General features: G+C 59.3%; 54 protein-coding genes, 9 pseudogenes and 1 riboswitch (1 of these 64 cut by a window edge). Of the genes and pseudogenes, 31 read left to right on the plus strand and 32 right to left on the minus strand.

Annotated features, from left to right (window positions below):
* On the plus strand, positions 1-417 hold a 417-nt coding region (gene rsgA, locus AC1D2N_RS32300), incomplete at its 5' end, for a GTPase RsgA (RefSeq protein WP_130759202.1).
* A 296-nt stretch (positions 418-713) separates the two neighbouring features.
* Here rsgA and AC1D2N_RS32305 read toward each other — a convergent pair.
* Positions 714-1,808: a nucleotidyltransferase family protein gene (locus tag AC1D2N_RS32305; protein WP_018245327.1), complete on the minus strand. Its 1,095-nt coding sequence runs from the start codon at positions 1,806-1,808 to the stop codon at positions 714-716.
* A 153-nt stretch (positions 1,809-1,961) separates the two neighbouring features.
* Here AC1D2N_RS32305 and AC1D2N_RS32310 point away from each other — a divergent pair.
* Together AC1D2N_RS32310 and AC1D2N_RS32315 are read left to right on the plus strand one after the other, a co-directional pair.
* Positions 1,962-2,180, plus strand: a pseudogene (locus AC1D2N_RS32310) (DUF433 domain-containing protein); the annotation flags it as partial.
* A pseudogene (locus tag AC1D2N_RS32315) lies at positions 2,181-2,443 on the plus strand (Gfo/Idh/MocA family oxidoreductase); the annotation flags it as partial. It lies immediately after the preceding pseudogene.
* Between the two features lie 29 nt (positions 2,444-2,472).
* On the opposite strand, the gene AC1D2N_RS32320 reads toward AC1D2N_RS32315, so the two are convergent.
* The 10 genes from AC1D2N_RS32320 to AC1D2N_RS32365 all read right to left on the minus strand — a co-directional run bounded on the left by AC1D2N_RS32320 (position 2,473) and on the right by AC1D2N_RS32365 (position 14,850).
* Positions 2,473-3,513: an NAD(P)H-dependent glycerol-3-phosphate dehydrogenase gene (locus tag AC1D2N_RS32320; protein ID WP_130729680.1), complete on the minus strand. Its 1,041-nt coding sequence runs from the start codon at positions 3,511-3,513 to the stop codon at positions 2,473-2,475.
* A gap of 44 nt (positions 3,514-3,557) precedes the next feature.
* Entirely contained in the window at positions 3,558-5,606 is a 2,049-nt protein-coding gene (locus AC1D2N_RS32325) for a bifunctional aldolase/short-chain dehydrogenase (protein WP_130729697.1), read from the minus strand.
* Between the two features lie 70 nt (positions 5,607-5,676).
* A complete protein-coding gene (locus tag AC1D2N_RS32330) occupies positions 5,677-6,741 on the minus strand; it encodes an ABC transporter ATP-binding protein (RefSeq protein WP_477982727.1) in 1,065 nt (354 codons plus the stop codon).
* A 49-nt stretch (positions 6,742-6,790) separates the two neighbouring features.
* Entirely contained in the window at positions 6,791-7,516 is a 726-nt protein-coding gene (locus tag AC1D2N_RS32335; RefSeq protein WP_065275910.1) for an SDR family oxidoreductase, read from the minus strand.
* 127 nt (positions 7,517-7,643) lie between these two features.
* Entirely contained in the window at positions 7,644-9,143 is a 1,500-nt protein-coding gene (locus AC1D2N_RS32340) for an ABC transporter substrate-binding protein (RefSeq protein ID WP_065275909.1), read from the minus strand.
* A 69-nt stretch (positions 9,144-9,212) separates the two neighbouring features.
* On the minus strand, positions 9,213-10,094 hold the full coding sequence (locus AC1D2N_RS32345) for a carbohydrate ABC transporter permease (protein WP_130729678.1): 882 nt from the start codon (positions 10,092-10,094) through the stop codon (positions 9,213-9,215).
* A 1-nt stretch (position 10,095) separates the two neighbouring features.
* A complete protein-coding gene (locus AC1D2N_RS32350) occupies positions 10,096-10,983 on the minus strand; it encodes a carbohydrate ABC transporter permease (RefSeq protein WP_027686776.1) in 888 nt (295 codons plus the stop codon).
* Between the two features lie 150 nt (positions 10,984-11,133).
* Entirely contained in the window at positions 11,134-12,681 is a 1,548-nt protein-coding gene (gene glpD, locus AC1D2N_RS32355; RefSeq protein ID WP_065275906.1) for a glycerol-3-phosphate dehydrogenase, read from the minus strand.
* Entirely contained in the window at positions 12,678-13,490 is an 813-nt protein-coding gene (locus tag AC1D2N_RS32360; RefSeq protein ID WP_018245336.1) for an HAD-IIB family hydrolase, read from the minus strand. The genes glpD and AC1D2N_RS32360 overlap by 4 nt, the downstream gene beginning before the upstream one ends.
* 4 nt (positions 13,491-13,494) lie before the next feature.
* Positions 13,495-14,850: a sn-glycerol-1-phosphate dehydrogenase gene (locus AC1D2N_RS32365; RefSeq protein ID WP_131705721.1), complete on the minus strand. Its 1,356-nt coding sequence runs from the start codon at positions 14,848-14,850 to the stop codon at positions 13,495-13,497.
* A 139-nt stretch (positions 14,851-14,989) separates the two neighbouring features.
* Here AC1D2N_RS32365 and AC1D2N_RS32370 point away from each other — a divergent pair, with 139 nt between their 5' ends.
* A complete protein-coding gene (locus AC1D2N_RS32370) occupies positions 14,990-15,946 on the plus strand; it encodes a sugar-binding transcriptional regulator (RefSeq protein ID WP_018444532.1) in 957 nt (318 codons plus the stop codon).
* A 116-nt stretch (positions 15,947-16,062) separates the two neighbouring features.
* Complete coding sequence (locus AC1D2N_RS32375; RefSeq protein ID WP_018517449.1) at positions 16,063-17,556, plus strand: xylulokinase; 1,494 nt, start codon at positions 16,063-16,065, stop codon at positions 17,554-17,556.
* 39 nt (positions 17,557-17,595) lie between these two features.
* Here AC1D2N_RS32375 and AC1D2N_RS32380 read toward each other — a convergent pair whose 3' ends face one another.
* The gene (locus AC1D2N_RS32380) at positions 17,596-19,557 is read right to left on the minus strand and encodes an elongation factor G (protein WP_018517448.1); all 1,962 of its coding nucleotides are present in this window, start codon (positions 19,555-19,557) and stop codon (positions 17,596-17,598) included.
* A gap of 507 nt (positions 19,558-20,064) precedes the next feature.
* On the opposite strand from AC1D2N_RS32380, the gene AC1D2N_RS32385 reads away from it, so the two are divergent.
* The 4 genes and pseudogenes from AC1D2N_RS32385 to AC1D2N_RS32400 all read left to right on the plus strand — a co-directional run.
* Entirely contained in the window at positions 20,065-20,790 is a 726-nt protein-coding gene (locus tag AC1D2N_RS32385) for a DUF2726 domain-containing protein (protein WP_018517447.1), read from the plus strand.
* A gap of 90 nt (positions 20,791-20,880) precedes the next feature.
* Entirely contained in the window at positions 20,881-21,765 is an 885-nt protein-coding gene (locus AC1D2N_RS32390; RefSeq protein WP_018517446.1) for a PGN_0703 family putative restriction endonuclease, read from the plus strand.
* Positions 21,755-22,252: a hypothetical protein gene (locus AC1D2N_RS32395; protein WP_018517445.1), complete on the plus strand. Its 498-nt coding sequence runs from the start codon at positions 21,755-21,757 to the stop codon at positions 22,250-22,252. The genes AC1D2N_RS32390 and AC1D2N_RS32395 overlap by 11 nt, the downstream gene beginning before the upstream one ends.
* 493 nt (positions 22,253-22,745) lie before the next feature.
* Positions 22,746-22,899 (plus strand): annotated as a pseudogene (locus AC1D2N_RS32400) (integrase); the annotation flags it as partial.
* 94 nt (positions 22,900-22,993) lie between these two features.
* On the opposite strand, the gene AC1D2N_RS32405 reads toward AC1D2N_RS32400, so the two are convergent.
* The 4 genes from AC1D2N_RS32405 to AC1D2N_RS32420 all read right to left on the minus strand — a co-directional run bounded on the left by AC1D2N_RS32405 (position 22,994) and on the right by AC1D2N_RS32420 (position 25,350).
* Positions 22,994-23,344 (minus strand): type II toxin-antitoxin system RelE/ParE family toxin, encoded by a 351-nt coding sequence (locus AC1D2N_RS32405; protein WP_020572920.1) that lies wholly within the window; start codon positions 23,342-23,344, stop codon positions 22,994-22,996.
* Entirely contained in the window at positions 23,325-23,600 is a 276-nt protein-coding gene (locus AC1D2N_RS32410) for a type II toxin-antitoxin system ParD family antitoxin (RefSeq protein WP_018517443.1), read from the minus strand. Before AC1D2N_RS32410 ends, AC1D2N_RS32405 begins: the two co-directional genes overlap by 20 nt.
* 301 nt (positions 23,601-23,901) lie before the next feature.
* The gene (locus AC1D2N_RS32415; protein WP_245275455.1) at positions 23,902-24,606 is read right to left on the minus strand and encodes a GGDEF domain-containing protein; all 705 of its coding nucleotides are present in this window, start codon (positions 24,604-24,606) and stop codon (positions 23,902-23,904) included.
* 324 nt (positions 24,607-24,930) lie between these two features.
* On the minus strand, positions 24,931-25,350 hold the full coding sequence (locus AC1D2N_RS32420) for a GNAT family N-acetyltransferase (protein ID WP_018517442.1): 420 nt from the start codon (positions 25,348-25,350) through the stop codon (positions 24,931-24,933).
* Positions 25,351-25,743: 393 nt separating this feature from the next.
* On the opposite strand from AC1D2N_RS32420, the gene AC1D2N_RS32425 reads away from it, so the two are divergent.
* Positions 25,744-25,890 carry a hypothetical protein gene (locus AC1D2N_RS32425; protein WP_155257546.1) on the plus strand — a complete coding sequence of 49 codons (147 nt, stop codon included), beginning with the start codon at positions 25,744-25,746 and terminating at the stop codon, positions 25,888-25,890.
* A 226-nt stretch (positions 25,891-26,116) separates the two neighbouring features.
* Here AC1D2N_RS32425 and AC1D2N_RS32430 read toward each other — a convergent pair.
* The 5 genes and pseudogenes from AC1D2N_RS32430 to thiC form a co-directional block, all read right to left on the minus strand.
* A pseudogene (locus AC1D2N_RS32430) lies at positions 26,117-26,727 on the minus strand (thiamine phosphate synthase).
* On the minus strand, positions 26,724-27,497 hold the full coding sequence (locus AC1D2N_RS32435; RefSeq protein WP_018517438.1) for a thiazole synthase: 774 nt from the start codon (positions 27,495-27,497) through the stop codon (positions 26,724-26,726). The pseudogene AC1D2N_RS32430 and the gene AC1D2N_RS32435 overlap by 4 nt, the downstream one beginning before the upstream one ends.
* Positions 27,498-27,500: 3 nt before the next feature.
* Positions 27,501-27,698 carry a sulfur carrier protein ThiS gene (gene thiS / locus AC1D2N_RS32440; RefSeq protein WP_018517437.1) on the minus strand — a complete coding sequence of 66 codons (198 nt, stop codon included), beginning with the start codon at positions 27,696-27,698 and terminating at the stop codon, positions 27,501-27,503.
* 4 nt (positions 27,699-27,702) lie between these two features.
* The gene (gene thiO, locus AC1D2N_RS32445; protein ID WP_018517436.1) at positions 27,703-28,680 is read right to left on the minus strand and encodes a glycine oxidase ThiO; all 978 of its coding nucleotides are present in this window, start codon (positions 28,678-28,680) and stop codon (positions 27,703-27,705) included.
* Complete coding sequence (gene thiC, locus AC1D2N_RS32450) at positions 28,680-30,503, minus strand: phosphomethylpyrimidine synthase ThiC (RefSeq protein WP_018517435.1); 1,824 nt, start codon at positions 30,501-30,503, stop codon at positions 28,680-28,682. The genes thiO and thiC overlap by 1 nt, the downstream gene beginning before the upstream one ends.
* 99 nt (positions 30,504-30,602) lie before the next feature.
* Positions 30,603-30,735: riboswitch (TPP riboswitch) on the minus strand.
* 617 nt (positions 30,736-31,352) lie between these two features.
* Here thiC and AC1D2N_RS32455 point away from each other — a divergent pair.
* The 11 genes and pseudogenes from AC1D2N_RS32455 to AC1D2N_RS32505 form a co-directional block, all read left to right on the plus strand.
* On the plus strand, positions 31,353-32,327 hold the full coding sequence (locus tag AC1D2N_RS32455; protein WP_018517433.1) for a CobW family GTP-binding protein: 975 nt from the start codon (positions 31,353-31,355) through the stop codon (positions 32,325-32,327).
* Positions 32,328-32,365: 38 nt separating this feature from the next.
* The gene (locus AC1D2N_RS32460) at positions 32,366-32,866 is read left to right on the plus strand and encodes a DUF1097 domain-containing protein (protein WP_018245354.1); all 501 of its coding nucleotides are present in this window, start codon (positions 32,366-32,368) and stop codon (positions 32,864-32,866) included.
* Positions 32,867-32,903: 37 nt separating this feature from the next.
* Positions 32,904-33,647: a nitrile hydratase subunit beta gene (gene nthB / locus AC1D2N_RS32465; protein WP_018517432.1), complete on the plus strand. Its 744-nt coding sequence runs from the start codon at positions 32,904-32,906 to the stop codon at positions 33,645-33,647.
* A gap of 43 nt (positions 33,648-33,690) precedes the next feature.
* Entirely contained in the window at positions 33,691-34,308 is a 618-nt protein-coding gene (gene nthA, locus AC1D2N_RS32470) for a nitrile hydratase subunit alpha (RefSeq protein ID WP_018245356.1), read from the plus strand.
* 9 nt (positions 34,309-34,317) lie between these two features.
* Positions 34,318-34,644: a nitrile hydratase accessory protein gene (locus tag AC1D2N_RS32475; protein ID WP_018245357.1), complete on the plus strand. Its 327-nt coding sequence runs from the start codon at positions 34,318-34,320 to the stop codon at positions 34,642-34,644.
* A gap of 165 nt (positions 34,645-34,809) precedes the next feature.
* Positions 34,810-34,998 carry a CbtB domain-containing protein gene (locus tag AC1D2N_RS32480; RefSeq protein ID WP_026242423.1) on the plus strand — a complete coding sequence of 63 codons (189 nt, stop codon included), beginning with the start codon at positions 34,810-34,812 and terminating at the stop codon, positions 34,996-34,998.
* 13 nt (positions 34,999-35,011) lie between these two features.
* Positions 35,012-35,737, plus strand: a complete 726-nt coding sequence (locus AC1D2N_RS32485) for a CbtA family protein (RefSeq protein WP_018517430.1) — start codon at positions 35,012-35,014, stop codon at positions 35,735-35,737.
* A gap of 1 nt (position 35,738) precedes the next feature.
* A complete protein-coding gene (locus AC1D2N_RS32490) occupies positions 35,739-36,002 on the plus strand; it encodes a hypothetical protein (RefSeq protein ID WP_032990402.1) in 264 nt (87 codons plus the stop codon).
* A 71-nt stretch (positions 36,003-36,073) separates the two neighbouring features.
* Entirely contained in the window at positions 36,074-37,099 is a 1,026-nt protein-coding gene (locus AC1D2N_RS32495; protein ID WP_018517428.1) for a GlxA family transcriptional regulator, read from the plus strand.
* Between the two features lie 333 nt (positions 37,100-37,432).
* A complete protein-coding gene (gene rpsU, locus AC1D2N_RS32500; protein ID WP_018517427.1) occupies positions 37,433-37,672 on the plus strand; it encodes a 30S ribosomal protein S21 in 240 nt (79 codons plus the stop codon).
* A 392-nt stretch (positions 37,673-38,064) separates the two neighbouring features.
* Positions 38,065-38,310 (plus strand): annotated as a pseudogene (locus AC1D2N_RS32505) (AAA family ATPase); the annotation flags it as partial.
* A gap of 551 nt (positions 38,311-38,861) precedes the next feature.
* On the opposite strand, the gene AC1D2N_RS32510 reads toward AC1D2N_RS32505, so the two are convergent.
* Positions 38,862-39,254 carry a limonene-1,2-epoxide hydrolase family protein gene (locus AC1D2N_RS32510; RefSeq protein ID WP_018517424.1) on the minus strand — a complete coding sequence of 131 codons (393 nt, stop codon included), beginning with the start codon at positions 39,252-39,254 and terminating at the stop codon, positions 38,862-38,864.
* A 112-nt stretch (positions 39,255-39,366) separates the two neighbouring features.
* Between AC1D2N_RS32510 and AC1D2N_RS32515 the strand changes: the two genes are divergently transcribed.
* From AC1D2N_RS32515 to AC1D2N_RS32540, 6 genes and pseudogenes are all read left to right on the plus strand, one after another.
* The gene (locus tag AC1D2N_RS32515) at positions 39,367-40,281 is read left to right on the plus strand and encodes a LysR family transcriptional regulator (RefSeq protein ID WP_018517423.1); all 915 of its coding nucleotides are present in this window, start codon (positions 39,367-39,369) and stop codon (positions 40,279-40,281) included.
* A gap of 409 nt (positions 40,282-40,690) precedes the next feature.
* Positions 40,691-42,040, plus strand: coding sequence for an NfeD family protein (locus AC1D2N_RS32520; protein WP_018517422.1), 1,350 nt, complete (start codon positions 40,691-40,693; stop codon positions 42,038-42,040).
* 28 nt (positions 42,041-42,068) lie between these two features.
* Positions 42,069-42,833, plus strand: a complete 765-nt coding sequence (locus AC1D2N_RS32525) for a slipin family protein (RefSeq protein ID WP_018517421.1) — start codon at positions 42,069-42,071, stop codon at positions 42,831-42,833.
* Positions 42,834-42,962: 129 nt separating this feature from the next.
* Positions 42,963-43,229, plus strand: a complete 267-nt coding sequence (locus AC1D2N_RS32530; protein ID WP_018517420.1) for a type II toxin-antitoxin system ParD family antitoxin — start codon at positions 42,963-42,965, stop codon at positions 43,227-43,229.
* Positions 43,226-43,521: pseudogene (locus AC1D2N_RS32535) on the plus strand (type II toxin-antitoxin system RelE/ParE family toxin). Before AC1D2N_RS32530 ends, AC1D2N_RS32535 begins: the two are co-directional and overlap by 4 nt.
* 588 nt (positions 43,522-44,109) lie before the next feature.
* Positions 44,110-44,310 (plus strand): hypothetical protein, encoded by a 201-nt coding sequence (locus tag AC1D2N_RS32540; protein ID WP_026242422.1) that lies wholly within the window; start codon positions 44,110-44,112, stop codon positions 44,308-44,310.
* A 195-nt stretch (positions 44,311-44,505) separates the two neighbouring features.
* On the opposite strand, the pseudogene AC1D2N_RS32545 reads toward AC1D2N_RS32540, so the two are convergent.
* Together AC1D2N_RS32545 and AC1D2N_RS32550 are read right to left on the minus strand one after the other, a co-directional pair.
* Positions 44,506-44,628, minus strand: a pseudogene (locus AC1D2N_RS32545) (ATP-binding protein); the annotation flags it as partial.
* Between the two features lie 4 nt (positions 44,629-44,632).
* Positions 44,633-44,920: a hypothetical protein gene (locus tag AC1D2N_RS32550; protein WP_018517418.1), complete on the minus strand. Its 288-nt coding sequence runs from the start codon at positions 44,918-44,920 to the stop codon at positions 44,633-44,635.
* Between the two features lie 121 nt (positions 44,921-45,041).
* On the opposite strand from AC1D2N_RS32550, the gene AC1D2N_RS32555 reads away from it, so the two are divergent.
* A complete protein-coding gene (locus AC1D2N_RS32555; protein WP_018517417.1) occupies positions 45,042-45,953 on the plus strand; it encodes a nucleotidyltransferase and HEPN domain-containing protein in 912 nt (303 codons plus the stop codon).
* 383 nt (positions 45,954-46,336) lie between these two features.
* Here AC1D2N_RS32555 and AC1D2N_RS32560 read toward each other — a convergent pair whose 3' ends face one another.
* The 4 genes from AC1D2N_RS32560 to AC1D2N_RS32575 all read right to left on the minus strand — a co-directional run bounded on the left by AC1D2N_RS32560 (position 46,337) and on the right by AC1D2N_RS32575 (position 48,785).
* Positions 46,337-46,636: a putative quinol monooxygenase gene (locus AC1D2N_RS32560; RefSeq protein ID WP_018517416.1), complete on the minus strand. Its 300-nt coding sequence runs from the start codon at positions 46,634-46,636 to the stop codon at positions 46,337-46,339.
* A 63-nt stretch (positions 46,637-46,699) separates the two neighbouring features.
* Entirely contained in the window at positions 46,700-47,296 is a 597-nt protein-coding gene (locus AC1D2N_RS32565) for a cysteine hydrolase family protein (protein WP_018517415.1), read from the minus strand.
* 26 nt (positions 47,297-47,322) lie between these two features.
* Complete coding sequence (locus AC1D2N_RS32570; RefSeq protein ID WP_018517414.1) at positions 47,323-47,997, minus strand: glutathione S-transferase family protein; 675 nt, start codon at positions 47,995-47,997, stop codon at positions 47,323-47,325.
* 29 nt (positions 47,998-48,026) lie between these two features.
* Positions 48,027-48,785, minus strand: coding sequence for an SDR family NAD(P)-dependent oxidoreductase (locus AC1D2N_RS32575; protein WP_018517413.1), 759 nt, complete (start codon positions 48,783-48,785; stop codon positions 48,027-48,029).
* A 172-nt stretch (positions 48,786-48,957) separates the two neighbouring features.
* On the opposite strand from AC1D2N_RS32575, the gene AC1D2N_RS32580 reads away from it, so the two are divergent.
* The gene (locus AC1D2N_RS32580) at positions 48,958-49,857 is read left to right on the plus strand and encodes an AraC family transcriptional regulator (protein ID WP_018517412.1); all 900 of its coding nucleotides are present in this window, start codon (positions 48,958-48,960) and stop codon (positions 49,855-49,857) included.
* A 176-nt stretch (positions 49,858-50,033) separates the two neighbouring features.
* Here the strand turns inward: AC1D2N_RS32580 and AC1D2N_RS32585 are convergent, their stop codons facing one another.
* Positions 50,034-50,303, minus strand: a complete 270-nt coding sequence (locus AC1D2N_RS32585; RefSeq protein WP_080646152.1) for an FCD domain-containing protein — start codon at positions 50,301-50,303, stop codon at positions 50,034-50,036.
* Between the two features lie 67 nt (positions 50,304-50,370).
* Between AC1D2N_RS32585 and AC1D2N_RS32590 the strand changes: the two are divergent.
* Together AC1D2N_RS32590 and AC1D2N_RS32595 are read left to right on the plus strand one after the other, a co-directional pair.
* A pseudogene (locus AC1D2N_RS32590) lies at positions 50,371-51,287 on the plus strand (IS5 family transposase).
* Between the two features lie 55 nt (positions 51,288-51,342).
* A pseudogene (locus tag AC1D2N_RS32595) lies at positions 51,343-51,513 on the plus strand (SOS response-associated peptidase); the annotation flags it as partial.
* A gap of 176 nt (positions 51,514-51,689) precedes the next feature.
* Here AC1D2N_RS32595 and AC1D2N_RS32600 read toward each other — a convergent pair.
* From AC1D2N_RS32600 to AC1D2N_RS32610, 3 genes are all read right to left on the minus strand, one after another.
* Positions 51,690-53,015, minus strand: coding sequence for an HlyD family type I secretion periplasmic adaptor subunit (locus AC1D2N_RS32600; protein ID WP_018517704.1), 1,326 nt, complete (start codon positions 53,013-53,015; stop codon positions 51,690-51,692).
* Complete coding sequence (locus AC1D2N_RS32605; protein WP_018517705.1) at positions 53,012-54,778, minus strand: type I secretion system permease/ATPase; 1,767 nt, start codon at positions 54,776-54,778, stop codon at positions 53,012-53,014. Before AC1D2N_RS32605 ends, AC1D2N_RS32600 begins: the two co-directional genes overlap by 4 nt.
* Positions 54,779-54,859: 81 nt before the next feature.
* Positions 54,860-55,384: the 3' portion of a calcium-binding protein gene (locus tag AC1D2N_RS32610; RefSeq protein ID WP_018517706.1), read on the minus strand. The gene runs 2,988 nt beyond the window's last position; only the last 525 of its 3,513 coding nucleotides appear in the window; its start codon lies beyond the right edge, outside the window; its stop codon occupies positions 54,860-54,862.

The following is a 55,384-nucleotide window of genomic DNA, read 5'->3' on the forward strand; positions in this document are numbered from 1 at the left end:
TCAACACTGGTGAACACCATGACCGGGCCCGAATCTGACACAAAGCAAAAGACAGGCACCATCCGCGAATATGACGCGCAGGGCCGACACACAACCACCGCACGATCCCTGCATGCAATTTCAGGCGGCGGCTGGGTCATCGATACCCCGGGAATAAGGACGCTTTACGTGAGTGATGTTACCGACGGTATCGACACCCTCTTTGCTGAAATAACCGAACTGGCGCCGCTTTGCCGCTTTCGCGACTGCACCCATGCCCATGAACCGGGGTGCGCCGTTCAGGCAGCTGTCGCAAGCGGTGCCCTGGTCGCCGATCGCCTGGAACGCTGGCGGAACCTGCTTACAGAAAATCGCGACCGGACACCGGTCGTGAGCGGACCCCGCGGCAACAAGATCGTCCGCAAGAAGAAATATTGAAAGTGTTGAACGTTTGCGACGGTGCTCATCGGCGTCAGCCACGATCCGCCACCTGAATTGGCTGGGCTGGGGATAGCGTCAGCGCTCAATGATTGGGATTGCGGTCAAGAAGAAGACCCTGCAAACGGCCGCTCCCCGCTTGTGCGGGATATGTCTTTGAACAAACGAGATGCGGACGTGCTTTCTCTAGCTGTCCCGCTCGTGCAAATCGCCTTGGGCCTCGAACTCTCGGCACCATATTTGTCTTCGGCTCTTCGAATCAAATCAACAGCTTGGCTGTCGAAGCTGAAGACAGCCTATACTCCAAGCGGAAGTTCAATTTCTTCGCGGTTTCTTTTTGCGCCCTCGATCAGGACCGTGTTGAATCGCTCGGCATCTTGTGCCGGCAGCATTCCCGCCCCGGTTCGAATACCTTCTTGCCAGGCAGGCCCGCGCTCCCATGCTTCGTTGTAGACGAGCGCCAAGTCGGCAGATCGCCTTGTCTGCTGCAGGGCTTCAAAGAGCAGCGCAGCTTGACGAACGTCCTTTTCTCGCTTCGCCAGTCCCTGCCGGTCAGTGTGTCGGCGGCTGGCGACTATGAGCTTGTGGACCGCATACCGGGACGGATCAGGGACGACGACTGAGACACCGCTTCGGTGGAGCAGCATTGTCCTGACGGGTTCCCTTATGAGGAAGTCGAGAAAGCGTAGTGGATCCGCGCTGGCGCCACCAAGGGCGGGCATCTTCGCCGGCTGGTCGATGTAGTCATCAGAACCACGGTTCGACGTCAGGAACTCAACCCTGTAGCCGTTGGCGTTCTGAAACGCCGACGAGGCCGCGGACCCCGATCGATGTGGAACTGGCCGGAAGCTGGGGTCGACGCCCTGCAGCAGCTCAACGATCGGAGGCAGACTGTCTTCAACCTCGCGACTGATGGCGTGGTCCTGGGCGATGTCCGCATCGCCGGTCAGGATCGCAGCCATGGGGAGGCGGACGCCCAGCAGTCCTGCATAGCATTGAAAGGCCACCGTGCCGATGAGAACACCTCGGAGCCGAAAGAGACCGCCATCGGCAAGAGCCTCGACGATGTCGCCCGACATGGCATCAGGGGCGATCATCCCGCCTTCGCGGGTCAGGGTATTTACCAAGCGCCTGCGAGCGCGTAGATCGTCCTTGTCCCGCTTATGATCAGCTACGCGCCGCGCGATATCCGGATCTTCAGCAGAACCGACATAACGACGTTTCGTACCACCATGTCCATCTGGGATGTCGAAGTACCAGTACTTGCGCCCCTTGATGTTCGCCGGAGTGAACCGACCCTCTGGAGGGAAATCGGCCGTCCAGGCGGCGTCGAGCGAGCGCTGACCGAGCTCGGCGAGCATCGTCTGATACATGAGGTCGATGGACTTCATAAGTTCGACTCCGGCGTTATACTGTTTTTCAAAAACAGTATAACCGTCGAGAGGATAGGTCGCAAGATAGGATGCTCACCTTCGCGCAGGGCGCCAACAATCTCCGCAGCAAAGCGCGAGCGCTCTTTAATCGTCGGCCCGCCATACCGGTCGCAAGGCGCTCCCACGGAGGAGATCGTCGAGGGCTATCCGGCTCTCACTGCGCGCATGGTGGACCTGGCCGAAATCTGGGTAGCGGCTCATCCTGCCCGTGGGCGGCCACGAAAATTGTCGGAGCAGGGACTGAAAGTGAAGTCGGTGAAGCGATTGCCTCTCGGAAAGGCCGGCACCGAAAAGCCCTCGGCACGGCTACGTGAAGTTTCTCGTCGATGAATGCTTGCACACATCGCTCGTGGTTCTGCCGATGCAGCAGCGGATCTGCCGGGGGCGAGCCTCCAGGTCGTTTGCGACATGGATGCAGATCGCGCCCGCAAGGTGGCGGACGCCTACGGCGCTCACGACGTCGACTCAGACCCGACCGGGTGTCCGCTCGTCTGGACGTGGACGCAGTTATCATCGCAAGCCCCGATTTCACGCACGCGCCCTTGTCGCTGTCCTGGATAAGAGCCGGCAAACGGGCTCTCTGCGAAAAGCCGCAGATTTCACTGGAAATCAACGACCCGGTTTACTGGACAATGAGGTTTGAAAAATCCAACGAGAAGCGTTTCTGCTGAAGAACGGCGTCCATGATGGCAGACGCCAGAGGGAAATAAGCGAGCGGACCTTCATCGGTATGTTGCTTCTCAAGCGCCATATTCGCCAGAACCCGCGCTGTATCCACACCTTCGACCGTTTCGCCAAACAGGTCGCTCGACAACATTTCAACGACTGTGCGGCCAGTTCCCAATCCTTGGCCTAGGCGGCTGTTACGCCCTCCGCCAACAGTGACATGCAGATCGCCCAATCCGGCCAGCCCGAATGCCGTGGTGGTTTGCCCGCCCAGCCTCTCGCATAGTCTGGCCATTTCCAAAGTTGCCTGGGTGAAGACTGCAGCCGTCGGATTCTTAGATTGGCCGTCCGCACGTCTTTGATCGGGATACCGCGTCTGCATGGCGCTCACGCCGATCGCGTAGAAATTCTTGAGCGCGGCACAAGCTTCGACGCCCGTGACGTCCGTCGTCACCGACAGACGGTAATAGTCCGTTTGCATGATCGCGGCGAGCTGTTCGGCGACCGAAATATCCTCACAGGCGTAGATGCATGCCGTCGGCAGACGGTTGGCGAGTTCGCGGGCGATACACGGTCCGCCGATCCCGATGAAAGCGCTCATCAGCGGAATACGGGAGGGAAGCGTTTGGGCATAGGTCGATACGGCGGAACCCGCAGACTCAAGCCCTTTTGTCACAAAGGCTATGGGACAGGCCTCCGTCATGACCCGGTTAAGAATGTCGGTCACCCAGCCAATGCCTGGGCTACTCACTCCGACAACAATGATATCCGCGTTCGCGAGGTGCTCCGATCGCAGTTCGTCGAAGCGGATCGCCTCGACGCCGGCGGGCGGGGCAGCGTCGAGTTTGGGATGGATCCCGCCCGGACGCCGCATGGTAACGACGATGTCCTGATCGAGCGGCGTGCCGACGAGCAGCACCTTGTGGCCGTTGTCTGCAGCGGGTACGCAAAGCGCGGTGCCCATGACACCCGCACCGAGTACAACGATTTTTGCCACGGTAATCCTCCTCTTGGTGTGGTTCGAAACGGAAAGCCGACCCGCTACCGCATCATAGCAGCGACATTGCCGCCATCGACCGTGATAACCGCGCCGGTGCTTGAGCGCGCCTTAGCGAGATGCACGAAGGCGGCTGCCACATCGGCACCCGTTACCTCGCGGCCAACAAGGTTGCCGCGCATATAGGCTTCGGGTGTCAGGCCGCGCGCGCGGCTTCTTTCAGTGACCATCTCGTCCGTCATTAGACCCGTGCGGATCCGGTCAGCATTGACGGCATTGGATGTGATGCCGGATGCGCCGTGCTCGACTGCATATTGGCGCATCAGCGCCATCAGCGCGGCCTTGGAGGTGCCGTAGGGGCCGAAATCCGCACCTGGATTGACAGCCTGCTTGGAAACATTGAAGACGATGGCGCCGCCGGTCTTCTGCTTCTCCATCACACGCACGGCGGCTCGGGCCATGTAATGATGGCTCCAGAAATTCAATTCGAACGCCTTCCTGAACGTCTCCTCTGGCACGTCGATTAGCGAGCCCTGAAAGGCTGCTCCTGCGTTGGAGATCAGGATGTCCACCCCGCCGAAATGGCTCGCCACCTTGGCAATGGCGGCATCCACTGCGGCCGGGTCGGTCACGTCGCAGGCGACGCCGAACCCTCCTAGCCGCTTTGCCTGGTGAGTTACGGCGTCCTGTGCAATGTCGATCAGCGCAACCTCGGCGCCCTCGGAGCGAAGTGCTTCGGCGATGGCGAGGCCTAGTCCGCCGGCGGCACCTGTCACGACTGCTATCTGCCGGGTCAGGGGCTTTTCCACCTGCTTGGTCAGCTTGACCTGTTCGAGTGACCAGTATTCAATATCGAATAGGTCAGCCTCGGAGAGCGCTTCAAAGGATTCGATGCCCTCCGCCTTGGTGATAACATCGACCGTTGCTTCTGCCACATCTGCACCGACGAGTGCGTTCTTGCGCGTGGCGCCCGCGGCGAACAATCCAACACCCGCAACGTAAAAGACACGCGGCATAGGATCGAGCATCGTTTTTCCGCCGCCGACGCGACCATTGTTGCGTTCGAAATAAGCCCGGTAGTCCGCCTGATAAGCATCAACGGCGACCTGGGCCATGTCCTTCCAGGTATCGAGTTCGCCTGCCACCGGTGCCGGCAGCGCAACACCGTGGCGCTTGATATGGATGACATGCTCCGGCGTCGCATTGCCGCGCCTGACCAGGCTCTCCACATTTTCCGCATTGCAGAAGTCGAGCACGCTCTCTGTGCAGCGGTGTTCCAGTATCAAACGTTTCGGTGCGCCCTCTAAGCCGGTATCGATGGCGATGGCGCCGCGCAAGATCGGTGCGATTTCCGCCACACTGGCGAGCGATTTTGGCACTTTGGCGGAAGTAAACGGCTTTGCCCGACCTTTCGCCAGCCTGTGTTGCGCGCGGTCGATCTTAGCGATCATGTCCTCATAGGCCGCGCGCGGATCGTCAGACCAAGTGAAAATTCCGTGTTTCAGGAGAACCATGCCGTCGCCTTTGGGATTGGCGCGGAAGGCTGCATCACAAGCCTTCGCGAGAAGGAAGCCAGGCATCACATAGGGCACGACGATCGTATCAGGGAACAGTTCTCGGATAAGGTCTTCGCCATGCGGCTGGTTTGTCAGAGAGACTATCGCGTTGGCATGGGTGTGGTCGATATGCCGGAATGGCAACAGGGCGTGCAGGATGGCTTCGACCGAAGGGTTAGGCGCGTTCGGATCCATCAGCAGCCGCCGCTGCAGCATCACCATCTCATCATCGCTCAGCTCATCGAAACCGACCATCGCTTTCAGCGGGTCCAACCGCACGGCCGGCAAGCCCTGTGGCTCTATAGTGCCCATGTCCCAACCGCTGCCCTTGACACAAAGCACATCAACCGAGGTGCCGTCCCGATCAGTCCATGCAGTCTTGACCGATGTATTACCGCCGCCGTGCAGCACTAGTTCCGGATCCTGTCCGAGCAGTCGCGTTGTATAGGTTCGGATCGCTAGATCGCGGTTGATGCCCTTTCCGACATAAGCCTCGACCACGGATGTAAACTCGCTGTCGTTCCATCTCGATTTCATGACTATCACCTCTCTTCCCGAGTTGTTGGCGAACCGGGTTACAAACGTTAGATATCTAGATGCGTATGTGTCAGACCCGGTTTTCCGTTGCGGCGTCGAAGACGTGGACCTTTTCGGGCGCAATCGAGAAACGGACATCCATCCGCTCGTCAAAATGCGCAGACTTGTCGACGATCGCTAGGAACTGACCTTCCGGCCCCTCGCAGCAGAGCTGAGCTTCATGCCCCATGCGCTCGATTAGCAGCGACCGGACTACAATGGATCCCTGCGGATCGACCGTGACATCTGTCGGGCGGACGCCGCAGATCACCCGCTGGCCTGCAGATAGTTTGAGGGACGGCTCGAGCCGGATAAGGCCGGCCTTGGTCTCCGCAGCTGGCGCTCCCTGGTCCGCGACAATCGTGCCCGTCAGGAAATTGATCGCCGATGAACCGATGAAATCGGCGACATATTTGCTTGCGGGTCTATCATAGACATCGTCGGGCGTGCCCATCTGCTCGATCTTCCCGGCTCGCATGACGACGATCTTGTCGGCCATCGTCATCGCCTCGATCTGGTCGTGGGTCACATAGATCGTTGTCGTCTTGAGACGATTGTGCAACTGCCGGATTTCGGTGCGCATGTGCGCACGGAGCTTGGCATCGAGATTGGAGAGCGGCTCGTCGAACAGGAAGACCGCCGCCTCGCGCACCATGGCGCGGCCCATGGCGACCCGCTGGCGCTGGCCGCCGGAAAGTTCTTTCGGATAGCGCTGGAGATACGGCGTCAGATTGAGGATTTCGGCGGCATGCTCGACCCGCCGCTTGATTTCGGCCGGTGGCTGCTTTGCCACTTCGAGACTGAAGGCAATGTTTTCGTAGACCTTCATTGTCGGGTAGAGCGCATAGTTCTGAAACACCATGGCAATATCACGGTCGCGCGGATGCATATCGTTCACCCGTTTGCCGCCGATGAAAAGATCACCTTCGCTGACGGTTTCGAGCCCGGCTGTCATGCGCAGCAAGGTGGTCTTGCCGCAACCCGAAGGCCCGAGCAGCACGACGAACTGGTGATCCTCGATCAGGAACGAGATATCCCGCATGATGTTGAAGGCACCAAACGACTTGCCGATGCTCTTGTATTCCACGGTTGCCATAAATTTCTGCTCCACTCGTCTTCTAGTATTGCTGACGGTCGCGTGCCGGTCAGTATTTCTGCCGGGTCGGGGTGATGACGATTTCCTGCACGATCGCCTTTTGAGGCAGATTGTAGGCATTGAGGATCAACTCGGCGACGATATCGGCGGAAATGCCGCCGCCGATCGCCTCCTTGTTGGCCTTGTAATTGGCGAGCGTAGTCTCGTCCTTCACATGGTCGAGCACCTCGGTGTCGATGATGCCAGGCGACAGAACGATGACGCGCACATCGTGCGGTGCCAGATACTCGCGGAAGCTTTCCGAGACCGCATGGACGAAATATTTGGTGCCGCAGTAGACGGTGTGATCCGGATAGACCTTGCGGCCGGCGATCGAACTCATCATCATCAGCGTGCCATGGCGGCGAGCGATCATGCCGTTCATCACCGCATGGACGGAATTCATTACGCCCTTGGTATTGATGTCGATCATCTCGTCCCATTCTTCCGGCGGCTGCTTGGCGATGTCGCCGAGACGGGCGATGCCGGCATTGGCGAACATCATGTCCACCGGGCCAAATTGACTTTCGGCGTCGACGACGGCTGCGGTCAGTGCGGCGCGGTCACGGACATCGACTTGTTTCAGCACGGCGTTCGGCAGCCTCAGTGCCTCCAGGCGATCGAGACGGCGTGCCATCAGCAGCACCGGGTGGCCGGCGGCCGAAAAGGCCCGCGCCGTCGCCTCGCCGATGCCGGAGCTCGCACCTGTAATTGCAATCAGCGGCTTGTCCGCCATGTTTCAGCCTCCCGGTTTTGTTTTTGTCGATCCCCGGGATGCGAATGCCACTGGAAGAGGGCAAGATGGCATCGCAACCCCAGGAACCGTTTGTTTGGCAGACGGCGGAAAACCGCCGCCCGTCCAATCAACCCTTCATCACGGTGCCAACCTGGGCAGCGATGTCGTCGAGGGCTTCCTTTGGCGAGCCGTAGCTGCCGGCGAAATACTTGCCCAGCCCAACGGGGATCGTGTCGCTCGACAGCTGTGCCCATTCTGGCAGGTCCGGTTCGGAGCCCATGTATTTCGCAATCGTCTCGCGCACGATCGGCAAGTGACGGGTGGTGCCGGCACCGACGCGAGCATTGGCGAGAACGCGCGGATCGTCATAGACGCTGGTGCGGGTCGGACCCGTACCGCCACCAAGCGTGGTGATGAGGGCCTGTGTATCGGCGCAAGTCGCCCACTGCATGAACAGCCAGGCTGCATCCGGGCTCTTTGAGTATTTCGACACGGCAAGAGACGACCCGCCCTGGTGACCGACGCCGGGGATTTCGCCGTAACCGGTTTCCTTGACGGTGCGAAGGGCAATCGGCTGCGGCGGCACTGCAACTTCGCAAAGGCCCGAAACCTTGGTCTGGGTCGGATCGTCGAAATAGGGAAAGAATTCGCCCCAAGACAGCATCGACGCGGCAACACCCTGTGCCACCGACTGGCCCTGACCATCCCAGGTCCAGCCATCGACGCCTGGAGGCATGGTTGCCTTGAGCTTCGTCCAGTATTCCAGCGCCGCAACGCCCTTTTCGTCGTTACCGGTGAACTTGCCGTCCGGTCCGAAGATCGAGCCACCGTGACCCCAGAGCCATGCGGTCCAGTCGCATTCCAGGCTGTAATGACCGGATTTCATCTGGCCGCTGGTGCCGTAGACGTTCGGGCCCATCTCGTCGGTAATGGTTTTGGAATTGGTGTACAGTTCCTCGAGTGTCGCCGGTGCCTTGAGGCCGAGCTTCTCGTAGATATCCTTGCGATAGATCATGATGAAGATCGGGATGTCGTAGGGAACGCCGACCCAGCGGTCCTCATACTTGGCGATACCGTCAACCAGTGCCGGCAGGAAGTCATCGATATTGTAGTTCGGCATCGCCAGGTCGGCTTTGGCCTCGATCTGCTCGCGTGGATCGAAGACGTCCTTGCTGAAGGATGCCGCCCAGCTCTGGTCAATATAATAGAGGTCATAGGTGCCGAGCGATGAGGCCACGTCGAGTGTCAGCTTCTGCAGAACTTGCTCCAGCGGCAGAACCTCGATCTCGACCTTGATGCCGGTGGCTTCCTCGAAATATTTCTTCAGCTGCGAGTTGATGGCGTTTGACGGGGGTGTCGATTCCGTGGCGAGTTTGAGCGTGGTGCCGGCAAACGGCTTGCCGACGTCCTGCAGCCACTTGATCACTTCCGGCGACGGCTGCAGTGCTTCCTGTGCATTGGCCTGCGAGAACCCGCCAAACGGCCGGCGACCCAAACCCATGCCGAGTGCGCCTGCACCCAGGCCCAGCTTGCCGGCGGCCATCAGGAAGTCGCGGCGGGCCATCTGGCCCTTGACGAACCTATCGGTGATCGATGCGAGATGCATCTTTCTAATACTGTCCTTCATCCTCTTCTCCTCCACTTTTAAACGGACGACAGAATTGCCGGCCGGATATTCAAGCGCCTCCGCGCCGAATTACTGTTTCAGCGACCCCATCGTCAGGCCACGCACCAGATGGCGCTGGACCAGCAGGATCACGATAAAGGCCGGTACGATGGCCGCTGCACCCAGCGCCGCCATGTTGCCCCAGGCCGTTCCAATCGATGTCACGAAGGTCGACGACACCACCGGTACGGTCTTTAGGCCGGTCTGCGTCAGCGTCAGTACGAACAGGAATTCCGTCCAGCTGAAGATGAAGCAGAGAACCGCGGTCGCGGCGATGCCGCCCTTGGCCATCGGCAGGACGATGCGCCGGAAGATCGTCCAGCGCGACGCGCCGTCAAGCAGCGCGCTTTCGTCGATCTCGGCCGGGATATCGTCGAAGAAACTCTTCAAGAGCAGCACCGCCAGCGGCAGGTTCATCAGGCCGTGGATCAGGATGACGCCGATATAGGTGTCGAGCAGGCTGAACTGCTTGAAGATGAAGAACATCGGGATGGCGACGGCGACCGGCGGCATCATGCGGGTCGACAACACCCAGTTGACGAACTCGTGCCGGCCCCGAAAATTCATCCGTGACAACGAATAGGAGGCGAGCGTCGCGACGATGATGGCGAGCACCGTCGACATCGAGGCGACGACGATCGAATCCCAAAGCCGGGGCGCCATGTAGAAATTGCCGCCACCGGGATTGACCGTTTCCTGCGTCCCGAAACCGAAGCCGAGCGAAATGCCGAATACCTGCTCGAAATTCTTGACCGTCGGTTCGAAGACGAAAAATTTCGGCGGCCAGTTGAAGATGTCCTTGGCGTTGCGGAAAGCAACCGACGTCCAGAAGTAGATCGGGAAGAAGAAGGCTCCCACGACGATCCAGCCGGCGATCGTGCGAAGTGTTCGTGTGCCAGCGCTCTGGTGCATGTTACCACCTCACCTTGAAGACTTTGATGAAGACGTTGGCCATGATCATCACCATTGCCAGGCTGACGAGGCTCAGCGTTGCGCCATACCCCCATTTCAGGAACGAGAAGGTCTGCTGCCAGGCGTAAAGGCTGACGGTATAGGTGGCCGTTCCAGGGCCGCCCGAGGTCATGACGAAGACATAGTCGAACACCCGGAAGAGATCGATGCCGCGCAGGAGCACGGCGACCGCGATGACCTTCGACATCATCGGCAGCGTCAGCCGGCGGAACATCTGGAAGGACGAGGCGCCATCGATCATCGCTGCTTCATAGGGCTCGGCCGGCAGCGAGCGGAGACCGGCCATGAAGATCAGCACCATGAAGGGCGTCCACTGCCAGATTTCAGCGACAAGCACGCCGGCCAAAGCAAGGGATGACGTGGCAAGGATTGGAGTCGATTTGTCGAGCAGACCCATCGTGCTGAGCAGATAGGGGAGCACGCCGAATTGCGGATCCTCCATCAACAGGAACATCATACCGGCGATGGCGGGGGGGATGACCAATGTCATCGACAGTGTGGCTCGCAGTACGCTGAAGCCCGGCAGTTCGGCATCCAACAGCATCGCGATTGCCATGCCGAGGATGATTTCGAACACCAGCGCGACAATGAAATAGAGGAAGGTGACGCCCAGCGCGCTCCAGAAACGCGTGTCGTTCCAGAGCTGAACCCAATTCGCCATGCCGACGAATTTCAACGCGCGCTTTGTCGGCACGAATTCATGAAAGCTCAGCCAGACGTTGTAGATCAGCGGATAGATTGTGAATACCACGAGCAAGCAAACCAGTGGCAGGAGCCACGGGATCGGCGAGTCCGATATTGCAATGCGTTTCACCTGTGCGACGGACATTCCGTACCCTCCAGCGGACTGCGGCTATTGCGCCCGGCATGAGCGCGCGTCACCGTTGCCAAACCCGCACTCCTCTGCCGGTTCAGCTCTGCTCGATCCTGTTTCTCTACGCCGGCGCAAGCCGGCATGCGTCTTCAAAGCTGCGGCCGGTCAGTGTGCCGCTGCTTTCTTCTCACTGTGCATGCTTGTCGCGGAGCGTTGCTCTGCCATCCAGGCATCCAGTTCGGTAATCTCGTTCAAGCCCATGCGTATGCCGGCTTTTGTCCGGCGAAACACCACATCCTCGGCCGTGCGCGCATACTCGCGGGTCATCAGGAAACGGACCTCCGCCTCCGTCAGGTCGGCGCCGAAGGACCGGCCCAGGTCAGCCCGTGTGCGGGAACCGGCCAGAATGGCGCGCGCCTCGGAACCATAGTGCCTGACAAGGCGCCGCGCCGCGCGTATGTCCAGAAATCCATAGTCCCGCGTAAGATCCTGAGCCAGGAACTCTGCTGAACCTGCGGGAAAGTCGCCGCCGGGCAAGGCATGCTTGCCCGTCCAGTGCGCCCTTACACCCCACTCTGGGAACCGCGTTGCCAACTTCTGCATCGCATTCTCGGCAAGGCAGCGATAGGTTGTAATCTTTCCACCGAAGATACTCAGAAGCGGTGCTTCGTCTTCCGCGCCGTCGACTTCCAGCACATAGTCGCGCGTGGTTTCCTGCGCATTGGCAGCACCGTCGTCGTAAAGTGGCCGAACGCCGGAATAAGTCCAGACGACCTCTTCTCGCGTCACCCCGGCCTTAAAATAGGAAGAGGCTGCCTGGCACAGATAGTCGATCTCGTCATCCGAAATACGGACGTTTTCGGGTTGATCCTTATGATCGACATCGGTTGTGCCGATCAGTGTGAAGTCGTCCTCGTACGGGATGGAGAAGACGATACGTCCATCGGGATTCTGGAAAATGTAGCAGCGATCATGTGCGTACAGGCGCGGTACGACAATGTGAGAGCCCCTGACGAGCCGGATTTTTGCTTGCGTCTTCCGGTTCAAAACGATGGCCAGAACCTGGTCCACCCACGGACCGGCGGCATTGACAAGCGCCCGGGCAGAAATTGTCTCGCATCGCCCGGTTTCAGCATCCTCCACGGTCACATGCCACAGCCCGTTCTCGCGGCTTGCCTGCACGCAACGTGTGCGCGTGCGAATGTCGGCGCCCCGTTTTTCCGCGTCGCGCGCATTGAGGACGACGAGGCGGTTGTCCTGTACCCAGCAATCGGAATATTCGAACGCGATGGCGGACACGTCGCGAAGGGGTGCGCCGACGGGATCACGCGAAAGCTTGAGTGTCCGTGTTCCCGGAAGCTTTTTCCGACCGCCGAGATGATCGTAGATGAACAATCCGAGCCGCAACAGGCACGCCGGCCGCAGCCCCTTGCGATGCGGCAGCACGAAACGGAGCGGCCAGATGATATGCGGCGCTACGTGCCACAGAACCTCCCGCTCGCGCAGCGCATGGCGCACGAGCCCGAATTCATAGTGTTCGAGGTAACGAAGGCCACCATGAATGAGCTTGGTCGACGCCGATGACGTGGCGGAGCCAAGATCCGACTGTTCGCACAGAAAGACGCGGAGCCCGCGACCGGCCGCGTCGCGCGCCAGACCAGCGCCGTTGATTCCGCCACCGATGATCGCCAAGTCGTACGTCGCCATCGTCATGCAGTCGGTCTCCCCTTGCGGGCTTCCAGAAGACGGTCTGCAACCTCGACGAAACCTTGTCCGCCTTCAGCGGCCGTTACATAAGTCGGTTCAGCCTCGATGCGGCCTTGAAAATGCAGGACATTGGCAACGCCGCAGGCGTTGGGAAAGAAGTGGAACATCGGCGCATCGTTCGGACTATCGCCGACGAACACGACCTTGTCCTTATCCCGGTCGATATCGAGCCCGAGCACGTCGGCCGCGAAACGGCGCGTCATCGTCAACTTGTCATAGGCACCATACCAGCCGTTGACATGGATGGACGAAACCTTTGCAACCGCACCCTCCTCCTCGAAGATCCGCTTGATGCGGTCCACTGCGCTGGCCGGCAAGGATGGCACATCCTCAGAAAAGTCGATGGCGAGGTCGGCCTCGCGATAAAGCTGGTCGGCCGAAATGGCGGTACCGGGCACTTCGGCCAGGATGCGAGCGCGCACTGTTTCCAACCGTTTACGATCATCGGCGCGCTGATCGCTACTGATCGCGAAAACACGGCGCATGCGCCGGCTGTGTTGATCATAGGAAAAATAGAATGCGCCGTTTTCACCTACAACGCCTGAAACGGGCCACATCCGCGCAATCATATCGCACCAGCCAGCGGGTCGGCCGGTGATGGGAGCTACAGCAATGCCGGCGTCCAGAAGTCGCTCCAACGCCTGATAGGCGCAGGCCGGCAGACGTCCGTCCGTGGTCAGCGTGTCGTCTATATCGGCAAACAGCGTATGGATCCTGCCTGCATCTTCCAACGGCATTTCGACGATCGCGCGCATGAGATCACACCTCCCCGCGCGAGAAGTCTTCGAGAATGCCTTCGTCGGCGGCGATATCGAGAAACGAATACCGGTTGCGCATCTCGCGGCAGTGAACCACTGCCTCACGGTAAAAGTCGACCGGCACGCCGAGTTCCTGTGCCGTCGTGGGACCACCTGCTGCCTTGAGCAGCCGCGTCATTTCTTCGACCGGAATGACGAAGGCTTTCAGTTCCTCCCGCAGTACCGGCCAGATCTCGGCGATCTTTTCATTGAGCGCGCCGATTTCTTTTTCATCGAAGATCTTGGGCTGAATCTCATTGAAGCATTGTTGGGCAATATCTGCGCCCATGCGACGCGACATTCCCTGAAGATCGATCCTGGTTGCCTTCATTTTCGGCGGTGACGCGTTTTCCAGGTAGTGCCGCTGTAAGCGGCCCATGGTCAGCACGCCGACGCCAACCTGCTGGCCATGAAGCGTCCCCGGATGGCGGTCTCCCGCGAAGCAATCGATGTAGTGGGAGATCTGGTGTTCGCCCATGGAGCCATGGTTCGACATGCCGGTAAAGGAGACACCGAGACCGCACATCGTCAGAACACGGTAGAGGTAGCCGTTTGCGGAGACATCGCCGCGGTTGATCCCCTCGGCGCGCCGGTTTAGCTCCGCCTCGTCCTCATGCTGAATGATATAAGGCGCGTTATCGTAGGCCGTCCCGAAGAGGCGATGCGACAGCCACCAGTCCACCTGCGCCACAGACCGAACGAGGCAATCGGCGAAGCCGGCAGCCGATAGATAGGTGGGCGCCGCAGCGGCGACAGAAAGGTCGACAAAGAAACCCGCCGGCGCATGCGATGGCAAAGACACTTTGAGACCGTTGTCGAGGGTTATAGACGCGGTGGTCGAGGTATAGCCGTTCATCGAGGCGGCGGTGCCGAATACACAATACCGCCGTCCATCGAGGCCGGTCACGTATTTCACCAGATCGTTGATCGTGCCCGACCCCACGGCGACCACACCTTCGGCGCCTTTCAGTTTTTCGGTCAACACAGCCACATTCGCCATATCGGCATGCGGATGGTCGAGAAGAACGGTCTTGACGGGGCCGAGCGATTGGAGAGCATGGGCGATGCGTTCACCCATCGCATCCCAGGTGGCGTGATCGGCCACGACTGTGAATGTGTTGCCTAGCCCTAGTCCGGCAACCAGTTCGGCTTCCCGTCCCTCAAGGGTATCTGCGATGACGATCGATTCGTAAGGCACAGTTGCTGGTTTGCGGGTCTCCGGATCCACCCAGCGCCCGGCGACGATATCATCAATCAACGCGGTCCAGCCGCCCTGGGGAGCGCTTGCGGCGCCGCCCTGGTTCCCTGTCGTTTCCATTCCTGATGTCCAGTCTTATTGTGATGAAAACAAAAGACACCAGCTACTGACACTTGTCAATACATAAATCAAACTGCCTTGACATTTGCCATCCGGTGTCATCAGATAAGGTGGAAACAAGGAAACACCGAGGAAACACATGCTGGACGCAGGCGTCACCCTGCCCACGGAGTTCGACGACGCCGTCAATTGGGCCGCATGGCTCTATTACGCCGACGAGATGACCCAGAGCGAAATCGCCAAAACGCTCAACGTCTCCCGCGCGACAGTCGTCAATTACCTTCAAGAGGCGCGCAGCCGTGGCATTGTCTCCATCCGGATCAGCACCTATGCGAGCGGACGGACAAAGATCGCCCGTGCATTGAAGGAAAAATTTGGCCTTGAAGGCGCGCTGGTCATCCCCTCGACCGGAAATGGAGACCTCGTGCGTCGGTTGGGGGACGCCGGAGCCCGTGTTCTGGCCGACCAGGTGACGACGGGAGATGTAATTGGGGTGGCTTGGGGGCGCACCGTGCTTTCGGTCGCCGATCAGATTTCACTTCCTGAACCGGTCTCCAATCTCACCGTGGTCCAGGTCTCGGGAAGTTCTACGGGCGAACCGGATTTCTCGCCCGAATTGTGCACCTCGCTTCTGTCGAGCCGTATTGGCGCGCGTTGCGTCAACCTTCTGGCACCGGCCATTCTATCGACCAAGGAACTCAGGGCGATGCTGCTCGACGAACCAGTCCTGAAAAAGCAGTTCGACCTCATACACTCGACAAACCGCATTTTGTTTGGTGTCGGCGATGTCGGCCCTAAAAGCACCGTGCGAGCGTCCGGGATCGCAAGCCAAAGGGAAATCGACACATATGTCGAACATGGTGCGGTCGCGGTTATCATCGGTCGGTTTATCGATGCGCACGGTCGCGCGGTAGGCGGCGAGCACGATGAACGAATGGTCGGAATCGCACTCGAAGAGCTTATTCAGACGCCCAATAGGATTTGCGTGGCAGGTGGGGCCGGCAAGATAGAGGCCATTACCGCAACACTCGAAGGCGGTTACGCGACGCATTTCGTCACAGACATGGCCACGGGAGAGGCCTTGTTGGGGGTTTGACAATCACAAGCAGTGGCGAAGGGCCGCTGCCTGTGGAGGTATTCAATGGACCCACCCGCATCACATCGGTTCGTACCGAGGTATCGCGGATCACTCAGCGGAGAGGAGCCGCTTTAATGCAGTCGGAGGAACGTTATGTCATAGGGATCGATTCATCGACGCAATCGGTGAAGGCCATTGCCTGGTCGAAAGACGGTCAGCCTTGTTTCGAAGGGCGTGCGCCGCACACGCTTATAACGCCTGACGCCCACCGGGCAGAACAGGATCCCGACGAATGGTGGAGCGCAGCGATCACTGCCTTGAAAGCTGTAGCCGGAGCTACCGATCCCGACCGCATAGATGGCATAGCGATTTCCAATCAGCGCGAGACAATGGCATTGCTGGACGACCAGCGACGTCCGCTGGCGCCCGCCACGGTTTGGCTCGACCGGCGTGCGCGGGACATGCCCGCCCTCCTTGCTGACGAATTGGGCGCGGATGTTCTGCACGGCATATCCGGAAAGCCGGTCGATGTTATTCCTTGCGTCTATCGCCTGCGCTGGATGCGTGCCAATCAGCCGGAGTTGCTCGATAAGGCGGCTTATATTCTGTCCGTGCATGACTACTTGACGATGCAGCTGAGCGGCACACCGCAGGCGACATGGACAAGCGCCGATCCGTTCGGAATTTTCGATATCGTCAGTAAAACCTGGTCGAAGACGATCCTCGGCCACCTCATGATCGACGAGGCCAAGCTTCCGTCGCTCAATCCGCCCGCCTCCAGAATCGGCTCCATCTCCCAGGAAGCCGCTGCGCAGACGGGCCTGAAACCAGGCACGCCAATCTTTGCTGCCGGCGGAGATGGTCATTGCGCCGCTCTTGGCGTAGGCGCGATCGAACCGGGGACAGTCTATCTTAATCTCGGAACAGCGGTCGTGGGTGGCCTCTGGTCGGCCACGCCGGAATTGAGCGGACATTGGCGCACGCTGGTATCTCCCACTGGCGACGGCTATGTTCTGGAAAGCGTACAGCGGGGCGGTGCTTTTTTCGTGAACTGGCTGCTCGATAATTTCGCTGGCGGACGCACGGATGTGGCGGTTTTTCAACGACTAGAGGCGGAAGCCATGCGCCTGCCTGTCGGCTCTGACGGGCTGACGGTGTGCCCATATCTGATGGGCTGTATGGATCCCTACTGGGATGAAAATGCGCGGGCGAGTTTTACTGGCTTCGGGCCGGATCACGGAATGGGTCATCTCTATCGCGCATCCCTTGAAGCGATCACGCTCGAATTTGCAAGGAGCTTGCAGGAGATGAGGGCCACGGGGCTCGTAGCCGAGCGAATTTTCGTGATCGGCGGCGGAGCTTCGAGTGTGCTGTGGAGAAAAATGGTTTCAGATGCTACAGGGCTTCCTGTCCATCGCAGCCTCTCCAATGAGGCATCGGCACTTGGTGCAGGCATTGCGGCAGCGGTGGGTGCCGGGTGGTACAGCAATTTCCACGAAGCGAAAAATGCCATGGCGCGGACGACCGAAGCCCTTGCGCCTGATCCTGCCGCTTACGAGGATTGGCTTACCCTCTCGGAAAGACAGGCCCAAGTTTACATCAACAATCGCGAGCAAGGGCGGACGTGAGCCCGGCTCTGTGAACGAGCATGAAGTGGCGCGAACGTTTCAGTGTGCGGTGCCTGGTTTCTCGTTTGCCCTCACAATGGCGTCCGCTTCCTTGCCGTATAGTTCCTCGAAGTGATCGAAGGTCTTGGAAAAATAACCAATGCCCTGCGTCGCCGAGCGCAGCGCCCGCGCCAGATCGTTAAGCGCGCCGCCCGGAACGAGCGCCCGGAAGATGTCCCATCCCTTGGCGGTTTCATCACGGTCGAAACCGAGAACCTGACCGTTGAGAGCGGCGACGATCTGGACAAGGCTGCCTGAATAGACCGACGGGATGTGGAACTCGCTGCGAAAGACCGGCTGCATCAAGACGGTCGACCCTTCGGAAAGCGCCTGTCGCACTCCCATTTTCGATGCAGTCCGGAAGGCGTGTTCCGAACTGTCGACGGTATGGTGCTGACCATCTAACAGCGTTACGCCGACATCGATGACTTCGAAGCCTAGCGGTCCTTTCTCCATCGCTTCGCGCGCGCCCGCTTCGACGGCGGGGATGTAATTGCGCGGAACGGCGCCGCCCTTGATGGTTTCGCCAAAGGTGAAGCCCTGGCCGCGCTCGTTGGGGTGAATGCTCAACTTCACATCCGCGAATTGCCCGGCACCGCCGGTCTGTTTGCGATGGCGGTAGTGAACCTCCGACGGTTTCGTGATCGTCTCGCGGTAGACTGGGCTGGGCGTTCGGTCGGTCACGGAGATATGAAAGACATCGGACAGCGTTCGGCAGAGATCACGCAGATGGACCGGCCCTTGGGCGCGCACGAGTTGAGCGCCCGTGCCTTCCTCCTGCAAGACTTTCAGACCGCGATCCGTCTGGGAAAGCTTCGCCAGCGTTTCGGAAAGTTTGTTTTCATCGCGCTCGCTGCCCGGAATTAGGATCCTTTCAAGCATCGGCGTGGGTGGATCCGTCCACTCGGGCGGGGCGACCACCGCGCCGGAGGTCAGTAGCGAAGGGACGGGCAGGTGGTCGGACTTGACCGTCGCGAAGACATCCCCCGGCGCAGGCAGAACCGCCGAATTGGACCGCCCGTTTGCGAGATTTTGTACGGCGCCGAGGTTGGAGCCGCCCAGTGATGCGCCTTGCCGCAGTCCCTCGCCAAGTGCGCGCACGAGCACCGTCTTGCCGACATTCTGGCGATGATAGGCATGGAAGCTCACGGCCACCAGCTTGCCTTCATCGACAGTTCCCGTATGAGCGAGACGCTGCCGAAGAACCCCTAACGGCGGCGCCTCGTGGCGCAGCGCCTTCATCAGCCTCGTCATGCCGTTGCCGTGACTTGCAGCACCGATCAGGACCGGGATAATTCTGTTTTCCCTGAGAACCCGTGATGAAATGGCATAGAGCGCGTCGCTGGGCGGCTCGCGATCCTCGATCAGTTCCTCGAGAAGCCAGTCATCAAATTCGGACAGGTGTTCCAGGAGCTCGCTGCGCGCTTCGTGCTCGCGCTCGGCGGCGCTTTCGGGGATTGCGATCAGCGCCGAAGTCTGGCCTTCCCGGTAGCGCCACGCCCGTTCCGAAATCAGATCGCAACTGCCTATGATCCTGTCTCCCTCGCGGATCGGGATCTGGCGAAGCAAAAGCGTGTGGTTGGCGTAGTCTTGAAGCGCGGCGATCACGTCCCTCAGCCGCCCTCTCGGTTCGTCCATCCGGTTGACGAAGAGGATGCACGGCGTCTCCGAGGCTTCGACTATCCGCAGATAGGGCGCGGCGAGCACAGCCTCCTCGGGTGCCGATGAAACGCACAGGATGCAGGCGTCGCTGGCAAGAAGCGCGTGCTGCGCATGCGCCAACGCTTCGTTGGGTCCTGGCGCATCCAGCGCACACCACGCCTCGTTTCCGAAGGTGAATTCCGTTAGGTTCAATCCATAGGGGGAGCTGGATTTTTTCGGCGCCCCCTCCAAGGAGCCGAGCTTTTCCACGACTGTCGATTTTCCGGTCTGCGAGGGTCCAAGCACGGTAAAGCAGCGCATCGGTCTTCCTCCAACTGCCATAAACACAATTTTCAGCCATCATAGGATGCCCTGAACCGCTGCAAGGCGCCAGAGGTGTTCAGTTTCACAACGCTTTGACTTAGACTTGCATTTGAGGCTGATCCATTGAGCTTACGGTTCGATACTAAATCCGAGAAAGTCTCGTTTGATCTTGAAGCCAACCCGACGGGCTGGCAGGACAATTGCTTCTTCCGCCTTTATCGACCCAGGCTTCGGGTGCTGATTACGGCCAAGGGCTGGAAGCCGTCGACGGCGGAGGGCGTCAGCTTCAGTTCCTCCGCAGTTGCATGAAAACTCTCCGCCCGCGCCGCTGCTTGTGCCAGGGACGTAGGAACGTCCTGCGCCGAGGCGGATGTTAACTGACCGCTAGAGCCAATATCGGTTCCTCGGGGGAAGCTTCATGCCTGCGCTCCCTCATTCTTTTGGATAGCTTTTCGCGCATCGTAAAAGCGTAATACTATCTTGGCGGGAAATCCGGAGAGGGGCATGCAATATCGCCAAAGGTCGGTGCTGTTCGCAGCACCTTGGCTGATCATCGGAGCTGCCGCAGTCGGCGCTTCGAGCGGTATAACGATTGCGGACTTCGAAAAGCCGGAACTGTTAGTCGCCGCACTGTTTGTCGGCATTATCATCGGAATGGCCGTTGAGCAGTTCCTCGCCACGATGAGCAAACAGGCGTGGCGGCAGAGAGGCAGATCACGCTGGGAGAACCGGCGCCGGAACGAGCGCATCGTACCGAGGCCCTGGCTTCAGACGCCAGTTGCGGAGCGATTGCGACCGGTCGACGCTGCGGATCAACTGCGTATCGTGATGCGCTCGAATTTCACGATTCAACCATTGCTGAACCAAAGCGAAGCCCGGGTGTTTTGGGAGCTCGACAGCGTCGTGATCGGCTGCAATTCCTCCTGGCAGGTGATGGCGCAGGTTTCATTGGGCGAGATCCTCCGAAGTGCCGATCCGGAGGCCTACAGTTGCATCAACTCCAAACGTGTCGACCTGCTCCTCGTGGACGGTAACTGCCAACCGCGGCACGTCATCGAATACCAGGGCGGAGCGCACCATCAAGGAGCCACGGCCGCGCGTGACGCGGTAAAGAAGGAGGCGCTACGACGCGCCGGGATCGGCTATTATGAAGTGGTGGCTGGTCAAACGACGCCGTCGGAACTCAGGCGATTGGTCGAGAAGCTGGTGGACAAGCCGAGTGTCACTTAAAGCGATCTCAACACGCATGACTGCACGCTCGTGCCTCTCTGAGTGGATAAGCAGATTGCCGTGCCTTAATGGAATTGAGGCGCACCCGAGATGATCTCCGACTTCGAGGCAGTTCGCGAAAATCTGTTTCCGGCGAGTCACGGAGCGATCGAGGACTGGAGCAAGTTCCCCTGGCATCGTGATCGAACCAATCAAATTCAGGCTTATAAGGCGCATTCGTCGCAAGCCATCGCAATCGATGTCTTCGGCACACTGAAGATGAGCAGAGATCGCGATCGCATTTTCGACGCCATCGCTGAGTGCGTGGGGGTGGCACGGGGTGGCCCATGGGCAGTAATACTCGAGTGGACTGATACCGATCGGCTTCTGGGAGAACCTAGGCCGACGCAAGTGGATGCACTTGCCGTCGGCTCTGCGGCCGCACTTGTCATCGAGTGCAAGTTCACCGAGCCCGCAGGACAATGTAGCCAAACGGCCGTTTCTCGCTCGGGCGAACGCCAATGCAACGGAAACTACGAAGACCAAATCAACCCAGGCAATGGCGTGCGATCGCGATGCGCTCTGACAGGCAAGAGCATCCGGTACTGGGAATACATCCCAAAGATCTTCGAGCTCGATCCAGGTGTGGACCATACGCCCTGCCCCTTTAAGGGAGACGCCTATCAGTGGATGCGCAACGCCGTGTTGGCGGCTGCGCTAGGCAAACACCGCAATCTTCAAGCGGCTGCCCTAGCAGCCTTTGCCGATCATCCAAGTTTTCCAACAGCGCGAAAAGTGAAACGAGGCCTGGTGGATCCTAGCCTCGCCGGCCAAGGGGCGATAACGCCTGTCTCATACCAGCAGATCATTGCGATCGCCTGCCAAGTCGGCCGTGACCGAGCGCTCTGGAACGAGCTTAATGCATGGATAGATCATAAGATCGCACGGGCAGCGTCGCGAAAATTGGACTTCCAAGAGGTTCGAAATGGATGCTGATATCTGGAATGGAGCCTTCTATGACGATGGCGAGTGGGTTTCCTGGTCCGACGTGGAAGAACAACTCCAATATCAAGAGTGGCGTGCCAAGTATCCCAAAGCGATTAGACCTCTGATCCCATATTTTCAGGACCTCTTGGCACTGGCCGAAAGCTACCACCGTGAGACAGGTCGTCATCTTGATGTGTACGGCGTCATTGGTGAACTGTTCGGAGCAATCACCTACGGAATAAAGCTGAATAAGAACTACGCGCAGGGTGCCGACGGGCGGCTGGGCAACGACCACGTGGAGATCAAAACCATCACGCCGTTCAAGTCCAAGGACGAGGTTTCCGTCAAGGTGTCGAGTAATTTCAGCAAGCTGCTCGTCGTGAAAATCAACGGCGACTTTGAAGTGTCGTCGCGGATGGTTGACCGCTCGAAGCTTCCGAAAACGACCAAACCTCTCCTGAGGATAAGGTGGAGCGATCTGCCCAAAGGCCAATGACGACTTCATGCGTGATCGCGCCAAGTGGCGGCCTACCCCTCAGGCCCTCGAGCGCCCTCTCCTCTCGTGCGGCAAACTTTGGTTGCACGACGTAGCAGCCAAAAATCATTAATTCAGAATTTTAGATGCACGCGTATAGTCCGCTTGGCATCACAGCATCCGTGCCTTGAGGGGTCGAGGGCAATGAACTGGAACACATCGTCGACATTCACGGCCGCTTTGGGCGCCGCTTGCGGTGATTGCGGCATTGGCCAGTGGCGGCAGGGCGCGGCGTTAGCACATCGAGATCCGACAATCTCTGAAGTCCAAATTCAATATCATCCGACCGCAAAGAGGCAGGCTCCGAAAGGTGCTGGGGCTTATCAGGTGTTTGGCCGCTCGCGATGAGCAGCGTGACAAGTGTACTATCCCAGTCTGCACAACCGGCGAAAATCCTCAGAAAACTCGACGCTTCGGGCTCCATCCCTCGGACCATGAATAGGAACGCAACTTGACCGGCCATTTGCTGCGCGCCGGCCTTGCCCTCCTCGGGCGATGTCGAGGAGCGCTATGTTGAAAAACAGCAGGGGCACACTTCGGCTGAGTTGACGCGCAAACGTCAGCGGCGGCGCGGCCGCTTCCGCAGCAACCTCACCAAGCGTCTTGGCTTTAAGAGCCCCTCCCCAAGCGGTCAAAATTGCCGGCTGGGTGTTCGCGCTTCAATTGAAATCGGGGAGTAAAAGCTACAGGGCTGTAGGGACCTTATCCGGCCAGCATACGTGCGAGCATATTTCTGATGTGGTCCTGCGCGCTGTAGAAAATTGCCGCGACAATGATTTTGCGGCTATCTTCTACCGGTAGAAACCAAATAGCTGCCTTGTCCCGCCGAAGAAACCGGATCCCGGGATGAATATCCGGCCGCAGAGTCCCGATATAAGGCGTATCGACGAGACGATCGATTTCGACACGCAGTTTGTGGATCCGTTCAGCGGTGCGCTCCACCGCCTCGTCAGGCGAGTCCCCGAGTTCGACATAGGCGCCGAACAGATGATCGAAGATCAACTCGAAATCGCGTTCGGCATCCTCTGAATATTCAAGAGTCCACACGAACAACCCGTCGCTTCCGCTCAATCATTGCCGAGACGCGGCTTTCCATTTCCGTCGCAGTAATCATAGGTCCATTCAATCGCCGCTGAACCAATTCGCGAAGCGCTGCCGTTTCGACGGTCTCGGTTTCCGTCTTTTGGCGAAGCAGTTCTAGGCCCTGCTGAAGAACGGAACTCAGGCTGGCATACCGGCCGCTCTCCACCAACGAACGGGCAAACGCATCCTGCTGGTCGGTCAGCGAGATCGACGATTTGACACTCATAGGTTTAACTCCTTTGAACCTAATTTGCTACTCAGTAGCACATTTGTCAATATAACGAGATGTCCGTCAGGGCGGCAAAGGATGGCCGCGCAATGTCAATCCAGGATCAACGCTGGATCAATCGCTTTCTGCTGGTTCGCGGTCCGCGTCACGATGTGCGCCGCCGAGCGCCCCGCCGGGGGCCGAGTGTCCCAAGCGATTCATGAATATCCGGTTCTCGGACTCTCAGCACTAGCTGTGTGGAAAGCTCCTCGGACATATGCTCGACAGCTACCCGATCACCATGTTTCTACCCGAGGCTTTAGCCTGATAAAGGTTTTCGTCCGCGGCTTTCAAACAAGAGTGTGGATGAAACCCCGGCCGGCTGAAACACACCGATACTCGCCGAGATTAGCACTTTCGAACCCGAAGGAGATCGCAGATCAATACGCGCGATCTCTTCCCGGATTTCCTCGCTACGTATAAGCATCTCGGCAGGCGTCAAATTCCGTTGAAACAGACCGAACTCTTCGCCCCCGAGGCGTCCTGCGAACCCTGACTGCCCTTGGTAGCGGGCGAGGATAAGACCGGTGCAGCGGAGTGCTTCATCGCCCGTTGCATGACCATATCGGTCGTTGATCGACTTGAAATAGTCGAGGTCCAGAAACAGCAAGGCGCCGGATACACCGTGTTGACTGGTCGCGTCTAGCTCTTCAAGGAAGGCGCTGCGAGTGAGGGTGCCCGTCAGGCCATCCGTGCGAGATTGGACGCGAAGGGCGTCATAAGCGTCCGCGAGCTTGTTCAAAGCCTCTTTTGTCGCAGCTTCAGCGCGTCGGACTTTTTCCGACTGAGTAAAATGCAGCGCCGAAGCCGGGATCGATATCGCCAGCGGGCAAAAAATCGTCATGAATAGGCCAGCGCCTGCCACTTGTCCGCCCAACAGTGGAACAATGATGAATGAAAGTGCCAGCGAGGCGAACACTGAAAGCAGTCCGGTTAAAATAGACTTTTCGACAATACGACGCATCAATACCACCGTGACGAAGTGAAACTGCTATGAGCTCATCAATTTAAAATGGGTTGAAACACATCGATAAAACTTGATTCATGCGTCTCTCTCACCGACGATTTGCCTCGAATGGCCACCCCCCGCATCTGGCCGCCAGATCGTCGCAGCTATCCTTGTTCTGTTTTTAACTATGCGAGAAAGGGCGGCTGCGCGGTCGCGTCATCGTGGCCGTCTTGAATGGTCGTGGAACATCGAGAGGTTTATCCCATGATTGCCGCCCGGCGGATTTGCGCGTCTAAGCCTGCCGGCAGAAGACGGGAAGGCTCGCCGGACGGCCTGTCGTCAGGCAACTTTCCTCGCCATCCCGACCGAGCGCGGCGCGGTTTCAGCGAAACCGAACTGTCGGTACAGGCGGTTCGCCGGGACGTCGGCGATCAGACTGACATAGGCCGTCTTTGGCAACTGGTTCTCGATATGGTTCGTCAGCGCGGCCATGATCATCTTGCCAAGCCCCCTGCCCTGGTGTTCGGGCATGATCGCGACGTCGGTGACTTGAAAGAAGCAGCCTCCGTCGCCGATGATGCGACCCATGCCGATTACCGCGTCGCCGCTCATCAGGCAGACACCAAAGATCGAGTTGGGCAGCCCCTTTTCGGCCGCCTCTTTCGAAAAGGGGCTGAGGCCCGACAGGTATCGCAGGCGCAGGTAATCGTCGATGCCCGGGACGCGGAGCTCGATGCGGTAATCGTCATGCTGGGTCATGTGATGCCTTTCAATGTACGTCTCCTAAAAAATCTCTCTCGCCACCGTTATCGCGGTGCTGGCGATTGATGGGCCAAGTTATCGCGCTATGAACTGGCCCTAAAAAGATAACAGAACGTCTCTCCAGGCCATGTTTCCTCCAAACCACTCTCTGATCATCCGCAAACGGCTGCGATCACTTGCCAATAACCGCGGCCGACAATCGCGCTTGAAATGGACCTCGCGGCAAGCCAAAGGTCCCGAAGACCGTGGCGATGGAAGTTTCATCCAGAGCTCTGTCCCTAAGCGGGAAAAAATCCGTGCGCTTAACCATGTTGATTAGCCTTTGATTCATCCTCCCAGAGCAGTTTGCGGCCGGGATGGCTGGGAACCAACCTCAAAGGATCAAAAGCTATGACCTATGCACTCGTGCTTTTCTCGGCGGTAACGGCGATCGTGGTGTCCATTTCGGCGATTGGCACTGCACCGGCGCCGAATAGCAAGTGGCCGGAAATCCATTCGGAAAAGACCTCCAGACTGGCGCCGGTGCACCGGCCCTGAGCCGCCATATTGGATGAATAGCGGATTCGCGAAGCGGCGTCGGTTGCGCCGCTTGCATTGGACAAAGCCACCTCAACAGACGCTGCTCAGGCGGATTACGCCTGCGGCCGCGGCTGCGAACCGGTCAGGCCCTCATCAGCGCTAATTTCCACGTCGATATCGGGATACTGCGCCAAAAACAACGTGGACTTCCTGCAGAGCGCACGACGGAAGCGTGGTGGTACCCTCAATAACGCCACGGTGCCGTGCGATCGATCCATTCGCGCGTCCGCGCTTCGGGATCGGCGTTCAAGGTGATGTCGGTGACAACCGCCACGGTGTCAGCGCTCGCGTCGAATACGCCCTGTAGCCTGTCCACATTCAAGCCTCCGATCGCCACCAGCGGCAAGGGTGCGACACGCTTCTTCCAATCCGTGATCCGTTCCAGACCTTGCGGCGCCCATTTCATCTGCTTGAGAATGGTGGGATAGATCGGGCCGAGCGCCACATAGTCAGGTTTCGCAGCCAACGCCGTTTCGAGCTCCGTCTCGTCATGTGTGGAAAGACCGAATTTCAGGCGCCGGCTCTGCGAATAGCATCAAGGTCGGCTTCCACCAGATCCTCCTGGCCCAGATGGATGAAATCGCATCCCTCGTCGATCGCCAGTTTCCAGTAGTCGTTGACAACCAGCTGGCAATTCGCCGCTGCGCAAACGGCCTTGGTACGACGGATTTCCTGGCGCAGGATCTCGTCCGGGCGATCCTTCACGCGCAGTTGCACCAGTTTGACGCCCAGCGGCACGAGACGTTCGATCCATTCGGAACTGTCGACGATGAGATAGAAGGGATCGAGCCTCATGCGAAAACGCCCTTTCCGACAACCGGGGTGGACGGTACCGCCATGTCGCGCGGCTCCAGCATGCCGGAAAGATAAGCGAGCCTTCCGGCCTCGATCGCCTTGCCAAACGCCTCGGCCATGGCAGGCGGATCGCCTGCGACGGCGACCGCGGTATTCAGCAGCACCGCGTCGTAGCCGAATTCCATCACCGCTGCCGCATGCGACGGCCTCCCGATCCCCGCATCCACGATCAGCGGGATGTCCGGAAAGGCGCTCCGCATGGCCTTGAGCGCGGAAGGGTTGCGCGGACCGGCCGCAGAACCGATCGGCGCGCACCAGGGCATCAAGACCCGACATCCGACGGAGACCAGTTTTTCACCGACCACCAGATCGTCCGTCGTATAGGGAAATACGCAAAACCCTTCCGAACAAAGAATGCGTGCGGCTTCGACCAGTTCGAACACATCCGGCTGGAGACTGTCGTGATGGCCGATCACCTCGAGCTTGATCCAGTCGGTACCAAATACTTCGCGCGCCATCTTGGCGGTCAGGATCGCCTCCGACGCACTGTGACATCCCGCGGTGTTGGGCAGGACGTGCACCGCGAGCTGGCGGATGAGTTCGAAGAAGGCTCCCCCCGTCTTTCCGCCGGCCGTTTCGCGGCGAAGCGAGACCGTGACAATCTCCGCGCCGGACCGGCTCACCGCCTCGGCAAGGACGGCCGGCGAAGGATAACGCGCGGTACCGAGCAGAAGCCGCGAAGACAGTGCAGCATCATAAAGAGAAAGCATGGATCAACCTCCCTGCATCGGGGACAGGATTTCGATACGGTCACCATCGTCCAGCCGGTGAGCGGCTCGGTCCTCGCGATGCACGAGATCTCCGTTGACGGCGGTTGCCAACCAGTCGCCCTCGTATTCCAGAACATGAAGAAGTTCGGCCAGGGTTACGGCCTCGCAGACCTGGGTTTCGCCATTGATAATCAGTTTCATGGGGTTAGCCTTTCAGACGTGAATGTCGCGCGAGGAGAATATCGGCGGCCCGCACAGCCATGGCGGGGGCCAACAGGAAGCCATGCCGATGCATGCCGGCGATGGCGAGCCCCTCCTCTGTTTCGATTACTTGCGGAATGTTGTTGGCAAACGCCGGACGTATGCCAGTCCCGGTCTCGACAACGCGTGCCTCGCCAAACGCCGGATGCAGCGTATAGGCCGCGTTCAGGAATTCCATGAGCGAACGCGCGGCAATCGGTCCGTCATCTTCGGCCTCGATCATCGTCGCCCCGACCATGAAACGGTGATCGTCGCGGGGCACGATATAGATCGGATGGCGTGGATGCAGCATCCTGATCGGCCTGGAAAGCGTCACATCCGCAGTTTCCAGATAGAGCATTTCGCCTCGCACGCCGCGCATGCCGGAAAGTCGCGGTATCGCCGCTGGCCCGGTGCAGTCGAGCACGCGGGCAAATCGCCGGTCTTGCGGCTCGTGTCCGCCGAAATGGAAGACGACGCCACGCTCGCGGAGCCTGCCGGCTAGTCTGGCCAGTGCGCGGCGTGGATCGAGATGCGCTTCCTGCTGGAAGAAAAGAGCCTTTTCGAAGCGGCCGGCAAGTGCAGGTTCGAGGTCGGTCACACCCTTGCGATCGATCCAGACATGACCGGTCGTGCGCGCCGCAAACCGGACGAGATCCGGAAGGTCACGCGGCTGCGCCACGACCAGAGTACCGCGGCGACGAACCTCGCCGGGCACGGCCTCCTCCCACCATCCGGCCGCGCCCAGGCCCAATGTCAGGACAATCTCTTCGGCCGCCTCCCGTTCGCAATAGGGTGCGAGCATTCCTCCAGCAAAATGCGAGGCGCCAAGTCCCGCCGCGCCGGCTTTTTCGATCACCTCGACCGAAAAGCCCCGCCTGATGAGTTCATGGGCCGCCGCGAGGCCGGCAACGCCGGCTCCTTTGACGAGAAAGGTAGACATTATGCGTTACCCGGAAGGTCTGCGACCGGCATGTAAAGATCGCCGCCATCGCGGTATTTGGCGGCCATGGCTTGCAACCCCTCCCTCTGCGCTTCGGCGCGGATATCGTGCGAAATCCGCATCGAGCAGAATTTCGGGCCGCACATGGAGCAGAAATGCGCCACCTTATGCGCCTCCTTCGGCAGCGTTTCGTCGTGGAAGGAACGGGCGGTTTCCGGATCGAGCGAGAGGTTGAACTGGTCCTCCCATCGGAACTCGAAACGGGCGCGCGACAACGCATCGTCGCGCACCCGCGCCGCCGGATGGCCCTTGGCGAGATCGGCGGCATGTGCCGCGATCTTATAGGTGATGACGCCCACCTTGACGTCGTTGCGGTCCGGCAGGCCGAGATGTTCCTTGGGCGTCACGTAGCAGAGCATGGCGGTGCCGAACCAGCCGATCATCGCAGCCCCGATGCCGGACGTGATGTGGTCATAGCCCGGCGCGATATCGGTGGTTAGCGGTCCGAGCGTATAAAAAGGCGCCTCGCCGCAAACCGCGAGCTGCTTGTCCATGTTTTCCTTGATCTTGTGCATCGGGACATGGCCGGGACCTTCGATCATCACCTGGCAATCCTTCGCCCAGGCGATTTTCGTTAACTCGCCGAGCGTTTCCAGTTCTGCGAACTGCGCCGCATCGTTGGCATCAGCGATCGAGCCTGGCCGCAGGCCATCACCGAGCGAGAAGGAAACGTCGTAAGCGCGGCAAATGTCGCAGATCTCCTCGAAATGCTCGTAGAGAAAACTCTCCCTGTGGTGGTGCAGACACCACTTGGCCATGATCGAGCCGCCGCGGGAAACGATGCCGGTGACGCGATTGACGGTCAGCGGAATATAGGCGAGCCGCACGCCGGCATGGATGGTGAAATAGTCGACGCCCTGCTCGGCCTGTTCGATCAGCGTATCGCGATAGACCTCCCAGGTGAGGTCCTCGGCAACGCCGTTTACCTTTTCGAGTGCCTGGTAGAGCGGCACGGTACCGATCGGCACCGGCGAATTGCGGATGATCCATTCGCGGATATTGTGGATGTTTCGGCCGGTCGACAGGTCCATGACGGTGTCGGCACCCCAGCGGATCGCCCAGACCATCTTCTCCACTTCTTCCGCCATGGACGAGGTAACAGCCGAATTGCCGATATTGGCATTGATCTTTACCAGGAAGTTCCGGCCGATGATCATCGGTTCGGATTCTGGATGGTTGATATTGGCGGGAATGATCGCTCGGCCTTCCGCGACTTCCCGACGGACGAAATCCGGTGTCACGAAATCCGGGATATGGGCGCCAAAACTTTCGCCGTCGCGGATGAGAGCTTCCTTGGTCGCCTGTCGTCCGAGGTTTTCGCGAATGGCGATGAATTCCATTTCCGGCGTGACGATGCCGGCCCGCGCATAAGCGAGCTGGGTAACGGCCCTCCCCGCCTTCGCCTTGAAAGGCTGGCTGCGAACGGGGAATTCCGGCGTCAGCCTGTCGCCTGAAACAAAGCCGTTATCCTCCGGCCTGACGATGCGGCCCCCGTAGGATTCAACATCACCGCGAGCAAGAACCCAGCTTTCGCGCAGGCGTGGCAGGCCTGCATCGATGCGGATTTCGGCACCTTCTGCGGTGTAGGGACCCGAAGAATCGTAGACAGTGACTGGCGGTTCGCCAGAGGTCGGATGCAGTGCGATCTGACGCATCGGTACGCGGATATCCGGATGAATGGTGCCTGCTTTCAGGACTTTCGCGGAGGCGGGAAGCGGACCTGTGGTGACGACCGGAGTGAGTTTGGTGGCTGCAATATTCATGGTTCGAGGCTCCAAGTTTTGACGTTTGGAGACCCAGTTCCAGTGTTGGAATGATGAAAAAACGCCGTGGATTCCGAAGGACGGATACCCGCCCTCGCTGCCGCAGCGCCCGCACCGTCCCTACGCCAGTATGAACTGGATCAGGTTCAACGGGTCACTGCGCCTCGGGCGGCCAAAGCCGATCCGACCAGCAGTATCTCAGCCCCTTGGCGGGACCCCCCTGGTGAATAGGGCTAAGCTATTGTGAGAAATGCCGCTCCGTCAAGCCCTTAGGGCACCATTGAGAACCCATATCCCGACCGCTTGAGTTCTGTTCATCGCGCCGCTGGGCTGACTGGCTTCGTGGAGTTTAGCGAATGTGGCATGCTCAGCGCCGCCCCAATTCCCCGCCAGAACCTCCAGGAACGCAAAGCAATCGCCAACGGCTCGGTGCCCATCCGCTGTCACCCGACCACCCCTAGCGGCACCACTTTCGCCGGCGACAATAGAATGCCCTCGAAAAGCCAACTTGCGCATGGCGTCTCTCGCCAAAGCTGCGCAAACCAGACTGTTTTTCATGCCCATCCTGTCAATGATCGGGAAAAGGGCAATAAGATCAATAATTAGACGGTATGATCGGTTTTTAATCAAAAATCAAAAAGCTCATCATTTTGGCAGAATTTGCGGTTTATTTGGCCGAATATGAAACATCAGGTCTCTTGCCTCGTGACGGTATTGCAAGTGTAATTCTCCTCGTCTGATCGGCGCTTACGGCGTAATCAGACCAGCAAACAGCAGCGGAGCCGCCTTTTCAGCCCGGTCATTTGGCCGAGACGGCGGAGGCGTGCTCGGACGGCAAGGGGATGAGGCATGACAAAGCTTGCGACGACAATTCTGACCGGGTTTCTCGGGACCGGCAAGACCACGCTTCTCAATCACCTGCTCACCTCAATCGAAAACGAGAGCGTAGCGGTGATCGTCAACGAATTTGGGGAGGTCGGCATCGATGGAAAGCTCGTGGTGCCGACGGCGGACGAGGTCATCGAGCTGAACAATGGCTGCATCTGCTGCACTGTCAGGGGCGATCTCATCGCCGCGATCGGCGAACTGCTGCGCTCCGGACGGCCAATCGACCGCATCATCATCGAGACTTCGGGTCTTGCCGATCCGGCGCCGGTCATCCAGTCCTTCCTGCTCGACGAAACGCTCGCCAGGCGGCTGCAGCTTGATGCGATCGTGACCGTCGTCGATGCCCGCCATATGAAGCAACAGCTCTCTCAGGACGAGGCGAGGGAGCAGATCAGCTTTGCCGACGTGCTGCTGCTCAACAAGATCGACCTGGAGAGCGCCGAGGACCTTGCCGCCACCGAGCAGCAATTGCGCGGGATCAATCCGCTTGCCCGGATCATCCGGACGAGGGATTGCAAGGTCGAGCTCTCCGCGGTGCTCGACGTCGGCGCCTTCGACCTCAAGAACATCCTGTCTATCGACCCCGATATTCTCAAGGACCATGAACACGAGCACGACCAGAGCATCGGTTGCGTGGCGATCCAGGACTTCGGCCCGCTCGATCCAGCGGCGCTGAACGTCTGGCTCAATCGCCTGGCTCAGGAGATCGGCACGGACCTCTTCCGCATGAAGGGCGTGCTGAATCTCCACGGCGAGCAGCGCCGCTATGTCTTTCACGGCGTGCACATGACGCTTGAAGGACGCCCCGGAAAGGCCTGGGGGCCTTCGGAAAAGCGGCTCAACGAAATCGTCTTCATCGGCAGAAACCTCGACGACGCGATGCTTCGAGACGGCTTCATGAGCTGCCTCAGCCAGCAGCGCGCGCTGGCATCCTGATGCGCATCCGCCCAACCCCTCAACAAGGAGACAGACCCATGCCCCCGCTCGTTGCCGCAATGATCAGCCTCGGTGTGCTCGGCGCCATCGACACCTATATCACCGCGACGATATTTCCCGTTCCCGTGTGGGTCACCTTCATCGCCTGGGCGTCGTTCTTCGCCTGCGGCGGCGGAAACCAGGGGCTGGTCAAATCGATCGTTTCCAACTGGACCGGCATCGGCATCGCCTCGATCACGCTGCTGATCATCCAGTATGGCCCGGCCCACCCGATCTTTGCGGCGATCCTGGTCGGCGCCGGCACCTCAGCAATGATCCTGGCCTCGGCCATCCCGATCTTGAACTTTCCGCCGGCGATCGTCTTCGGCTTCGCCTCTCTCGTCGGCACCAGCGCGGCGACGGACACGACGATCGTCACCTCAGGTCTCAATCATCCGACCCTCGTCGCCATGGCCGCGATGCTGCTCGGCGGCGTCTTCGGCCTGCTCTCGGAAATCGGAACCCAGCTTCTGGCCGGCAAGAAATCCGCGACCGCCTGAGCGTCATCGTCACCATTCACCATAAAGGAACGATCCCATGAAACTTCAGCATTATCTTGGCGGCCTTGAGGGGCTGGGGCCCGTGAGCACCGAAACGCGCGTTTTCGTCGATGTCTGGGAAACCAGGATCTTCGGCATCCATACGGCGATGATGGCGCTGTCGCCGCAGCTTCCCCTTCCCGAGACGCCATCGACGTTCAAGACCATCTGGACCTGGGCGGACCTCAGGAAAGGGGCGGAGTCCCTCAATCCGTTCGATTATTTCAGGTTTCGCTATTACGAGAAGTGGCTCGGCGGAATATCGGGATACTTCATCGACAACGGCTATATCACGGCAGAAGAGCTCGATGCGCTGACGGAGGAATATTACAACGAGCCGTCGAAGCCGCTGCACGAGGCCGGCGATGAGGCGATCGACCGGCGCGTCGTGCAATATCTAGTCGAAGGCGACAGCCCCAAGCGCGACGTCGGCGTGACCTTCGAATTCAAAGTCGGCGATACGGTGGCGATCCGCGATGTGCCGACCGTCGAGCATACGAGGCTGCCCGGTTTCCTCCGCAACAAGTTCGGAACGATCGAGACCGTCTATGACGGGGCTTACACCTATCTCTGCGACACCGGCCCCGACGGCGTCGGCGCGGCGATGCCGGTCTACTGCGTTCGCTTCGAACCGAGTGACCTCTGGCCCGATAATGCCGAGAAGAATTTCAGCCTCTATGCCGATCTCTACGCCCACTATGTCGAGGCACCGGAAGCCGGCGAAGCCTCCAAGGCCGCCTGAGACGCACACCAGTCGCCGCCATTCCAGTCAAGGAGCCACAACAATGATGGACCGTTTTCACTATCGCCAGGACCGGGAAGCCTACAGCGCCGCCCGCGTCAAAGCCCTGGAAGCCCTGCTGATCAAAAAGGGCGTGATCACCGACAAAACCGTCGATACAGTCCTCGATTTCTTCGAGACAAAGATGGGGCCGTTCAACGGCGCCAAGATCGTCGCGCGCGCCTGGGTCGACCCGGCGTTCAAGGACAGGCTCGTCGCCGACACGCCGAAGGCCATCGCCGAACTTCAGTTGCCCGAGGGCATGGCGGGTGCCGAGGGCGAACACATGCGCGCGGTGGCCAACGCCCCCCATGTCCATAACCTCATCATCTGCACGCTTTGCTCCTGCTATCCGTGGCCGGTGCTCGGCCTGCCACCCTACTGGTACAAGGACCCGACCTTCCGCAGCCGTGCCGCCCGCGAGCCGCGCGCCGTACTGACGGAGTTCGGGCTGGCGGTTCCCGATGCGGTCGAGATCAAGGTCTGGGATTCCAGCGCCCAGATCCGCTGGTTCGTCGTGCCGGAACGCCCGGCCGGCACGGACGGGCTTTCCGAAGCGGAACTCGAGGCCCTGGTCACGCCCGAAGCGATGATGGGTGTCGCCGTCGCCAGGGCAGCGTGAGGAGGGGACATGCTGACGCAATTCGAGCATTTCGCCGTCACCGAGATGATGGGCAGCACCGACAACCCGCCGCGGGCGAACGGCTCGCTCTGCTTCGGCAGCGAGTGGGAGCGAAAGGCCTTCGGCATGGCGCTTGCGCTCGCCAAGGACGGCTTTTTCGAATGGGACGACTTCCGCGACGAGCTGATCAGCACGATCAGCGCCTGGGAAGCGGCCCATCCAGTCGATCGATCCTCCTGGAATTATTATGACCAGTTCCTGGCCGCCCTCGAAAAGGCCGTGGCGAAATCCGGCGTCATCGACGCAGACGAGATCAAGGCCGCCTTCGCGGCCTGATCACCATAGAGCGCCGCGCGTCCCGCAGGACGCGCCAAGGACGTTCTATCACTTTGAATTGGCGCATGATCCTTTCCGAAATCGATTCCGATTTTCGGGGTTATGCGCTGGCCCTTCAGTCAACATGTTATCGGCGCCAAAGGCGCCATGTCGAAAGGTTTTCCGATGTCCACGCCCTATATCGTCTCATCCTCGGCACCTGTTGCCACCGCTTCCGCCACGAGGCTGCTTCAGTCGGCGATTGCCGCCTGCCTTGGCCTCATGATCGTCGGCTTTGTCGGCTTCTCGCATATCGAAATCGTCCACAATGCTGCGCATGACTCGCGCCACGCCAACGCGTTTCCGTGCCACTGAGAGGAGAATGACAATGTCGCTGTTTCGCTCGATCGTCTTCACCGCGGTGCTCGTCGGCAGTATCGTCGGAACCGCTGTCACGGCCGTCCAGTTCTTCGGCACGAGCCAGCTCATCGCCAAGGCTGAAGTCTACGAGAAAGCGGGTGAGGCACTGCCGGCGGCAGGCGCCGCAGCCGCTATTCCCGCGGGACACGATCATGCGGCGATGGCCGCTCATGACCATGAAGAGGGAGGTTGGGAGCCGGCCGACGGCGTCGAGCGGACGGCCTTCACGCTGGCCGCCAACATTCTCACTGCCATCGGCTATGCGCTGGCGCTGACCGGGCTGATCTCGATGCGCGGCAAGGCGCTCGGCTGGCGCGAAGGGCTGATGTGGGGGCTGGCGGGTTTTGCCTGCGTGATGATCGCGCCGTTGCTGGGATTGCCGCCCGAACTGCCGGGCACGCCATCCGCGCCGCTTGCCGACCGGCAGGTCTGGTGGATAGCGACGGCGGCTGCGACGGCTTGCGGCCTCGCCCTGATCGCCTTTCACAGGAAGCCGTGGACGGCGGTCGCCGCCATCGTGCTGATCGCGGCTCCGCATGTGATCGGTGCGCCAGCCGCGCCAGAGGGCCGGCATGCGCTGGCTCCGGAAGCGCTCGAACATCAGTTCATCGCCGCCGCAGCCATGACCAGCCTCGTCTTCTGGGCGCTGCTCGGATCGCTGACGGGCACGTTCTTCCGGCGTTTCGAGGCATAGGGTGGAAGAGTTGCACCTGACATGGCGCGAGGATATCAACTCGCTGCAGTTTGACGCCGGCAACGGCGGCCACTGTTTCGTCCACCGGTTTGCGCTGCGGACATTGCTCGGCGCCAGGCCTTCGCCGGACGAATGCCTCGCCTTCGCCAGGCGGAACGCCCCTGCGTTGCTCAGTGCCGCCCGGCAGAGGATCGAGGCCGGCGAGGCACCGGCACAGCGGAATTTTCATCTCGACAGCCGGCAGATCCGCCGCAGCCTTTCGTAAGCTGGCAGGCTAATTGCATGAATTGAACATGCGGGCGTTTCCGGATCCGCATCGCAACAGGGGTCAAGGCAATGCGCATTGTTATTCTTTCCCCGCCCGGGGTCCAGTCTCTAGATATCGTCGGCCCCGCCGAGGTCTTCTGGGAAGCCGCCCAAAGGCTTGGCGACACGGATGCATACGACATACAGATCATGTCGACAGGAGCGGCGTCCGTCAACGGAACGGGCAAACTCCGGTTCCTCGCCGACCGGACGATCTTCGACCCGGACGAGCCGATCGACACGCTGCTTGTAGCTGGCGATCCGTCGTTCCAGACGATCGATCCCGAGGTTATCGCGTGGCTGCAGCGGCGGGTGCCGACGGTCCGGCGCTTCGGGTCGATCTGTACCGGCGTGTTCCTGTTGGCGGCTGCGGGGCTGCTCGACGGAAAGAACGTAACGACGCATTGGGAATGTGCCGGCAAGTTCGCCAGGGACTTTCCGGCAATCGATCTCGATCCCGATGCGATCTATATTCGCGACGGTGCACTCATAACGGCTGCGGGCGTCACATCGGGCATCGATCTGGCGCTCTCGCTGGTCGAAGAAGATCACGGGCGCGATGTCGCGATGATCGTTGCCCGCTACATGGTGATGTTCATGAAGCGTCCAGGCGGACAATCGCAGTTCAGCGCCCATCTCGTCGGCCAGATGTCGGAAACGACGCTGATCCAAAAGGCGCAGGAATATGTGCTGGCAAACCTCGGCGCTTCGCTCGCTGTAGATGATCTGGCGCAGAAAATAGGCATGAGCAAACGCAATTTCGCCCGGGTGTTCCGCCGCGAGCTCGGCATGACGCCAGCGGACTTCGTCACGGCGGCGCGAACCGACGCTGCCCGCCGTCTGCTGGAGGATACCGCCCAGCCGCTGCAGAAAATCGCCGCCATGTGCGGCTTTAGCGACGTCAATGCGATGCGCCGCGCCTTTGCGCGAACGATCGGAGTGAGCCCTAACCACTATCGCGGCCGCTTTCAACGTTCCGCGCCTGCCGGTATCGAACGATCCAAGTATATGATTTATGAGACCCGCCATGCGCGCCGACAGGAGCTGCGATTGTAATGGACGTTCATGCCCTAATCCCCGAAAATTGAAGGGGGACTCAGGTCAGAGGAAAATCCCGGCGGATTCGGTTGTGATCTTGCATCCGAAACTTACGCAACGAAGACCAATCACCGTTGGCGTTTCTCATGCGCAGCGGCCTGACAAAACCTAGCTCTTGAGAGGATATGAACTTCTGACCCGCCAATCGCGGGCAGAGCTTACTCTAGCCATTTGCGACCGTGCTCTTGAAAGCGGTTGCGACAGAGAATCTAGACAAACTGTCTTCCAAGTCTTGATCATCAATGTGCATAGATCTAATGAGGCACGCGTCAGTGACCTTGGGAGTTTAGAATGCAAGTTATGGTACGTGACAATAACGTTGAGCAAGCGCTCCGTTTTTTGAAAAAGAAGTTGCAGCGCGAGGGCGTTTTCCGGGAGGCCAGACTTCGGGAGCGTTTTGAAAAACCCTCCGAAAAACGTGCTCGTGAAAAAGCCGAGGGTATCAGGCGTGTCCGCAAGCTGGCTCGCAAAAAACTTGAGCGGGAAAGCGGTATCTCGGTTCCCAAGAAAGCGAGAGCTTTCGCTCGCTAGCAGGGATCGGGCGACGAATTTTTCGTCTGTCGACGATAGGACTTTCTCGTGCCCGAGATGTCCTTTTCCTGAAGGCCATACGGGGTGTCCGACGACAAGCGGATAGCTTCGAGATCGGCGTTGGCAGCGAGCATGTCAGCAAATGATTCCACCGCAATGATCCGAGTGGAACGCGGTCAAGCGGTGTGTTTGCGAATACGGTCTTCGAGACAACGCTCGCAGCAATTCCCGAAACGATGAGGCCAACCTTTGCCAGACCCCTTTCTCCCCCTATCATCACGCCCTCGGCTAGGCCCACTTCCAGATTTCAACTCCGCTGCTTCCAATTAACAATCTGGTGACTTCCAATTATCATTGTTGATAGTTCCAATTTTCGAGCGATTGGAGCCAGCATGTACCACCGATTTGTGGAGCGACGGGTAGAGGAGGCCCTTAGCGACACCCCGGTTGTCCTGATCGTCGGGCCTCGCCGGGCGGGCAAAACCACGCTCGTGCGAAAGATGGATGATGAGAGCCGCCGCTACATCACGCTGGACGACCAGACGGTCCTCGCCGCTGCGCAGTCCGATCCCGCCGGATTCGTCCACGGTCTTGACCGGGTGATCAGCGACGAAATCCAGCGCGCGCCCGAGCTGTTGCGTAACCGCTGTTCCGGCCCCACGTTGCCCTCGCCGTCCTAATCTGTGATCTTCTTTCCATGGACGAGCAATGGAATTTTCTCCATGGAGACTACATCGGAGCTTCTCACAACCTGGAAGTCTGGACGTGAGCTTCAACGGACGCGGCATCGGTTTAACGGCGCTGCGTAGCGTCGCACCGACAGCCGGGCTGTTTCTTGCGCAGAGCGCGAAAGTGTTTCCCTTTGTGAGGTCTTTTTCCCGAAGGATCGCGGCGAACATCTCGGGCTGATAGTCAATGATCAGCAGAGCCACCTGGTCGTGATTCCAAACGGCGTTTTGCGGAGACGCCTTCTGTGATTTGGAAACGCCCTTCGCGGCCGAAGTCGCTGCTGCCAGTTGCGGCAGGCCGCTAACGGCGACTCCAGCGGCCATCAGCGTTAGCACATCACGGCGAGCTATATCGGAGGGGTCATTCGTGTTCTCCTAGCGATGCGCGAGGGCGCACGGCTGCGCCCCGGGCTGGAAAGGCCCGGCGGAGGGTGACGTGTTCATGGACTTGGCTCTGCTGCTTAGAGTTTGATCTGCGACAGCTGCCGGTCGAAATCACCTGCGTCGAAATAATCGCGCCACACGGTAATCTTCCCGTCAACTACCGTAATGGTCCCCATGACGGGGAGCGTAATGGTACCACCACTCTGGTGACGAAAGATGTCAACACGTTCGTTCAGGACGACGTTGCCGTCTGCCGCGATCGCTTTCACCTGCCAATCCAAGGTGAATGCGGTACCGATGCCGAACTCCTTGTGGAACTTCGCGACGGCGTCAGCGCCGACGATATTAGGGAGCGGGACGTTGTCGTAGACAACGTCGGAAGCGAGCATTGCCAAGGCCTCGTCGACGCGATTGGCATTCCAGTGGCCGAAAAACGTCTTGGCGATCTCAATTGGTGTAGAGTCTGGCATTGATGTCTCCATTGCTTTCGGCGCTGCAGTTCATTTCGAATAAGCATCAAGAGGTCGCTTGAGAAGCCGATGAAACTCGATATGTTTTATCGGACTTTCCGATGGGGCTGGTATGAAAGACGTTTCGCTTGAGCGCCTAAGGGCATTTGTCGCCGTAGCGGAGCAGGGAGGCCTTTCAGCGGCCGGACGCTTCCTCGGCAAGGCGCAGTCGGCGGTCAGCGAGGCCGTCATAGCCACGGAGTCCCAACTTGGTTATGCCCTATTCCGGAAGAATGGTAGGCGCACCGAACTGACTGAACATGGCAGGGCATTGTTGCCGGACGCGAAGGCTGCGCTCGATGCAGCCGATGCGTTCAGAGCCAAGGCGGCGAACTTTCAGGGTCACATAGAAGCGGAACTTGCGTTCGCGGTGGATGTGATGCTGCCAACATCGAGACTGACAGCCGTCATAGACAGGTTCAGGCGGGAGTTTCCCCATACCGCTCTCTCGGTATATTCGGAGTCGCTCGGATCGACGTTGCAAACCGTCTGGGACAGCCAGGCTTCGTTTGCGGTCATTGGCACCTTGCCCGACGCGCCCTCCGAATTCGTGACGACACCGCTTTGCGACATACCCATGTGTCTCGTCGTCGGAAGTAGCCATCCTCTCTCAATGGAACGAGAACCGATCACGCATTCGGCGTTAACTCAGCACAACCAGCTTATAATATCAGACAAGACTTCTCGATCAACTGGGCGATCTTTCGGGGTGTTTTCGCAGAAGGTCTGGCGGGTGGCCGACCTGGGCTCGAAACAGGAATTCCTGCGTGCTGGCCTCGGGTGGGGGTTGATGCCAGTCCATCTCGTCGAAGAGGATTTGAAGACAGGACGCCTCCGGAGACCTCGGACCGAAGTTGAGAATTCACCGGATGGGTGGAAGCCAATACCCCTGTCAATTGCTTTTAAGCGATCACGGCCGCCCGGGCAGGGTGGGAGGTGGATGATCGACAATCTCATAAGCGAGTTGGCGTTACCTATAACTGATTGACAAAACGCGAAAGCCCGAAGAACGAAATGGGAGATTGCCCTGTCACCTGCCAAATAGGCCGGCGCGACGGAGGCCGGGCCACCAAGGTCATGGCTGAGGATATGGAAGCGTCCAACACCTTCGGCGTCCATCGGTTCAATCATGTCCTGCGCGATCGTGCTCGGCTCTAACCGCCGAGCGGCTTTTCGCTATCGGCGAACCCTCGGAGGTCCGAGACCTGCTCTGTCGCAGCGCTAACTGATCACATGCGGATGGGATTGTGCTGCGGGGGGACGCTTCCAATGTTTCTAGCCGCGCTTGACTGGCGCAGAGAAAAGACTTGTCTCTTACCGTTTCGCAGTTCTGCCATATATTTCAGAATATGAGAGTCCGGCGGACGATTGTGTGGCGTTTGGAGCTTTGGCGGTGGATGCCGTCAATCCTTGCTTTGCTGCTGACGTTGTTCTTGGCTTTGGGCCTGGCGACGCCCGCATCTGAAGCTGAGCGTGTCGCCATAGTCCTGAAGATGAACGGGGCGATTGGCCCGGCGACGGCCGACTATGTAAGACGCGGCCTTCAACGGGCCAATGAACGTGGCGCCAGCCTGGTTGTCCTGCAGATCGACACGCCCGGCGGTCTCGACACGTCGATGCGCGACATCATTCGTGCGATCCTTGCCTCCTCGATACCGGTCGCGAGTTTCGTTGCACCCAGCGGAGCACGAGCCGCCAGCGCCGGCACCTATATTCTTTACGCAAGCCATATCGCGGCAATGGCACCAGGCACCAATCTGGGTGCGGCGACGCCGATCGCACTTGGCGGCCGACCATCCGATGGTGACCGAAACGACAGCCCTGATACGACCGGCAAGGAGCGGCAAGTGCCGCGCGATGCCGGCGAGGCGAAGGCGATCAACGATGCGGTGGCCTATATCCGCGGTCTTGCGGAACTGCGCAATCGCAACGCCGACTGGGCGGAGCGCGCCGTGCGCGAGGCCGCGAGCCTTTCCTCCGCCGCAGCTCTGCGTGAGAAAGTCATAGATTTCGTGGCGGCCGATATAAACGATCTCCTCGCACAGGCGCAGGGCCGGGTCGTGCGGGTCGGTCAAACGGATGTCCGGCTCGAAACATCGGGTCTAATCGTCCAGGAACTTGAACCGGACTGGCGAACCCGCCTGCTTTCGGTGATCACCGATCCGAACATCGCGCTGATCTTGATGATGGTCGGTATCTACGGCCTGATCTTTGAATTTCTGACGCCCGGGACGCTGGTGCCGGGAACGATCGGCGGCATCTGCCTGCTGCTTGGTCTCTATGCTCTGGCCTTGCTGCCGGTGAGTTTTGCGGGCCTCGGGCTGATCATACTCGGCGTGGGTCTGACGGTGGCCGAGGCGCATTCGCCGTCCTTCGGCGCACTCGGCGTCGGCGGCGGCATCGCACTGGTGCTCGGCGCTACCATCTTGTTCGACACGGACATACCCGGGCTTAAAGTTTCCTGGTCGGTGCTTGGCGCAATCGCCGTCGCCTGCCTCGCTCTTAGCCTTGTCATTGCCCGTCTCGCCTTCATCTCGCGCTGGCACGATGTCGTCACCGGCGGCGAGCAGATGATCGGAATTTCAGGCAAGGTCGACAGCTGGACGGGCATCTCGGGCTTCGTCATCGCTCATGGCGAACGCTGGAAGGCCATTTCAACTGAGCCGCTTGCCGCCGGCGACCGTGTGAAAGTGACCGGCCGGGATGGGTTGACGCTCGAAGTGGTCCGCAGTTCGCAGGAGGCCTAACGGCCTTCAGAATGCAGGAGAAAAAGTCATGGGCATGTTTGCAGATCTCGCCTTCTATCTTGTGATCATCTTTATTCTGCTCGTCGTCGTCGCATCTGCGATCAAGATCCTGCGGGAATACGAACGCGGCGTGGTTTTCACGCTTGGCCGTTTCACCGGTGTCAAGGGGCCCGGCTTGATCCTGCTCGTCCCCTATGTCCAGCAGATGATGCGGGTCGACCTGCGCACGCGGGTGCTCGACGTGCCCGGCCAGGATGTCATTTCGCATGACAATGTTTCGGTCCGCGTCAGCGCGGTGATCTATTTCAGGGTCGTCGATCCCGAGAGGTCGACGATCCAGGTCGAGGACTTCATGATGGCGACGAGCCAGCTCGCCCAGACGACACTGCGCTCGGTGCTCGGCAAACATGACCTCGACGAGATGCTGGCGGAACGCGACAAGCTCAACATCGACATTCAGGAAATCCTCGACGCCCAGACCGATGCCTGGGGCATCAAGGTCGCCAATGTGGAGATCAAACATGTCGACATCAACGAATCGATGATCCGCGCAATTGCCCGGCAGGCGGAAGCCGAGCGCGAGCGGCGCGCCAAGATCATCAATGCCGAAGGCGAACAGCAGGCTGCAGCCAAACTGCTTGAAGCAGCCGAAATCCTCGCCAGGAAACCCGAGGCCATGCAACTTCGTTATTTGAGTACATTGAACGTCATCGCCGGCGAAAAGACCTCGACGATCATATTTCCTTTTCCGATGGAGTTCGGCAATTTGATGCCGCCCAAACCCGACCGATGACGACGCCTGCATTGTTTTTGCGGATGGAGCGATGGTCCTGCGGTCAAGGTGCTTCAGCCAGATTGCTGAGGTAGCAATGGCCGGCGCGGACAGCAGGAGAGAGAGAGAGAGAGAGAGAGAGAGAGCAGAATGATTAGTGCCGATCTGGGAAAGCAGCTCGAAACCTATATCCAGCAACTTGTCGACACAGGTCGCTATGGCTCGAAAAGCGAAGTCCTCCGCGAAGGTGTTCGACTGGTTCAGGACCGGGAGACCCGGCTTGCCGCACTGGATGCTTCCATCATGCGCGGCATTGCCGATGCCGAGGCGGGCCGGACTAAGCCAGCGAGCGATGTCTTCGAACGGCTCGAGGCAAAGTACACTGTGATGGCTGATCAGGCCGAAAAATCGGCATGATCCTTGAATTTTCCGACGAAGCGGAGAACGATCTTGAGCAGATCGCCGATTACATCGCATGGGACAATCCACGCCGCGCCCTTTCATTCGTCCGGGAGCTCCGCAGCAAGTGTGAAGACCTCGTCGACAGCCCCAACGGTTTCGCCCTCGTTCCCCGCTACGAGCACCATGGTATCCGCCGACGCGTTCATGGCAACTATCTGATCTTCTACCGCTCGAGAACGCGAAGGTGATCATCAGCCATATCCTGCACGGCGCCACGGACTATGGCGCAATCCTGTTCGGCGAATAATTTAATGGGTAGATCTGGGGCGACCTCGCGCCCTAAAGCCGAACTAAGCGGCTACCCTCGTCTCAGTGTCATCGCGCGGATCAGCCATTCCACAATCATGCAGTTGATGAGATAGGAACCGGCCCACCTGCAGTTTTGAAGGTTTCATGGGTACGACGCCGACGCATATCGCTGGCTAATCGACGCGCCGGCCGATTATGGACCGAATAAGACGCTCTACAGCCGGTACTTGCGATGGGCCAAAGGCGTGGGGGACACCGCTGCGGTTCTTTTAACTGTTCTCATCACCTCGCAGGACCGTCCGCTGATCTCGGACGAAGGTGCGCCCTGTGTCGGATTACCTCCTCGACGATCCGACCCTAGCAGCGACCGGCCTCCCGGTCGCAAACGGCGAAGTCGATGGCCTCGTCCGCTCCGCCGCTCTTAACCTCGACCCGCGGCATCCGGATCAACGCCGTAAGCCCGAAATGGCCGAGGAGTTCGGACGCATCAAAAGGCCGCGACGAGTTATTCGTTGCTCCAGATGTAGATTTGATCAACACTCATACGTCTTGAAGGCGTAACCTCAACCGGTCACGGAGAACGCAAATGACCAAGGTCGCTTTCAATATCAGCATGTCGCTCGACGGCTTCATTACCGCAGGAAACCAGACCAGGGAGGAACCGCTCGGCAAGAACGGCGAAATTCTTCACGGATGGTTCTTCAACGGCGGTGCAGAGGGCGATGCATATGTGCAGCGCCTCACCAAGCAAGGTTGGCGCCGTGATCTGCGGGCGCAAATGCTATGACGACTCGATCCCATACTGGGACGAGAACGGGCCGACGGGGCCGTTAAAGCTGCCGCTTTTCGTCGTCACCCACCGGCCTTTACTCGCCTCGCACAGCACTGGAATCTATCGCGCGGCTGGTTCAATTCCCGACGCGGTGAAGCAGGCGAAGTCGGCGGCCGGAGGCAAGGATGTGAGCCTCATGGGTGGAGCCTCGTTGGCCATTTTCTTGGCCAACGTCGTTTTTCCTGCTAGTCGGGGACCTACGATCAGTACGACTCGCGTGTCTGACATTGCGTCGGCAACGCCTTGCTCAACAAGCCTTGGATACAGCGCCACGGCTTCATTCGTTTCGATGACTGTTTGAAACTGCGGTCATGACCAATTGAAAGTCAAGGCTTGACCATTTGAAATCTTTATGGCGGCTGATTGAAGCGAGAAAATAGGTGACGTGCCAGCTTGCGGCATGAGGAAAGCGAGAGGCCACGCAGACGCTGCTGAACTTTCGCTGATTGGTCTCCTGACCCAGCTGATCCTCAACGGATGGGTCGAGCGCGCACATCCCCTTGCTTGGCTGGGCTTGTGCGCATCGCGCGATGACGGCCACCTTGAAGCGGCTCGAGCCGTCCACTCGCTCTTTCTACGGCGCATCATTAGGCCATTTACGGTTGTGGTTTAAGGTAACCAGTGTAGAATCGAGCTTGATCTGATTTTTCATAATGTTTTCCAGCCGCCCGCGATCATTGCCCTCTATGATGAAATCATCCCTCAACCATATGCCACTTCGCAAGCAGCGCGAGATTGGCCGCGTTCTGGAAATCCTCCATGAGGAATTCGAGGATGCGCTGAAGGATGGTACGGCGGAATTCAAAAAGCGCGGCCGCATCCTGAAGATCATCCTCTTTGGTTCGTACGCGAAGGGTGGATGGGTGGACGAGCCCTTCACGATGAAGGGATATCGCTCCGACTTCGATCTTCTGATTATCGTCAACAATCGCAAGCTCTGCGAGTTCGCCGAGTACTGGCACAAGGCCGCTGACCGGCTGATCCACGACAAGTCGATCGAAACGCCCGTGAGTTTCATCGTCCATTCCAGGCGCGAGGTGAACACCTACCTCAAGGAGGGCCAATACTTCTTCTCCGATATCCGGAGGGAAGGTATCGTTCTTTACGAACTGGATGACGAGCCGCTAGCTGAGCCCGCACCCCTCTCACAAGCCGATCGACTGCGGGTAGCGAAGGAGCATTTTGCTGATCGGTTTTCGCTGGCGCGGACGTTTCTGAAGGGTTCTACGTTTTATGTTGAAGAGAAGGACCTTCGCGTGGGTGCCTTCGAGCTCCATCAATCGATCGAGCAAGCGTATTCCTGCATCCTATTGACACTCACCAACTACGGTCCACCTTCCCACAACATAAAATTCCTGCGCTCGCTTGCCGAGGAACAGGATCGGCGCCTTGCCAAGGCCTTTCCTCGCGATCAACACCGTGACCGCGCCTGGTTCAACACCTTAAACGAGGCCTATGTTAAGGCGCGGTATTCCAAACATTTCGAGATCAGCGAGGAGGCGCTTAGCTGGCTTGCGGAGCAGACTGCCCTGTTGCTCCAACTAGTTGAGACGGTGTGCTGCGAGCATCTGGCGATGCTTGAGCAGAATAGCAGGTAGGCGGGTCCGACCCGCGCCCGCGCGACCTGCTGACCCCGCCGCCCCCATTCGCTAGTTATGCGAGGTGCGCTGGCGATCATCACAAATAGGGCTTCCATAGGCTCTCCAATGCCATCGGTTTTGCTGGCCGGACCGGAAATTGATCACCGGTTCAGCTGCCAGGTGGAAGGCAAAAATGCCCGATAAATCTAGGTTTTGATCCGTAAGCAGATTTATGGAACTCTAAAGTTATGGTTACCTTCGTTCTATGCGAGAAATAGTCGTCCAAGTATTGGGCAACCACGCCCAGATGTAAGCGACGGTTCGGCAAACTCAACCGATGCGACTTTCGGGTAATTCAGCCATGGGCTCGCCTCGGTAAAAGAGCCCGGCCAACGCACCGGTCAGAGGCGGTGCGCGATGACCTCGAACACCTGCATGACGGGCGGCCCGGCCAGAAAGGGCGCGGTTACTGGTCGATTGGCCGCCATGTGCGGCGATGCGCGGTGCGCCTGAAGCGCGGCATCATCCTCGTAGATTTCAACGAGCGTGTAGCTGTCAGACAGAGTGGTCGACTTGAACAGTTCGTACAGGCGGTTGCCCGGTTCGTTGGCCTGTACCGCAGCCGCCTGAACGGCGAAGGCACGTTCGAATGCTGCACCGCTGTCAGGCGTGACTGCGAGTTCGACCATCAATCCAATCATCGTAGTGCCTCCGAAGCTTTGATAAACCAAGGCCCGACCCTGAAAGGGCCGGGCGGTGGTAGTTCACTCGTGCGACACGAATTCCTGCGTGGTGATAGCGTTGGCGTAGAAGGGTGCGATCTCGGCCACGAAGTCGTCCTTTTGCTTGCGGGTATAGCCGGCCGACGCGTCGTAGATGACGTTGGTGTGGTAGCCGAGGTCGTGGGCATTGCGCATCGAAGACTCGACGCACTGGCGCAGCGAAAAGCCCGACAGGTAGATCTCGTCGATGCGGTTGTTGCGCAGGTAGCCGTCGAGCGTGGTTCCGACGAAGACACTGCTGCCGCCGGCGCGCTCGCGAACGACATGCTCGCCTTCCGCCGGCTCGAAGCCGGGGAAGAAATCGGCCTGCTCGCCCAGGAACGCGCCATGGTCGCGCGTCATCTTACGCAGGCCGTACTTGGCCTCGCCCAGCACCTTGAAGGTCGGCTCGAACTTCAGCGCTGCGTGGATCACGTGCAGGCCACGACGGCGGGCCTCTTCGAGGATGATCTTCGAATTGGCGATCGCGGTGTCGACCTGCTCCCGGTCCTGAAACACCGGATAAATGCCGCCGGTCGGGGAGAGCCAGTCGTTGACATATTCGATCAGGATCAGCGCGCTATTGGATGGGTCGGTCATGATATCACTCCGTGGAATTCTGGTTGTTAAGCCGCGATCATCGCGCCTTGCTGGCGCAGGTGGTCGCGAAACAGGTCGGGATAGGTGTCGATCACGGCGTTCTTGACGCTGGATCGCTCGGCAAGTGCCGCGCGCCACGCCGTCACACATGGCAGGCCAGCAAAGATCGGGTCCGCCACTTCCGGATCAATGATCCCGAAATAGCGGAACAGCGGTGCGTAGACCGCATCGACCAGACCAAAGTCCGGCCCGGCGAAATACGGGCCGTCGCCCAGTTCCGCTTCGATCTTGCTCAGCCGATCACGGAAGGCGGCCCGCTTGGCGTCGGCGGTCGCCATGTCCTTGGCGTGGAGGAACTGCCAGCCCTCCGTAAAGGTCTGGGTGGCGAATTCGATCCAGGCGCGATGCCGTGCACGCAGCAATGCATCGTCGGGGTACATCGCCGCGCCATCCTGCGTCTCGTTCAGATATTCGCAGATGACCACGCTTTCGAAGAGGATCGCCTCCTCACCGTTCAGCTGGCGCACCTTCAGTACCGGCACCTTGCCGGTCGGCGACAGGGCCAGAAACCAGTCAGGCTTGGCCGATAGATCGACGTTGACCCGGTCGAACGCCACCCCCTTTTCGAGGAGGACGATCGCGGCACGCTGGACGAATGGGCACAGCGGGTGGCTGACGAGAGTGAGGTTTTGCTCGGTCATGACGGTGTCTCGATGTGCTGGAACAGAGATCAGAGCGACTGGCCGCCCGACACGTCAAACGTCGTGCCGTTGGCCCAACCGAGATCATCGGACAGGATTGCGGCGACCGCGCCACCGATGTCGTCGGGCTGGCCGACGCGGCCGAGCGCGATATTACCGGCAACAAAGTCGTTGATATGCTTGTCGTCGCGCACGCGGCCGCCGGCGAAGTCGGTGGCGATGGCGCCCGGCGCGATCGCGTTGACGCGGATCTGACGAGCGCCCAGTTCGACCGCCATGAACTTGGTCAGCGTCTGCATCGCCGCCTTGGCGGCGGCATAGAGGCCGTAGCCCGCCATGGTCGTGCGAACAAAGCCCGAGGAGACGTTGAGGATCCGCCCGCCGTCGACGATCAGCGGCAGCAGCTTCTGGGTCAGGAACAGCGGCCCGCGCAGGTGCATGTCGACCATCTGGTCGAACTGGTCCACGCTCGCCTCGGCGACCATTGCATAGAGGCCTTCGCCACCGTTGTTCACCAGATAGTCGAACCGGTCGACGCCAAACGTGGTCCCCAGCGTGTGGGTGACCGCCTGCGCGAAGCCGGAAAAGCTTGCCGTGTCGGTGACGTCGACCGGCAGCATCGCTGCCTTTCCGCCCAGGGCTTCGATCTCGTCGACCAGCGTCTGGGCTTCTGCGGCGCTGTTTCGGTAGGTACCGATGACGCCCACACCACGCCTGGCGAGATGCAGCGCCATGTTGCGACCGAGGCCGCGGCTGGCTCCTGTAATGAGTGCGATCTTCTGAGACATGGCTACATTCCTTGTGATTCTGATTATCGGATGGCACGCCGCTGGGGCGCCGCATTCGCTGCCAGTCAAATAGGCGATTGGTGAGTCCGGCGCCCCGCCTAATGCTCTCAATTGCTTGCCTAATTGTCTCAAGCGCTTTGCAGATGGGAGAAATGGTGTCATACTCCTTGGCATGACCGACAACCTACAGCCGCATCGCGATATCGCGCTCCGCCACGGGCGGACCGGAATGACCCTGACGCCGATCCCGCGCCTGGAAATCGGCGTAGGACAAACGACCTCGGGAACGTCACCGTGTCTCTACCGCTCGATGATCTGCTTCATTCTGCAGGGATCGAAAGAGGTGGCCATCCACGACGACCTCCTGCGCTACGACGCGTCTCAATATCTGGTCAGCGCACTCGATCTGCCTTTGAGCGGCCAGATCCATGACGCTGACGACGGCAGTCCTTATGTGGCGATTTCGTTAGTCCTTGATCCGGCACTTCTGGCCGAGGTCGCATCGACGATGCCGGCGGTGCGCGACGCAGACGCGCCAGGCAGCGGCATCGCGATCAATCCGATGACTCCGCCGCTGCGCGACACGCTGCTGCGACTGCTGGGGTTGCTCGACACGCCTGCGGACATCCCGGCGCTCGCGCCGATGGCCGAACGCGAATTGCTTTATCGTCTCCTGCAGGGCCCGCAGGGGCGACTGTTGCGCCACATCGCCCGCCCAGAAGGCGCGATCGGCGGCATCCGCCGCGCGGTCGAATGGATCCGCGACCACGGTAATACGCGGCTGCGGATCGAGGCTCTGTGCGAAGCTGCTGGCATGAGCCGTGCGAGCCTGCATCGCCACTTTCTCGCGCTGACTGGATTGAGCCCGATCCAGTATCAGAAGCAGATACGCCTTCAGGAGGCGCGCCAGTTGCTGCTCGCCGGCGACCATAGTGCCTCCGACGTCGCCTATGCGGTCGGCTATGAGAGCCCCTCTCAGTTCAGCCGCGAATATCTGCGGCGATTCGGGGCTCCGCCCGTCCGCGACGTTCGCAGGCTTAGGCAGTCGATCAGCGACCATACGATCAGTTAGATGGCTTCGTTATTATTGAGCACAGGCTGTCGAGCGAATTTGGCGTTGTTCGCGCCATGGCTAGCTCAAACTGGGGTTGTAACAGTCGGGCGAAATACCCTCCGCAACGTTCCTCCGATCAGTCCAAGCTTTCCTCTCGCGGACGACACAATCTACGGCCTTCGCCAGTTTTAGGATCAGCCTGCAGCGACCGTTAGTCGCTGCCAGTCCCCTCCCATTCGCCCGTTGGGATCAAGGGTGAATGCACGTCCCCAGGCCAGATGCGCCTGCATACTCCTACGCGACTTATCAATCTCGCCTTCGCGAATTGCATCTACAATTGCCCTGTGCTGTTGCGCGTTCAAACTCAGCCGCTCGGGATGAATTCGGTGCAGGCGCCGCGAAAGCCTGTACATTTTGTCGCGCATCTGTTGCAGGGTCCGAACCATCTCGGAATTTCCATGCATTGGCCGTGTTGCGTGGATCGGCGCGGATCTGATACCAGGCGACCGTTTTTGGTCTCAGGGTATTTGGATGCCGCATAAGTTCAATGAAGACCGTAGGCACAAGATAGCCAAGCAGAAGTTTAAGGTCACGAACTGGGCGGCTTATAATGAAAGCCTTCGCCAGCGTGGTGATTTGACTGTCTAGGTGAGCGATAAGGCGCTTTCTCAATGGTCGGCCCAGCGCCGGACGTCTCGTAGCGGCCAGCCGAAATACTCGGACCTGGCGATTACGATGTGCCTGACCGTGCGTGTTGTTTACGAATTGCCTTTGCGTCAAACCCAAGGCCTGATGCGCAGTATCGCGGCGCTGATGGGAGTTGAAATTACCGTGCCGGATTTCTCCACCCTGTCGCGYCGGAGCAAGGGACTGGCTTTGCCGCCAGTGCGGCGGCGAACGGCCTGCTGGAGGCCGGTTCATCTGGTGGTGGACAGCACCGGTCTGAAGGTCTTTGGTGAAGGCGAATGGTTGGAAAACAAGCACAAGATCAAGGTGAAACGCAAAAGATGGCGCAAACTGCTCCCATAGCCCTGTCAGATCTTCTGGGCCAGATTGATGGTCCGGTCGGCAAGTTTATCGCCGATGGCGCCTATGATGGCGCGGCGACCCGTGATCTTCTGACGACACGCCTTGGTGAGATCGTCGAGGTCATTATCCCGCCTCCCAAGACCGCCGTTGCCAGTTCTCAATCAGCGCTCAATCCGACGGTTCGCGACCGGCATATCGCCAAAATCGAGACCAAGGGCGGCCGGATGGCCTGGCAGAAATCCACCGGCTACAATCAGCGCAGCCGGGTAGAGACCCAAATGGGCCGATGGAAGACGGTCATTGGGCCGAAACTCAAAGCCAGGAACCTCGACAATCAGAAGACCGAAGCAAAAATCGGCGTCCGAGTTCTCAACCGGATGACTGAACTTGGCCATCCCGAGTTCAGTCGCGTTGCATGAAAAATCCAAAGGGTAGGGCTATCACGTCAAAAAGCTGATCGCTGCAACACGGCCGTTGCAGACAAAGGAAGAGACGGACACCTGGATGCGGGCGCCATGGCAAGAGGCCAAGGAACTGGCCCGCCCATTACCGAATGACGCGCTGATCATCTCGTCCCGCGAACCGTACGGATCGACGATCGTTTCGAAATCCGGAGAGCTTGTGGAACAGGGAAGTCTGCTTTGACGCCTGAATTCCTTCGGGTGTACGCAATGCCCGCTGCGGTCTACTCTCGGACGATCTTGCATTGGCGAGGTTGAGAAATCGACAACAGCCGAACCCTTTCTGATGCCGGAGCGAGCATGCGTTGGCGATCGGCGAAGCACTATTCCAAGCGGCAGCAGCAAAAAACGTTGCTAAATTCAATCTTCGACAAAGGCATGGCTCGTGGAATCCCGCAACGGCTTGATCAGGTAGTCGAAAAACGTCCGATCTCCTGTGCTGATAAATACCTCGACAGGCATGCCCGGATGGAGATCATCCTTGGCGACGCCAGTCGGTAGGCTTTCCTTTATCTCGAGGAGAGCCCTGTAATAAGGTTGCTGCGTTGCCTGATCGACGAGCCGATCGGCTGACACCTGTTGTACGACCGCCTCGACCTCTGGGGTCCGGCGGGCATCGAGGGCCGTAAATCGGAGCCGCGCCTGCTGACCGGAATGGACGACGTCGATATCCTTCGGTTGCAGTCTCGCCTCGACCAGCGGTCGGTCTGCGGTGGGGAGAATCTCCATGATCTTCTCACCCGGTCCGATGACGTTGCCGATGACGTTGTACGCCGACGTGACCACGATGCCGTCAGATGGCGCCTTGATCACTGTCCTTTCCAAGACCGCGAAAGAAGCCGCGAGTTGCTCTTCCACGTCGCGCAGCGAGTTCTTGGATTCATTGAGTTTCGTAACGGCTTCTTCCGTGCGCTGGGTTAGTAGGCGTTCTACCTGCTCCTTTGCTTCGGCGATTTGCGAACCGGTCGTTGCCTGCTCGGAGGCGATAGCGGCCGTTTGCCCTAAGAGATCGGCATCTATGCGCAAGAGTTCCGTGTAGTCTGATCGATTGATCAGCCCCCGTTCGACTAGGGACTGTTTGCGCCGCAGCTCATCCTTTATGACCTCCGCCTGCTTATGGACGGCAGCTCTCCGCTCACCCAAGCCAGTGAGGGTCTCGTCAAGCTGGTCAAGGCGCTCTTCGAGTATGGTCTGCTCCGACCGGAAACGGGCAAGACGGGCGTTGAATTCCTTCTCTTCCTCCAAAATGATTTCGCGCGGATCTACGTCGATAGGCAATCGCTTGCCGCAAAGGGTGTCAACCAGCACGGTTGCGCCATCGCGCTCGGCCCCCAGACGCTCGATCCGGATGCACAAAGAGAGCCACTGTTTTGCAAGCCTGTTCAATTGGGTACGAGCAGCGGTGTCGTCGAGCACCATGATCGTGTCACCGCGGCGCACGGCATCACCCTCGCGGATTGATATCGAACGGACGATCCCTCCCTCGAGATGCTGCATCTGAATGTTGCGCCCCGCCGCCGCGATCGTTCCGGCCGCCACCGCTGCCCCCGAAATTGGCACTGAGGCAGCCCATAGGCCTAGGGTGCCTCCCATCAGCAATACAGCACCATAGCCAATCAATGCTGGGATTCGGGCAGAGGGCCGGAGCGTGCTAGTCCAACTTGAACGTTCGGTAGAAACTGTCATGCCGTGCTCTCAACAAGGCCGGCGTCACGGTTTTCCGGGGCGTCGGCGGTTTCGGACTTATTTCTGACCGAGACTCTGTTTGCATTGACCGGGCGGGGTTTCGCGCCCGAGAGACGTTGCAGAATTTCAGACGCCGGTCCGAACGCATCGACTGCACCGTTGCGCAGCACCAGCGCCTTATCGCATTTGAGGACGATCGCTGGCCGATGTGTGACAATGATCACCGTGGTCCCTCCGGCCTTGGCCTGAAGAAGAGCTCTCTCCAGCGCGGCCTCGCCCTCGGCATCCAGATTGGAATTCGGTTCATCGAGAATCAGGAGTTTTGGGTTGCCGAAAAACGCCCGGGCGAGCCCGATTCGCTGACGCGTCCCACCGGAGAGCGAACCACCGGCGGCCTCCATTGTGGTTTGATAGCCCTGCTTGAGACCGGTGATCAGCGCGTGAGCCTGTGCGCGGGATGCAGCTTCGGTGATGTTGGCATCCGAGACACCGGCATCGAATCGAGCAATGTTTTCGGCGATTGATCCGGGCAGCAATTGAACGTCCTGAGCAAGGTAGCCGATATAGCCGCCGAGCTGCTTCCTGTCCCACGTCGGGTAATCAGCACCATCTAGCGCAATTGTACCGCCGGTCGGCTCGGCCACGCCCGCGAGCAACCTTGCCAGAGATGACTTTCCTGAGCCGCTTGGACCAAGGATCGCGAGCACATGGCCCGGCTTCAGATCGAAGCTTACGTCTTTGATGATTGCGGCCGAGGTGTCGGCACGGGCGTGCGTTGGTGCCCAGAATAGATTTTTGACCGTCAGCCGCCCCTCGGGTTCGGGAAGAATGAGTCGATCGGCCCGATGTCCCTTTCCGCTGGCGATCACCGATCCGAGACGCTTCCAGGCTTTTCTTGCATCGACGATCTGACGCCAGCCGGCGACGAGTTGATCAATCGGCTGCAGTGCCCGACCGGATATCGTCGATGACGCAAAAATCATCCCCGCTGTCATTTGCCCTTGCAAGACCAGCACTGCACCGGTCCCCAGGATTGCAAGCTGTAGAACCATACGCAACGTGCGCGAGGAGCCGGCGAATATGGCATTGATCGCAGACGCGCCGTCCTGGAGATTTGCAGCATCCGCAAATCGCCTTCCCCATCTTTCGGTGACGTGACCGATCATCCCCATGCCTTGAACAGTTTCCCGATTGCGAGTGAAGGCCTGGGCGAGGAGGTTCGCGGCGACGGCCGCCTCCTGCGCTTTCCCAGCCGCGCTGCGCGTTGCGTAGTGGCTGGCGACGACCATCAGGATCATCACCGCCGCGCCTGCCACCGTCACCAGGCACAGCACCGGATGAATGCAGTACAGAATGACCGCGAAGATCGGCGCGAACGGCAGATCGATAAGGTTCGCCAAGCCTTTAGACGCCACGAAGGAACGTGTGGTGGCGAGGTCCCGTAAAGGTTGGATGTCACCCATCGCCGCCTTCGGCGAACTGATCGAAGCGATGAACGCATCTTCTCCAAAATGCTTGTCGAGAGACAGCGCCACGCGTTGGCAATAGACAGCACGGACAGCGTCCAGTGTCGCGAGGAAGATCAGCGCTCCAAGCGCAATCAAGGAGAGATAGACAAGGGTTGGTATGCTCGCCGAGGGTAAGACGCGATCGTAGACCTGCATCATGTAGATCGACGGGACGAGCAGGAAGAGGTTGATCAGAATCGAGAAGAAGATGACCTCGACCCATGCCCGGCGCAGGTGTTTGCGAACGTCCCACATTTGCTGTTGCTTTCAACGCTGTTTAGAGGATATCCGCCCGGGAAGTGTTTTTCAGCCACTCCCCGAGACGTTCGGGCTGCCTCAGATAACGGCCCCAATTGGTTCCGGCTCGAACCAGAGGTCGGCAGCCGCGTCAGCGTGCTCCGAAGCGTCAAGAAAGTCGCTGAAGGATATGATCTCGGCGGTCGCAACCTCAGTTGCGCTAATGGAGCCCGCGCCCTCGCCAGCTGCCGCCGCGGATTGCCCGTGATCTGCAATCGGAACCTCGAGGGTTGAGCCGGGGAAGGCAAGCACCTCCGCCGAAGCGATCGTGCCATCAAATGGGAGTGGTCCGTGCTTAGGAGCTGAAATTGGGTTTGGAATTGAGGCCGCTGCTTCTCCAATGCTCAGAATGGCATTGCGATCCCAGAAGGAGCCATCTGCAAATTCAATCCTCTCGATACCCCAATATTCAGAACTGGAATAGAATTCCTCATCCAATGTTATGCTGTCACCGGTGCTCAGAACTGTAAGCTTTAGATTTACTCCGTCACGCTCCGCGCCGATGTCGCTCTGATTGAGGTCGGTGAACTTCAGAATATCGGTCTGATATTGAGAGTTGGCCTC

This window comes from Rhizobium sp. P1_B8 (assembly GCF_056406515.1).

What these genes read in the sequence shown, in the direction of transcription:
- AC1D2N_RS32305 (WP_018245327.1), bottom strand. Translation starts at nt 1,808, where the DNA reads ATGAAGTCCATCGACCTCATGTATCAGACGATGCTCGCCGAGCTCGGT.
- AC1D2N_RS32325 (WP_130729697.1), bottom strand. Translation starts at nt 5,606, where the DNA reads ATGAAATCGAGATGGAACGACAGCGAGTTTACATCCGTGGTCGAGGCT.
- AC1D2N_RS32330 (WP_477982727.1), bottom strand. Translation starts at nt 6,741, where the DNA reads ATGGCAACCGTGGAATACAAGAGCATCGGCAAGTCGTTTGGTGCCTTC.
- AC1D2N_RS32335 (WP_065275910.1), bottom strand. Translation starts at nt 7,516, where the DNA reads ATGGCGGACAAGCCGCTGATTGCAATTACAGGTGCGAGCTCCGGCATC.
- AC1D2N_RS32340 (WP_065275909.1), bottom strand. Translation starts at nt 9,143, where the DNA reads ATGAAGGACAGTATTAGAAAGATGCATCTCGCATCGATCACCGATAGG.
- AC1D2N_RS32345 (WP_130729678.1), bottom strand. Translation starts at nt 10,094, where the DNA reads ATGCACCAGAGCGCTGGCACACGAACACTTCGCACGATCGCCGGCTGG.
- AC1D2N_RS32350 (WP_027686776.1), bottom strand. Translation starts at nt 10,983, where the DNA reads ATGTCCGTCGCACAGGTGAAACGCATTGCAATATCGGACTCGCCGATC.
- glpD (WP_065275906.1), bottom strand. Translation starts at nt 12,681, where the DNA reads ATGACGATGGCGACGTACGACTTGGCGATCATCGGTGGCGGAATCAAC.
- AC1D2N_RS32360 (WP_018245336.1), bottom strand. Translation starts at nt 13,490, where the DNA reads ATGCGCGCGATCGTCGAAATGCCGTTGGAAGATGCAGGCAGGATCCAT.
- AC1D2N_RS32365 (WP_131705721.1), bottom strand. Translation starts at nt 14,850, where the DNA reads ATGGAAACGACAGGGAACCAGGGCGGCGCCGCAAGCGCTCCCCAGGGC.
- AC1D2N_RS32370 (WP_018444532.1), top strand. Translation starts at nt 14,990, where the DNA reads ATGCTGGACGCAGGCGTCACCCTGCCCACGGAGTTCGACGACGCCGTC.
- AC1D2N_RS32375 (WP_018517449.1), top strand. Translation starts at nt 16,063, where the DNA reads ATGCAGTCGGAGGAACGTTATGTCATAGGGATCGATTCATCGACGCAA.
- AC1D2N_RS32380 (WP_018517448.1), bottom strand. Translation starts at nt 19,557, where the DNA reads ATGCGCTGCTTTACCGTGCTTGGACCCTCGCAGACCGGAAAATCGACA.
- AC1D2N_RS32385 (WP_018517447.1), top strand. Translation starts at nt 20,065, where the DNA reads ATGCAATATCGCCAAAGGTCGGTGCTGTTCGCAGCACCTTGGCTGATC.
- AC1D2N_RS32390 (WP_018517446.1), top strand. Translation starts at nt 20,881, where the DNA reads ATGATCTCCGACTTCGAGGCAGTTCGCGAAAATCTGTTTCCGGCGAGT.
- AC1D2N_RS32395 (WP_018517445.1), top strand. Translation starts at nt 21,755, where the DNA reads ATGGATGCTGATATCTGGAATGGAGCCTTCTATGACGATGGCGAGTGG.
- AC1D2N_RS32410 (WP_018517443.1), bottom strand. Translation starts at nt 23,600, where the DNA reads ATGAGTGTCAAATCGTCGATCTCGCTGACCGACCAGCAGGATGCGTTT.
- AC1D2N_RS32415 (WP_245275455.1), bottom strand. Translation starts at nt 24,606, where the DNA reads ATGCGTCGTATTGTCGAAAAGTCTATTTTAACCGGACTGCTTTCAGTG.
- AC1D2N_RS32420 (WP_018517442.1), bottom strand. Translation starts at nt 25,350, where the DNA reads ATGACCCAGCATGACGATTACCGCATCGAGCTCCGCGTCCCGGGCATC.
- AC1D2N_RS32425 (WP_155257546.1), top strand. Translation starts at nt 25,744, where the DNA reads ATGACCTATGCACTCGTGCTTTTCTCGGCGGTAACGGCGATCGTGGTG.
- AC1D2N_RS32435 (WP_018517438.1), bottom strand. Translation starts at nt 27,497, where the DNA reads ATGCTTTCTCTTTATGATGCTGCACTGTCTTCGCGGCTTCTGCTCGGT.
- thiS (WP_018517437.1), bottom strand. Translation starts at nt 27,698, where the DNA reads ATGAAACTGATTATCAATGGCGAAACCCAGGTCTGCGAGGCCGTAACC.
- thiO (WP_018517436.1), bottom strand. Translation starts at nt 28,680, where the DNA reads ATGTCTACCTTTCTCGTCAAAGGAGCCGGCGTTGCCGGCCTCGCGGCG.
- thiC (WP_018517435.1), bottom strand. Translation starts at nt 30,503, where the DNA reads ATGAATATTGCAGCCACCAAACTCACTCCGGTCGTCACCACAGGTCCG.
- AC1D2N_RS32455 (WP_018517433.1), top strand. Translation starts at nt 31,353, where the DNA reads ATGACAAAGCTTGCGACGACAATTCTGACCGGGTTTCTCGGGACCGGC.
- AC1D2N_RS32460 (WP_018245354.1), top strand. Translation starts at nt 32,366, where the DNA reads ATGCCCCCGCTCGTTGCCGCAATGATCAGCCTCGGTGTGCTCGGCGCC.
- nthB (WP_018517432.1), top strand. Translation starts at nt 32,904, where the DNA reads ATGAAACTTCAGCATTATCTTGGCGGCCTTGAGGGGCTGGGGCCCGTG.
- nthA (WP_018245356.1), top strand. Translation starts at nt 33,691, where the DNA reads ATGATGGACCGTTTTCACTATCGCCAGGACCGGGAAGCCTACAGCGCC.
- AC1D2N_RS32475 (WP_018245357.1), top strand. Translation starts at nt 34,318, where the DNA reads ATGCTGACGCAATTCGAGCATTTCGCCGTCACCGAGATGATGGGCAGC.
- AC1D2N_RS32480 (WP_026242423.1), top strand. Translation starts at nt 34,810, where the DNA reads ATGTCCACGCCCTATATCGTCTCATCCTCGGCACCTGTTGCCACCGCT.
- AC1D2N_RS32485 (WP_018517430.1), top strand. Translation starts at nt 35,012, where the DNA reads ATGTCGCTGTTTCGCTCGATCGTCTTCACCGCGGTGCTCGTCGGCAGT.
- AC1D2N_RS32495 (WP_018517428.1), top strand. Translation starts at nt 36,074, where the DNA reads ATGCGCATTGTTATTCTTTCCCCGCCCGGGGTCCAGTCTCTAGATATC.
- rpsU (WP_018517427.1), top strand. Translation starts at nt 37,433, where the DNA reads ATGCAAGTTATGGTACGTGACAATAACGTTGAGCAAGCGCTCCGTTTT.
- AC1D2N_RS32510 (WP_018517424.1), bottom strand. Translation starts at nt 39,254, where the DNA reads ATGCCAGACTCTACACCAATTGAGATCGCCAAGACGTTTTTCGGCCAC.
- AC1D2N_RS32515 (WP_018517423.1), top strand. Translation starts at nt 39,367, where the DNA reads ATGAAAGACGTTTCGCTTGAGCGCCTAAGGGCATTTGTCGCCGTAGCG.
- AC1D2N_RS32520 (WP_018517422.1), top strand. Translation starts at nt 40,691, where the DNA reads ATGCCGTCAATCCTTGCTTTGCTGCTGACGTTGTTCTTGGCTTTGGGC.
- AC1D2N_RS32525 (WP_018517421.1), top strand. Translation starts at nt 42,069, where the DNA reads ATGGGCATGTTTGCAGATCTCGCCTTCTATCTTGTGATCATCTTTATT.
- AC1D2N_RS32530 (WP_018517420.1), top strand. Translation starts at nt 42,963, where the DNA reads ATGATTAGTGCCGATCTGGGAAAGCAGCTCGAAACCTATATCCAGCAA.
- AC1D2N_RS32540 (WP_026242422.1), top strand. Translation starts at nt 44,110, where the DNA reads ATGACCAAGGTCGCTTTCAATATCAGCATGTCGCTCGACGGCTTCATT.
- AC1D2N_RS32555 (WP_018517417.1), top strand. Translation starts at nt 45,042, where the DNA reads ATGATGAAATCATCCCTCAACCATATGCCACTTCGCAAGCAGCGCGAG.
- AC1D2N_RS32560 (WP_018517416.1), bottom strand. Translation starts at nt 46,636, where the DNA reads ATGATTGGATTGATGGTCGAACTCGCAGTCACGCCTGACAGCGGTGCA.
- AC1D2N_RS32565 (WP_018517415.1), bottom strand. Translation starts at nt 47,296, where the DNA reads ATGACCGACCCATCCAATAGCGCGCTGATCCTGATCGAATATGTCAAC.
- AC1D2N_RS32570 (WP_018517414.1), bottom strand. Translation starts at nt 47,997, where the DNA reads ATGACCGAGCAAAACCTCACTCTCGTCAGCCACCCGCTGTGCCCATTC.
- AC1D2N_RS32575 (WP_018517413.1), bottom strand. Translation starts at nt 48,785, where the DNA reads ATGTCTCAGAAGATCGCACTCATTACAGGAGCCAGCCGCGGCCTCGGT.
- AC1D2N_RS32580 (WP_018517412.1), top strand. Translation starts at nt 48,958, where the DNA reads ATGACCGACAACCTACAGCCGCATCGCGATATCGCGCTCCGCCACGGG.
- AC1D2N_RS32585 (WP_080646152.1), bottom strand. Translation starts at nt 50,303, where the DNA reads ATGCATGGAAATTCCGAGATGGTTCGGACCCTGCAACAGATGCGCGAC.
- AC1D2N_RS32600 (WP_018517704.1), bottom strand. Translation starts at nt 53,015, where the DNA reads ATGACAGTTTCTACCGAACGTTCAAGTTGGACTAGCACGCTCCGGCCC.
- AC1D2N_RS32605 (WP_018517705.1), bottom strand. Translation starts at nt 54,778, where the DNA reads ATGTGGGACGTTCGCAAACACCTGCGCCGGGCATGGGTCGAGGTCATC.